Annotated in this window: 42 protein-coding genes and 2 pseudogenes; 21 read left to right on the top strand and 23 right to left on the bottom strand. The window is 72.1% G+C overall.

Going from position 1 to position 57,671, the window contains the following annotated elements; all coding sequences use genetic code 11:
- Window positions 1-199 precede the first annotated feature (199 nt).
- The 7 genes from B207_RS0112950 (at window position 200) to B207_RS0112920 (ending at window position 10,764) form a co-directional block, all read left to right on the top strand.
- A complete protein-coding gene (locus B207_RS0112950; protein WP_018636967.1) occupies window positions 200-1,354 on the top strand; it encodes an ABC transporter ATP-binding protein in 1,155 nt (384 codons plus the stop codon).
- Between the two features lie 31 nt (window positions 1,355-1,385).
- Window positions 1,386-2,810, top strand: a complete 1,425-nt coding sequence (locus B207_RS0112945) for an ABC transporter substrate-binding protein (RefSeq protein ID WP_018636966.1) — start codon at window positions 1,386-1,388, stop codon at window positions 2,808-2,810.
- A 15-nt stretch (window positions 2,811-2,825) separates the two neighbouring features.
- Window positions 2,826-3,776 carry a carbohydrate ABC transporter permease gene (locus B207_RS0112940; protein WP_018636965.1) on the top strand — a complete coding sequence of 317 codons (951 nt, stop codon included), beginning with the start codon at window positions 2,826-2,828 and terminating at the stop codon, window positions 3,774-3,776.
- A 100-nt stretch (window positions 3,777-3,876) separates the two neighbouring features.
- Window positions 3,877-4,737, top strand: coding sequence for a carbohydrate ABC transporter permease (locus tag B207_RS0112935; protein WP_018636964.1), 861 nt, complete (start codon window positions 3,877-3,879; stop codon window positions 4,735-4,737).
- A gap of 107 nt (window positions 4,738-4,844) precedes the next feature.
- On the top strand, window positions 4,845-6,173 hold the full coding sequence (locus tag B207_RS33730) for a folylpolyglutamate synthase/dihydrofolate synthase family protein (protein WP_154675317.1): 1,329 nt from the start codon (window positions 4,845-4,847) through the stop codon (window positions 6,171-6,173).
- 121 nt (window positions 6,174-6,294) lie between these two features.
- Window positions 6,295-7,260: a TIGR03564 family F420-dependent LLM class oxidoreductase gene (locus B207_RS0112925; protein ID WP_018636962.1), complete on the top strand. Its 966-nt coding sequence runs from the start codon at window positions 6,295-6,297 to the stop codon at window positions 7,258-7,260.
- Between the two features lie 282 nt (window positions 7,261-7,542).
- Window positions 7,543-10,764 carry an FG-GAP-like repeat-containing protein gene (locus B207_RS0112920; protein WP_018636961.1) on the top strand — a complete coding sequence of 1,074 codons (3,222 nt, stop codon included), beginning with the start codon at window positions 7,543-7,545 and terminating at the stop codon, window positions 10,762-10,764.
- A gap of 119 nt (window positions 10,765-10,883) precedes the next feature.
- Here B207_RS0112920 and B207_RS0112915 read toward each other — a convergent pair whose 3' ends face one another.
- The 3 genes from B207_RS0112915 to B207_RS0112905 all read right to left on the bottom strand — a co-directional run bounded on the left by B207_RS0112915 (window position 10,884) and on the right by B207_RS0112905 (window position 13,863).
- A complete protein-coding gene (locus B207_RS0112915) occupies window positions 10,884-11,519 on the bottom strand; it encodes a hypothetical protein (RefSeq protein WP_230204998.1) in 636 nt (211 codons plus the stop codon).
- A gap of 113 nt (window positions 11,520-11,632) precedes the next feature.
- Window positions 11,633-13,486, bottom strand: coding sequence for a M3 family oligoendopeptidase (locus B207_RS0112910; RefSeq protein ID WP_018636959.1), 1,854 nt, complete (start codon window positions 13,484-13,486; stop codon window positions 11,633-11,635).
- Between the two features lie 152 nt (window positions 13,487-13,638).
- The gene (locus B207_RS0112905; RefSeq protein ID WP_018636958.1) at window positions 13,639-13,863 is read right to left on the bottom strand and encodes a hypothetical protein; all 225 of its coding nucleotides are present in this window, start codon (window positions 13,861-13,863) and stop codon (window positions 13,639-13,641) included.
- A 501-nt stretch (window positions 13,864-14,364) separates the two neighbouring features.
- Between B207_RS0112905 and B207_RS38265 the strand changes: the two genes are divergently transcribed.
- The 4 genes from B207_RS38265 (at window position 14,365) to rraA (ending at window position 18,220) form a co-directional block, all read left to right on the top strand.
- On the top strand, window positions 14,365-14,778 hold the full coding sequence (locus B207_RS38265; protein WP_084692124.1) for a RidA family protein: 414 nt from the start codon (window positions 14,365-14,367) through the stop codon (window positions 14,776-14,778).
- Window positions 14,779-14,819: 41 nt separating this feature from the next.
- Window positions 14,820-16,088 (top strand): PLP-dependent aminotransferase family protein, encoded by a 1,269-nt coding sequence (locus tag B207_RS38260; protein ID WP_084692123.1) that lies wholly within the window; start codon window positions 14,820-14,822, stop codon window positions 16,086-16,088.
- Between the two features lie 6 nt (window positions 16,089-16,094).
- Complete coding sequence (locus B207_RS36875) at window positions 16,095-17,549, top strand: DUF4062 domain-containing protein (protein WP_154675316.1); 1,455 nt, start codon at window positions 16,095-16,097, stop codon at window positions 17,547-17,549.
- Between the two features lie 167 nt (window positions 17,550-17,716).
- The gene (gene rraA, locus B207_RS38255; protein WP_230204997.1) at window positions 17,717-18,220 is read left to right on the top strand and encodes a ribonuclease E activity regulator RraA; all 504 of its coding nucleotides are present in this window, start codon (window positions 17,717-17,719) and stop codon (window positions 18,218-18,220) included.
- A gap of 264 nt (window positions 18,221-18,484) precedes the next feature.
- Here rraA and B207_RS39715 read toward each other — a convergent pair whose 3' ends face one another.
- Window positions 18,485-18,958, bottom strand: coding sequence for a hypothetical protein (locus B207_RS39715; RefSeq protein WP_154675315.1), 474 nt, complete (start codon window positions 18,956-18,958; stop codon window positions 18,485-18,487).
- 72 nt (window positions 18,959-19,030) lie between these two features.
- On the opposite strand from B207_RS39715, the gene B207_RS0112890 reads away from it, so the two are divergent.
- Entirely contained in the window at window positions 19,031-19,720 is a 690-nt protein-coding gene (locus tag B207_RS0112890; RefSeq protein ID WP_018636955.1) for an HAD family hydrolase, read from the top strand.
- A 17-nt stretch (window positions 19,721-19,737) separates the two neighbouring features.
- Here the strand turns inward: B207_RS0112890 and B207_RS33715 are convergent.
- From B207_RS33715 to B207_RS0112795, 19 genes and pseudogenes are all read right to left on the bottom strand, one after another.
- Window positions 19,738-20,893 (bottom strand): annotated as a pseudogene (locus B207_RS33715) (cation:proton antiporter).
- Window positions 20,886-21,038: pseudogene (locus B207_RS33710) on the bottom strand (cation:proton antiporter regulatory subunit); the annotation flags it as partial. The pseudogenes B207_RS33715 and B207_RS33710, both read right to left, overlap by 8 nt.
- Before the next feature lie 149 nt (window positions 21,039-21,187).
- Window positions 21,188-21,547, bottom strand: a complete 360-nt coding sequence (locus tag B207_RS0112875) for a hypothetical protein (RefSeq protein ID WP_018636952.1) — start codon at window positions 21,545-21,547, stop codon at window positions 21,188-21,190.
- Window positions 21,548-21,566: 19 nt separating this feature from the next.
- Complete coding sequence (locus B207_RS0112870) at window positions 21,567-22,913, bottom strand: acetyl-CoA carboxylase biotin carboxylase subunit (protein WP_018636951.1); 1,347 nt, start codon at window positions 22,911-22,913, stop codon at window positions 21,567-21,569.
- The gene (locus B207_RS0112865; protein ID WP_018636950.1) at window positions 22,910-23,605 is read right to left on the bottom strand and encodes an acetyl-CoA carboxylase biotin carboxyl carrier protein; all 696 of its coding nucleotides are present in this window, start codon (window positions 23,603-23,605) and stop codon (window positions 22,910-22,912) included. Before B207_RS0112865 ends, B207_RS0112870 begins: the two co-directional genes overlap by 4 nt.
- Complete coding sequence (locus B207_RS0112860) at window positions 23,602-25,428, bottom strand: acetyl-CoA carboxylase carboxyl transferase subunit (protein ID WP_026311004.1); 1,827 nt, start codon at window positions 25,426-25,428, stop codon at window positions 23,602-23,604. The genes B207_RS0112865 and B207_RS0112860 overlap by 4 nt, the downstream gene beginning before the upstream one ends.
- Window positions 25,425-27,125, bottom strand: coding sequence for a PfaD family polyunsaturated fatty acid/polyketide biosynthesis protein (locus B207_RS0112855; RefSeq protein ID WP_018636948.1), 1,701 nt, complete (start codon window positions 27,123-27,125; stop codon window positions 25,425-25,427). The genes B207_RS0112860 and B207_RS0112855 overlap by 4 nt, the downstream gene beginning before the upstream one ends.
- Window positions 27,119-29,371 (bottom strand): hotdog family protein, encoded by a 2,253-nt coding sequence (locus B207_RS0112850; protein ID WP_018636947.1) that lies wholly within the window; start codon window positions 29,369-29,371, stop codon window positions 27,119-27,121. Before B207_RS0112850 ends, B207_RS0112855 begins: the two co-directional genes overlap by 7 nt.
- Window positions 29,368-36,309, bottom strand: coding sequence for an SDR family NAD(P)-dependent oxidoreductase (locus B207_RS0112845; RefSeq protein ID WP_407671415.1), 6,942 nt, complete (start codon window positions 36,307-36,309; stop codon window positions 29,368-29,370). The genes B207_RS0112850 and B207_RS0112845 overlap by 4 nt, the downstream gene beginning before the upstream one ends.
- Before the next feature lie 106 nt (window positions 36,310-36,415).
- Window positions 36,416-37,066, bottom strand: coding sequence for an SGNH/GDSL hydrolase family protein (locus B207_RS0112840; protein WP_018636945.1), 651 nt, complete (start codon window positions 37,064-37,066; stop codon window positions 36,416-36,418).
- Window positions 37,063-37,986 carry an alpha/beta hydrolase family protein gene (locus B207_RS0112835; protein ID WP_018636944.1) on the bottom strand — a complete coding sequence of 308 codons (924 nt, stop codon included), beginning with the start codon at window positions 37,984-37,986 and terminating at the stop codon, window positions 37,063-37,065. Before B207_RS0112835 ends, B207_RS0112840 begins: the two co-directional genes overlap by 4 nt.
- A gap of 2 nt (window positions 37,987-37,988) precedes the next feature.
- Complete coding sequence (locus B207_RS0112830; RefSeq protein WP_018636943.1) at window positions 37,989-38,573, bottom strand: YiiD C-terminal domain-containing protein; 585 nt, start codon at window positions 38,571-38,573, stop codon at window positions 37,989-37,991.
- Window positions 38,570-39,823 (bottom strand): acyl-CoA dehydrogenase family protein, encoded by a 1,254-nt coding sequence (locus B207_RS0112825; RefSeq protein ID WP_018636942.1) that lies wholly within the window; start codon window positions 39,821-39,823, stop codon window positions 38,570-38,572. Before B207_RS0112825 ends, B207_RS0112830 begins: the two co-directional genes overlap by 4 nt.
- Before the next feature lie 38 nt (window positions 39,824-39,861).
- Entirely contained in the window at window positions 39,862-41,097 is a 1,236-nt protein-coding gene (locus B207_RS0112820; RefSeq protein WP_018636941.1) for an NAD(P)/FAD-dependent oxidoreductase, read from the bottom strand.
- 61 nt (window positions 41,098-41,158) lie between these two features.
- Window positions 41,159-43,063 (bottom strand): AMP-dependent synthetase/ligase, encoded by a 1,905-nt coding sequence (locus tag B207_RS0112815; protein ID WP_035740587.1) that lies wholly within the window; start codon window positions 43,061-43,063, stop codon window positions 41,159-41,161.
- 161 nt (window positions 43,064-43,224) lie between these two features.
- Window positions 43,225-43,980: an HAD family hydrolase gene (locus B207_RS33705; protein WP_018636939.1), complete on the bottom strand. Its 756-nt coding sequence runs from the start codon at window positions 43,978-43,980 to the stop codon at window positions 43,225-43,227.
- A 10-nt stretch (window positions 43,981-43,990) separates the two neighbouring features.
- A complete protein-coding gene (locus B207_RS0112805; RefSeq protein WP_051102512.1) occupies window positions 43,991-44,860 on the bottom strand; it encodes an MBL fold metallo-hydrolase in 870 nt (289 codons plus the stop codon).
- A gap of 295 nt (window positions 44,861-45,155) precedes the next feature.
- Window positions 45,156-46,091 (bottom strand): LysR family transcriptional regulator, encoded by a 936-nt coding sequence (locus B207_RS0112800; RefSeq protein ID WP_018636937.1) that lies wholly within the window; start codon window positions 46,089-46,091, stop codon window positions 45,156-45,158.
- 174 nt (window positions 46,092-46,265) lie between these two features.
- On the bottom strand, window positions 46,266-47,516 hold the full coding sequence (locus tag B207_RS0112795; RefSeq protein ID WP_018636936.1) for a cytochrome P450: 1,251 nt from the start codon (window positions 47,514-47,516) through the stop codon (window positions 46,266-46,268).
- Window positions 47,517-47,765: 249 nt separating this feature from the next.
- On the opposite strand from B207_RS0112795, the gene B207_RS0112790 reads away from it, so the two are divergent.
- The 9 genes from B207_RS0112790 to B207_RS33700 form a co-directional block, all read left to right on the top strand.
- Window positions 47,766-49,565, top strand: a complete 1,800-nt coding sequence (locus B207_RS0112790) for an AMP-binding protein (protein WP_018636935.1) — start codon at window positions 47,766-47,768, stop codon at window positions 49,563-49,565.
- A 98-nt stretch (window positions 49,566-49,663) separates the two neighbouring features.
- Window positions 49,664-50,452, top strand: a complete 789-nt coding sequence (locus tag B207_RS0112785; protein WP_018636934.1) for a ferritin-like domain-containing protein — start codon at window positions 49,664-49,666, stop codon at window positions 50,450-50,452.
- Window positions 50,449-51,168, top strand: a complete 720-nt coding sequence (locus B207_RS0112780) for a hotdog domain-containing protein (protein WP_018636933.1) — start codon at window positions 50,449-50,451, stop codon at window positions 51,166-51,168. Before B207_RS0112785 ends, B207_RS0112780 begins: the two co-directional genes overlap by 4 nt.
- Window positions 51,168-51,431 carry an acyl carrier protein gene (locus B207_RS0112775; protein ID WP_018636932.1) on the top strand — a complete coding sequence of 88 codons (264 nt, stop codon included), beginning with the start codon at window positions 51,168-51,170 and terminating at the stop codon, window positions 51,429-51,431. Before B207_RS0112780 ends, B207_RS0112775 begins: the two co-directional genes overlap by 1 nt.
- The gene (locus tag B207_RS0112770; protein ID WP_018636931.1) at window positions 51,428-52,330 is read left to right on the top strand and encodes an SAM-dependent methyltransferase; all 903 of its coding nucleotides are present in this window, start codon (window positions 51,428-51,430) and stop codon (window positions 52,328-52,330) included. The genes B207_RS0112775 and B207_RS0112770 overlap by 4 nt, the downstream gene beginning before the upstream one ends.
- A 20-nt stretch (window positions 52,331-52,350) precedes the next feature.
- The gene (locus B207_RS0112765; protein WP_018636930.1) at window positions 52,351-53,292 is read left to right on the top strand and encodes an acyl-ACP desaturase; all 942 of its coding nucleotides are present in this window, start codon (window positions 52,351-52,353) and stop codon (window positions 53,290-53,292) included.
- The gene (locus tag B207_RS0112760) at window positions 53,289-54,800 is read left to right on the top strand and encodes an NAD(P)/FAD-dependent oxidoreductase (protein ID WP_035740583.1); all 1,512 of its coding nucleotides are present in this window, start codon (window positions 53,289-53,291) and stop codon (window positions 54,798-54,800) included. The genes B207_RS0112765 and B207_RS0112760 overlap by 4 nt, the downstream gene beginning before the upstream one ends.
- 63 nt (window positions 54,801-54,863) lie before the next feature.
- Window positions 54,864-56,333, top strand: a complete 1,470-nt coding sequence (locus tag B207_RS0112755) for a class I adenylate-forming enzyme family protein (protein WP_018636928.1) — start codon at window positions 54,864-54,866, stop codon at window positions 56,331-56,333.
- Between the two features lie 582 nt (window positions 56,334-56,915).
- Window positions 56,916-57,671, top strand: a 756-nt coding sequence (locus B207_RS33700; RefSeq protein WP_035740582.1) for an HpcH/HpaI aldolase/citrate lyase family protein, incomplete at its 3' end; no start/stop codon positions are given.

Genomic DNA, 57,671 nt, shown 5'->3' with positions numbered 1-57,671 from the left:
TGGCGATCGGTTCATCCGGATCCGCAATCGGCTGCCCCGTGAATATCCAGGCTCCGTATTCTGCGTTTGCGCGTACCGGGGAAGGCCCGGGGGCAACGGGGCTGCCGGGCCGCCCCGGTGGCGCACCAGCAGCGTCGGGGGAAGCACGCGGGGCACGCAACGTTGCGCGCGCCGTGTCCCGGGGGGAGGAACCAGCACCGTGGGCCGGATCGAGCTCGACGGACTGACCAGGAAGTACGGCGACGTCGTCGCCGTCGACGGCATCGACCTCGACATCGCCGACGGCGAGTTCCTCGTGCTCCTCGGCCCCAGCGGCTGCGGCAAGTCCACCCTGCTGCGGCTCGTCGCCGGCCTGATCCCGCCGACGGGCGGCCGGGTGCTTCTCGACGGCGATGACATCACCCACGCCGCCCCCGCCCGCCGTGACCTCGCGATGGTCTTCCAGAGCTACGCCCTGTACCCGCACCTCACGGTCGCCCGCAACATCGGCTTCCCGCTGCGCGCGGCCCGGCTGCCCCGCGCGCAGGTCCGGCGCCGGGTGGCGGAGGTCGCCGACCTGCTCGAACTCGGCGCACTGCTGGACCGCCGGCCCCGGGAGCTGTCCGGCGGCCAGCGCCAGCGGGTCGCCGTCGGCCGCGCCATCATCCGCGACCCGCGGGCCTTCCTCATGGACGAGCCGCTGTCGAACCTCGACGCCCGGCTGCGGCAGTCCACCCGCGCCCAGTTCCGCACCCTGCACGAACGGCTCGGCGCGACCGTCCTCTACGTCACCCACGACCAGGTGGAGGCGCTCAGCCTGGCAACCAGGATCGCGATGCTCGACAACGGCCGGCTGGAACAGGTCGGCACCCCCACCGAGATCTTCGACCAGCCGGCCTCGGTGTTCGTCGCCGGCTTCCTCGGTTCCCCGCCGATGAACCTGCTGCCCGCCCGGCTCGAGAACCTCGACGGTCGGATGCGGGTGCGCGCCGACGGCGTCGAGGTCGACCTGCGGCCGGGTGAACCAGCCGGGACGGTCGAGGAGGTCGAGGGGGTCGAGGCCCGTGACGTGGTGTTCGGCGTCCGGCCGGAACACCTCCGGCTGACCGACGGCACGGGGCCGGCGGGGACACCGGCGCTGCGGGGTGTGGTGCGCGCGGTGGAGAACATCGGTGCCGAGGAGGTCGCGCAGTGCGTGGTCGGCGGCGAGATCGTCCAGTTCCGCGGCGCCCGCCCGCTCGGCCTCGCCCCCGGCCAGCCCGTCCAGCTGACCACTGCGCCCGACCACATCCACCTGTTCGACCGGGGCAGCGGACGGCGCCTGGTCTGGCGCCCACACCCCGCCCGGACGGCTCCCGCCACCCCGCGCGTCTGAAACAGACAGCACAGACAGAACGCCCAGATGCATGAACCTGAAGGAGCACGCTGTGTTTCGACGGCGCTCAGCCCGCGGCACGGCGGCCGCGTGCGCTGCCGCACTCGCCCTCACCCTCGGTCTCGCCGCCTGCGGATCCGACGACGGTGACGGCGACCAGACATCCACCACCACTGCGAACGTGGTGCCCGAACTCGGCCCGGGCCAGAAGGTCTCGATCGTCTTCGAGAGCTACAACCTCGCCCAGGCCGGTCCGTGGACGGACACCTTCGACAGCCTGATCGCCGACTTCCAGAAGAGCCACCCGAACATCACCGTGACCGCGCAGAAGCCGCAGACCTCGACCCTCAAGGGCTACGGCAGCGCCGCGACCGCCAGCATCCAGGCGCAGCTCGCGACCGGCAACGCCCCCGACGTCGCCCAGCTCACCTTCGGTGACCTCGACTACACCGTGGACGCGCTCGGCGCGAAGCCGCTCGACGACGTCGTCGGGCGCGACGCCGTCCAGGCGAACTTCGCGGGGACACACCCGTTCGCCCCGCCCGCCCGCACGCTCGGCGACGCCGACGGCAAGACGTACGGCGTGCCGTTCGTCTTCTCGACGCCGGTGCTCTACTACAACGCCGACCTGTTCCGCCAGGCCGGCCTCGACCCGGAGAAGCCGCCGACGACCTGGGCGGAGTTCAGGACCGCCGCGCTCGCCATCACGGAGAGGACCGGCAAGGACGGCAGCTACATCGACTGTCTCACCAAGGTCTCCGGTGACTGGTGCTACCAGGCGCTGGTCGCCTCCAACGGCGGCTCGGTGATCTCCGAGGACCGGACGAGGCTGACCTTCGCCGAGGCCCCGGCCGTCGCCGCCGTGAGGATGGCCCAGGACCTGGTCGCCTCCGGTGCCAGCCCGAAGCTCTCGCAGGACCAGGCCTACCCCGCCTTCGCCCGCGGCGAGATCGGCATGATCGTGGAGAGCAGCGCGGCGCAGGAGATCTTCCTCAAGGGCGCGGCCGGAGCCAAGCCGCCGTGGACGTTGCGGGCCGCCGTGATGCCCAGCTTCGACGCTAAGCCCGCCGTCCCGACGAACTCCGGCGCCGCCCTGTTCATGTTCGCCGGTGACGCCGCCAAGCAGCGCGCCGCCTGGGAACTCATCGAGTACCTCACCAGCGACGCCGCCTACACCCAGATCACCAGCCGCATCGGCTATCTGCCGCTGCGCACCGGCCTGCTCGACGACCCGAAGGGCCTGAAGACCTGGGCCGCCGAGAACCCGCTGGTCAAGCCCAACCTGGACCAGCTCGCCCGGCTGAAGCCATGGGTGTCGTTCCCGGGCAAGGACTACGTCCAGATCCGCACGACGATGCTCGAGGCGGTCGAGAACGTCGTCTACAACGGGGCCGATCCGCAGAGGACGCTGTCCGAGGCCCAGGAGCAGGCGGCCAAGCTGCTGCCGAGGTCCTGAGCAGGTGAGCGACCGATGACCGGAACCTTCGTCGAGGTGGCGGCGGTGCCACGGCGGCGTGCCGTCGTCACGGCGCAACGGCCGTCCCTGGCCCGGCGTGCCGCACGAGCGCTGCCGCCGTACCTGTTCCTGCTGCCGGCCGTCGGCGCCCTGGTGGTGTGGACGTACCGGCCGCTCGGCGCGGCCCTGAACCTGTCGTTCTTCTCGTGGAACCTGCTGCCCACCACCCCCAGGGAGTACGTCGGGCTGGACAACTACCAGCGCCTGCTGGACCTGCCCGACCTGCGGAACGCGCTGTGGCTCACCGTCGCCATGACCGGAGCGCTACTGGTGTTCACCGTCGTGCTGCCCACTGTCGTCGCCCTCTGGACGTCCGTGATCGGCAGCCGTGGCCGGGCGGTCTACAGTGCGCTGATCTTCGCCCCGGTGCTGGTCCCGCCGGTGGCGGGCGCGGCGCTGTGGCAGTGGATGCTCGACCCGCGCAGCGGCGCCGTCGACCGGGTGATCGGCCATCCGATCAACTGGATCCACGAGGTGCGGCCCGCGCAGATCGCCATCGTCGTCATCACCGGCTGGCATCTGCTCGGCTTCGCCGTCCTCGTCGTGGCCGCCGGGCTGAGCGGGATCGACGACGAGTACCGGGCCGCGGCGCTGCTCGACCGGGCGTCGCGCTGGCAGATCACGCGCTGGATCGTCCTGCCGCTGCTTTCCCCGACACTGGTGTTCCTGGCCCTGATGACCATTCTGATGTCCGGCCAGCTGACCTTCCCGCTCATCGACACCCTCACCCAGGGCGGGCCGAACTCGCAGACCACCAACGTCTACTACCTGCTCTGGGAGTACGGCTTCCAGAACTTCGACACGGGCTTCGCGTCCGCCGCCGGCCTGCTGTTCTTCGCCGTTTTCGGCCTGGTCGCCATCGCCCTGATCCGCCTTTCCGACCGCCTCACCTTCCATGACTCCTGACCCGATCCGCGACTCCTGACCCGATCCGCGACTCCTGACCCGATCCGCGACTCCTGATCCGATCCGCGACTCCTGATCCGATTCCGAAGGAGCCCCTGTCATGACAACGGCCCAGGCGACCGACCTCGGCGCCGTCGGCGAGACCGGCTGGCGGGACCGGGTTCGCGGCGGGGTCGGGCACGGGCTGCTCGCCGCGCTGAGCCTGTTCTGCGTCTTCCCGATCTACTGGATGTACGCGACGTCCCTGCGCCGGCCGGACGAGGTCTACAGCGTCTCCCTGTTCCCCTGGCCGCTCTCCGTCGGCAACTACACCCATGTGGCGGACGTCCTGCCCATCGGCCGGCTGATCCTGAACACGTTCGTCGTGGCCCTGGTGATCGCCGTCGGCCAGCTTCTCGTCGGGCTGCTCGCCGCCTACGCCTTCACCGCCTGGCGGTTCCGTGGCCAGACCCTGCTGTACCTGGCGTTCGTCGGCACCTGGCTCGTCCCGTTCCAGGTCACGATGCTGCCGAACTACACGCTGCTGTACCGCCTCGGCCTGCTGAACACGCTGCCCGGGGTGATCGTCCCGAATCTGGTGTCCGCGCTCGGCGTGCTTCTGCTGCGCCAGCACATGGCCAGCTTCCCCCGCGACCTGATCGACGCGGCGCGTATCGACGGCCGCTCCGCCTGGTCCATCCTGTGGACGGTCGTCGTCCCGAACCTGCGCGCCCCGCTCGCCGCGCTCGGGATCGTGCTGTTCATCAACGCCTGGAACGACTACTTCTGGCCGGCGCTGGTCCTCCAGCGCGCCGACTCCGTCGTCCAGCTCGGCCTGCGCGGCCTGTTCGTCGGCGTCGAAGGCCCGGACTGGGGCGGGCTCATGGCCGGCTCGGGCCTGGCCTGCCTGCCCATCTTCGCGATCTACCTGCTCCTCCAGCGCCACGTCGTCAACGCCTTCGTCCGCTCCGGACTCAAGTGATCCACGTGGGCCCGGGCTGAGGAACCCGGACGGACCGGCCAGACGGATCGCTGTATTCTCCGCGTGGCGCTGATCAGTTTCCGATATCCGAGTCCGCCGAAAGGGAAGTGGCCGTTTTGGTAGCCAGGTGGCTTGATGCCGACGAGCCGTTCTTTCGGGAGTACAAGGAATGGTCGGGAGAGCGGCGTCGTAGCCTGGGCCGGGCCGCGAGACTCCGGGACCTGTGGGATCTACGGGCCGACCGGCTGCCGCCCGTGCTGACGGTCGTCGGAAGCAAGGGGAAGGGCACGGCCGCCACCTACGCGGCGGCGACCCTGACCGCGGCGGGCCTGCGCACCGGGCTGGTCACGAGCCCGCCGTTCCGCACCAACCGCGAGCGGGTGCGCGTCGACGGGGTGGCGGTGGACGACGTGGCCTACCGGCGGATGGCGGACGAGCTCGCCGAGGCCCTCGGTGAGCTGGGGCCGGTCCAGTCCGACGGTGGATATCTCTCCCCGACCGGATCGTTCACGATCAGCGGTGTGCGTCATCTTCTGCGCAGCCAGGTCGATGTGATCGTGTTGGAGGAGGGGCTCGGGGGAGCCAGCGACGAGGTCTCGCTGTTCTCGCCACAGGTGGTCGCCGTCACCGCGGTCTTCGAGGAGCATCTCGGGGTCATCGGCGAGAACCTGCTGGAGATCGCGGCCGACCTCCTCGGCGTGATCACTCCGGAGACGAGAACAGTCCTGTCGGTGCCGCAGGAGCCCGAGGTCTGGGCGGCCCTGCTCGCGCGGGCCGGCGATCATGGTGCCGACGTCGGCCTGGTCGACGGCTTCGCGGAGCCGGGTTTCCCCACGCCCCCGGGCCTCTCGCGGATGAACGCCATGCTGGGAACCAGCGCGGGCCGCGCCATGGCAACCCTGTGCGGAGCACCCGCCGGACCGGATCAGGATCAGGAGCAGGAGCAGAACCAGGACCAGGACCCGCGGGACGTCGTACCGCTACCGATCTCCCTTCCGGGGCGACTGTCCGTTCACCACGACGGGCCGCGGACGTGGGTGGTCGACGCCCCGGTGAACGAGCATGGCGTCACGGCCGCGCTGGAGTGGTTTCGCCGCGTCCTGGGAACGCCGCGGGTCGTGCTGCTGTGTATGCCCGACGTCAAGGACGTCGAGGGGAGCCTGCGTGCGCTCGACGGTCACACGGTCGTGGCCGTGCGAGCCGGCGAGTCGTACCTGCACTTCTCCGGGGACCGCTGGCCGATCCCGCTGCTGCCCGCCACCGAGGCCTTCGACCTGGCCGATCGGGTGGAGGGCGATGTCCTCGCCCTGGGCACCATGAGCTTCGTCGGGGAGGTCCTGGAGCATCTGGACGTCCCCTGCGACGTTCTCTACCCGGCTCCGCCGGACGGCGGCCACCAGGCACGGCTTCCGTTCCTGGGCGGCGCGGCCGGCTGAGACCCTCGATGAGGGGCGGGCCCGCGGACGCGGAACCCGTGCGTGCGGGCCTGTCTCGATATCGTGCGGTCTGCCCGGGGTGAACGCGGGCGGCGGACCGACATCCCAGGGGACGGACACGATGCGCATCGGGACGATGATCGGCTCGGACCGGGACAGGCCCGCCCGGGACAGGGCGGCCAACCTGATCGCCGACGCGCGGGCGGCCGAGGAGCACGGTTTCACCTCGATGTGGGTCCCGCAGGTGCCCGGCTACTTCGACGCGCTCACCGCCGCCACGCTGATGGGGCAGGCGACCAGCCGCATCGAGCTGGGCACGGCCGTCGTGCCGGTCCAGACCCGGCACCCGCTCGCGATGGCGCAGCAGGTGCTCTCCACCCAGGCGGCCTGCGGGGGCCGGTTCGCCCTCGGGCTCGGCGCGTCCCACCACTGGATCGTGACCGAGCAGTTCGGCCTGCCCTACGAGCGCCCGGCCCGCCTGATGCGCGACTACCTGCAGGTACTCAACGCGGCCTTCACCGGGCAGGGGCGGGTCGACGTCGAGAACGACACCTATCAGGTGCACAGCCCCCTTGACGTCACCGACCTCGCCGCGATCGGGGCGCCCCCGATCCTGCTGGCCGCGCTCGCGCCGGTGATGCTCGGGCTGGCCGGCGGGCAGGGCGCCGGGACGATCCTGTGGATGGCCGACGAGCGTGCGATCGCCGAGCATGTGGCGCCCCGGCTGGCGAAGGCGGCGGCCGACGCCGGGCGTCCGGCGCCGCGGATCGTCGCCGGAGTGCCGGTGGCGCTGTGCGCACCGGGCGAGGTGGACGCGGCGCGCGAGTACGCCGAGCAGACCCTCGGGCACGCCGAGCTCTCGCCGAACTACCTGCGGCTGCTGGAACACGGCGACGCCCGGGGCGTCGGCGACGTGATGGCCGCCGGGGACGAGGAGGCCATCCTCGACCGGCTGCGCCGCTACCGGGACGCCGGCGTCACCGACCTGGGTGCCCGGGTGATCCCGCTCGGCCCGGACATCGCCACCCGCGCCGAATCCCGCGCCCGCACCACCGAGTTCCTGGCCCGGCTCTGCCCGGAACTCTGACCCGCGCCTCGCCCGACCCACGGTGAGGGGCTGTGTCGCCCTGATTGCCCGTGGTGCTGCCGCAACCCCGACGCCGCCTCACTGCCTGCCTCACGACATGCTCCACCACGTGCTCCGTGGCACTGGTGCGGGTGGATCGAGCCGCTGAGGCCTGGTGCTCAGCGTCGTCGCATTGTCGCTGTTCGTTCGGGTGGTGGCCACGAGCCGGTATCCGTCGACCGGTTTGATGGGTAGCGCCCCCGATGTCCGTCGACGGGCCCTGCTCGTGTCGATGGGGGTGGCGTGGCGAACGACAGCGCTCAGGGTGATCCTGGCGTCAGGCTGGTCGGCGGCTTCGGCGGCGGGGCTGTGGGGTTCCGGCAGCCGCCGCGAGGCCGTGGATGGGGCGTCATCGCGGTCGCGATCCTGGTCGCGGTGGCGCTGGTGGTGAGCCTGGCGAAGCCGGCCGAGGCCGCCGACGGTGACCAGGCGCCGACCGAGTTCACGGTGAGCTTCGCGATTCCGGAGAACGTCGACCTGCCCAAGCTGCGGGGTGTGGTGGCGGAGCTCAACAGCCGTCATGCGCTGCTGAGCGACACGCTCTACGAGGAGCAGGACCGCTTCGCCCCGGTCGATCTCGAGCCCGATGTCGATACGTTCACTGTGCAGCATGACTTCGACGGTGCCTTCGCGGTGACGGGCTCCACGCTGTCTCTCACCGTCGATCCGACCGGCGCCGTCCAGATCACGGAACTGACCGGGTGGCAGTGGTTCCTGATATACATCGGCTCCTTCGCCGTGGCCCTGCTGGCGCGCATCCTCTGCGAGGGCTTCTTCGGTGTCGCCACGGCAGGGCCGGGCACCATCCTCGCCGCGGCGTTCTGCGCGGCCCTGGGGAACTTCATCTCCACCTTCATTCCCCAGGCCGTGCGAGTCGTCGACGAGGGACACCAGCATGACGGCGGCGCCTGGGGCTGGGCGGTGGGTATCGCGGCAGTCGCCTCCTTCTTCGGAGTCGTCTGGGAAGGGTGGGCGGCTGGATTCGCGCGTGGCGGCCTGATCACCGACCTGAGAAAGATGGGTCAGGCGCTGGCCAACTGGGGCCGAAGCCTCACGGGCTGGGCTTCGTCGGCCTCTCCCGCCGCCGTCGACACCGGAATCGCGCTGGAGGAGAACGCCGAGGCGATCGGCGAGGGCGTCGCCAGCGCGCTGGAGGACGGTGCCAGCGCGACCGCGTCGGAGCTGCGCGTGCTGCCCCTGGGCGACTCGATCACCTACGGGGTGGGGACGCCGGACAACTCCAGCTACCGGGCACGACTGGCGCAGCTGCTGGGCGGCGTGGGCGGTCCCGTGAACTTCGTCGGCTCCCAGCGGACCGGCCAGCTGGCGGACCAGGACAACGAGGGGCACCCGGGCTGGACGATCAGCCAGATCCACTCCATCGCGTCCTGCACGATGCGTGAGTACCGGCCGAACGTCGTCCTGCTGCACATCGGTACCAACGACATGGCGCGCAACATCTCCGTCGCGAGCGCCCCCGAGCGGCTGCGCAGCCTCATCCGTCAGATCGTCAATGCCGCTCCCGAGACGACCGTGCTGGTCTCCACGCTCATCCCCTCCACGACTCCGGCGACCATGAACCGCATCCAGCAGTACAACGCGGCCATTCCGGGCATCGTCGCGGACTTCCAGAAGGCGGGCCGGCCCGTGCGCCTGGTCGACATGGGAGCTGTGACGCCGGGGGACATGACCGACTCGCTGCATCCGAACGCGAACGGGTTCCGGAAGATGGCCGAGGCCTTCCACCGGACGATCGACGGCGTCGTCAGGCGCGACGTCTTCCTGCGGGCCCGCAACGGTATCGCCGGCGCCTGCGGTGACCTGCCGACGGGGGGCGGCGGCGGCACCACGGGAGCGGTCGACCCCTCGGGCACCGGCCAGGACGGCTGGAAGTGGGAGGGCACGATCGCCTCCGGGGTGGGCGCGACCCGCGAGGAGGTGCGGTTCGCCGACCTCAATGGTGACGGCCGCGACGACTACCTGGTGGTCAGCCCGCAGGGCCAGGTGCGTGCGTGGGTGAACAACCGCAGCTCGGGCAGCACGTCCTGGACGTCTCTGGGGACAGTCGCCGCCGGCTCCGCGCCGCGCGAGGAGGTGCGGTTCGCCGACGTCAACGGTGACGGCCGTGACGATTACCTGGCCGTCGGTGCCCAGGGGCAGGTGCGGGCCTGGTTCAACGCCGGCAACGGCAACAGTGTGTCCTGGGCGTCCCAGGGGGAGATCGCCGGCGGTGTCGGCACGACCCGCGAGGAGGTGCGGTTCGCCGACGTCGACGGTGACGGCCGCGACGACTACTTGGCCGTCAACCCCCAGGGCCAGGTGCGGGCCTGGATGAACGTCCGCGGCCCCGGCGGTACGGGGTGGAGCTACCAGGGCGTCGTCGCCTCGGGGGTCGGGGCGACCCGCGACGAGGTGCGGTTCACCGACCTGGACGGTGACAGCCGGGACGACTACCTGGTGGTCGGTGCCCAGGGGCAGGTGCGGGCCTGGCTCAACGCCATCGGTGCGACCGGCGCGGAGTCGTGGCTGGTCCAGGGCGAGATCGCCGCCGGTGTCGGGGTGCCCCGGGAGAACGTCGAGTTCGCCGACATCGACGGCGGGGGCAGCAGCGACTACCTGACGGTGAACAGCACCGGGCAGGTCTCGGCCTGGCTGAACGAACAGTTCGCCCAGAACGACCGGTGGGACCGCCAGGGTGTGGTCGCCTCCGGGACGGGCGTGCCGCCGGAGGAGCTGCGGTTCGCCGATCTCAACGGTGACCGCAAGGAGGACTACCTGGCCGTCGGCCCACAGGGCGCGGTGAAGGCCTGGCTGCGGGTCTCCGGTGGCTGGAACTACGTGGGCCAGGTCGCCTCGGGGGCCGGGCCGCGCGAGGAGGTGCGGTTCGCCGACCTGAACGGGGATGGCCGGGACGACTACCTGCTGGTCGGCGCGCAGGGCCAGGTGAAGCTCTGGCTCAACGTCGCCGGCGGCAGCGCCGGTATCTCCTTCCAGGCGAAGGGCGATGTCGCCACGGGCTCGGGGGCGCGGGACACGATCCGGTTCGCCGACATCAACGGTGACGGCCGGGATGACTATCTCGTCGTCGGCGCGCAGGGCCAGGTGCAGGGCTGGCTCAACATCGCCGGTGGCAGCAGCGGTGTTTCCTGGCAGTCCGCGGGCGAGGTCGCCACGGGCGTCGGTCTCCCCGGTTCGATGATCACCTTCGCGGATCTCGACGGTGACGGCCGGGACGACTACCTGTCGGTCAACGAGCACGGCCGGATCTGGGCCTGGCTGAACAACCGCGGCGGCGGCGGCTCGACCTGGCTGGCCCAGGGCGAGATCGCCACCGGCGTCGGCGCGACCCGCAGCCAGGCCGTCCTGGCCGACATCGACGGCGACCGCCGCTTCGACTACCTGGTCACCTCCGCCACCGGCGTGGTGACCGCCTGGACCAACAACGGGATCGTCCGCAAGGGCTAGTCCGCTTCACGATCATGGGCTGGCCGGCAGCCTCCGACGGCTCCGGCCGGCCCATGGTTCGTTGCCGGCCCCGGTCCGGGCCGCCAGAGCTGCCCGGGTCGTCAGGACCGCCTGGACCGTCAGGGCAGGAAGGGCTGCCCGACGGCGATCACCCGTCCGGCCGGGTCGAGCTGGAGCAGAACCATGTTGGACGGCCGGCTCGCGACGAACTCCCGCAGCTTCGCGAGCCCGCCGGTGAGGTAGACCTCGGGCTGCTCCCAGTACGTGAACCTGACCTCGGGCGTCACGACGAAGTCCCGCCGTTCTCCCTCGATGGTCCTGGTGCGGTAGCCGTCGAGGCAGGGATCGGGATCGCCGGCCAGCAGCGGGCAGGTGATGTACTCGATCCGGTCCAGGCTCAGCACGGTGCCGGTGGCGGCATCGGAGATCGCGACCGCGCTGCCGAGCTCGTGCACCTCACCGAACCCGGACAGCGGCGGGTAGGCGGCCGAAGGCATCGGCGCCGGTGCTGCCGTGGGCGGTGGAATGTTCGTACCGGCACCCGCGGACGGGCTCGTGGACGGGCCGACGGCGACCGCGGTGGTGGTGATCGGGGGGGCGACCGGCGTGGCGCCGGTGTCCGGGTCGCTGCTGCACCCCGCGGCGGCCGCGAGGGCCACGACCATGCCGGCGGCCACGGCCAGCGGACTGAGGCGGACCGACAGACCAGAGATTCTACGATGACCCACGGTGAGCGACTGTAGCGTCCAGGTCATGGCGTGTCTGTCAGAAGGAAGCCAGTTTCGGCTGAAATCGACATAGTTGGCCCGCTCGGAATGGCCGCCCTCCGTCGTTCTGCGAGCCGGGCCTGTCCGGGGCGGGGCGGGCTTCATCCGAGGCGGCCGGCGTCGCGGGCGGCCGCCTCGGCGGCCCGCAGCTGGTCCTCGACGAGGTCGAGGCCTGCCGACCAGAAACCCGGGTCGGTCAGGTCGATGCCGACGATGCGGCCCAGGTCCTCCGGGGACCGGGAGCCGCCGGCGGCGAGCATCTCCAGATAGTGCGGGACGAACGCGTCGCCCTCGTCCACGTAGCGCTGGTAGACCGACAGCGCCAGCAGCTGGCCGTAGGCGTAGGCGTACACGTACCCGGGCGTGCCGATGAAGTGCGGGACGTAGCTCCACCACGTCCGGTAGCCGTCGGTCAGCTCGACCGAGTCGCCGAGCAGGTCGCGCTGGGTGGATGCCCACGCCTCGTTGAGGCGTTCGACGGACAGTTCGCCGTCGGTGCGCCGCGCGGTGTGGACGGCGTCCTCGAACTGGTTCATCGCGGTCTGCCGGAAGACGGTGGCGATCGCCCCCTCGACCGCCTCGGCCAGCAGCGCGAGGCGCGAGTCGGGTTCGGACGTCCGCGCCAGCAGCTGGTTGAAGACGATCGTCTCGCCGAACACCGAGGCCGTCTCGGCGACCGTCAGCGGCGTGTGCTGCTGCAGGATGCCCTGCTTCGCTGCCAGGGCGAAGTGGACGCCGTGGCCCAGCTCGTGCGCGAGCGTCAGCACGTCGCGGCGCTGGGAGGTGAAGTTGAGCATGACGTACGGATGCACCGACGGGACGGCGGAGCTGGCGAACGCACCGCCCCGCTTGCCCGGACGCACCGGCGCGTCGATCCACTTCTCGTCGAAGAAACGGCGCGCGTGACGTTCCATCTCCGGCGAGAACGCGCCGAAGGAGGACAGCACCAGATCGCGCGACTCCTCCCAGCCGTACTGCTCGTCGGCGCTGGTCACGGCGGCCATCCGGTCGTAGTCGGCGAGCTTCGGCAGGCCGAGGATCCGCGCCTTGAGTCGGTACCACCGCTGCGGGATGTCGTAGCGCGCCCGGACCGCGTCGACGAGCGCACGCACCGACTCGTCGGAGACCTCGTTCGCCAGGTTGCGGCTGGTCAGCCAGGTCGGATAGCCACGCAGACGATCGGTGACCGCCTTGTCGTGCAACAGCGTGTTGAAGATGTACGCCCGGGTGCGCAGGCCCGGCGCGAGCGCCGCGGTGACAGCCTCGGCCGTCGCGCGCCGCACCTCCCGGTCGCCGGAGGCCAGCCGGCTCAGCGCGACGTCGAGCGCCTCCCCGCCGGCCTGCCCATCGGCTCCGTTGCCGGCGGTGGTGGCGGTGGTGGTGGCGGCGGGCCGGCGGACCTCGATGGCCGAGACCTGCTCGGAGAACAGCCGGCTCCACGCCGCCACCCCGGTGACCGACTTCTCGGTCAGCAGCTTCTCCTCCGGCTCGCTGAGCAGATGCGGCCGGTAGCGCCGCTCCAGCCGCAGGTAGTGGCGTGCCTGGTCGAGCCCGTCCGCCGCCAGCAGTCGCTCGGCGACGGCGTCGTCCAGCGCCGCCCACTCCAGGCCGAAGAACAGCAGCGTCGTCCGGATCGCGGTGGAACGCTCCCGCACCTTCTGTAGCAGCGCGCCTCGCTCCGGATCGGACGTGTCGGTGGAGAAGCGCAGCGACGCGTAGCTGCCGGCCCGGCCCACCAGCTCGTAGATGGCCGTGAGCTCGCCCGTCGCGGCGACGAAACCCGGCCCGTCCAGCTCCCCGACCCGACCGGCATGGCGGCCCGCGAACGACTCGGCCCGCTGCCGTGCCTCAGTAAGCAGCTCGTCAACACGGGCTTCGCCCTTGCCGTCGAGCAGGGGTGCAAGGTCCCAGGCCGCGGTGTCCAGAGCTGGATCGGACTGCGTCTCGGTCGCCATCCCTGCAACGCTACCGGCTGCCGCGGTTAACCTCGGCAACGGTGAACCGCCGCGCCTGTGACGAATGCGCTACTTCCCGCAAAGGTCGGAAGCCGCAGCTGTGATCAGCATCAGGACAGCAGCCACACCCACCTGCGGCAGCAGGCTAGCGGTCAGCCGGTGTCGACAGCGTTCCTGACGACCAGCTCTCCGGCGGCGTAGACCAGGATCGTCATGAGGCGGCCGATCGCCTGCCGGCCGGGGGCAGCAAGCCGGCCAAGCGTGCCGATGTCGAGCCGGTGACGACAGCGCCGATGATGCTGGTCGGTGCGGAAGCCGCACTTCTCCGGTGGGCCGTGGTCGATCTCTCCGCGGCCCACCGCCGAGGTGACAGTCATGAGCGAACGGAGCCGCGCTCGCGCGCTTCCCGCCTCCAGCATCGCCCCGTGGGCGACCGAGCTAGTCTCGGCGCAGTTCGGCCTTTCGCGCGGGAGTTTCTCAAGATCCGCCTGCGAATCCGGGTCGCGGCACTCTTGGCCGCCTCGCTGGTTGTGCCCTGTGCCGATGAGGCTTCCATCGGCACGTGCTGGTCGTGAGCGCGACGCCGCTACCAGCATATTTGAAGCTTTTCTCGCTTCGCGCTTGATAAGTCGCAGTCAATCACCGGTCATCCCCGGACAGATGGCGGTATCGGAATGAGTGGTTGACGGCTCGCGAACCGCATGTAGAGCGCTATGCTGGTGCCGTACCGTCGGGTACCGCCCCGGCGGATCGCGATATGGAGAGGAAGTAGGGGAATGCTCGCACCAGATCAGATGATAGGTTAATCCGGCTTGAGGTGTAGTTGAGTCTGGTATGCCTGAAGTCTTCTAGTAGCCACTACTTCACCAAGGACCAACATGCGGCATGTAGCCACCGATGGTGCACCGATGCCCGCTGGGCACTATTCGCAGGCCGTTGAACACGGCGCAGTGGTCTATGTTTCGGCCCAGCTTCCGTTGACGCCCTCCGGTGTGCCGCTGGCGGGATCCAGTGACGTCGACTCGCAGACAGCGCAGGTTCTTCAGAATATCAATTCCATATTGCTGGCCGCAGGGAGTTGTCGCCAGAACGTACTACGGGTCTGTGTCTATGTTAATGACATTGCTCACTGGCCTGTCGTAAATGACAGATACAAAAAATTCTTTGGCGACCACAAGCCGGCTCGGTCGGTAGTGGAAGTGTCCGGCCTCCATTTCGGCTGCTCTGTGGCAATGGATGCAGTGGCGTTCGTGGATGATACTGGTGATCGACATTCCGCAGTGGTCGTCTGAGGTGAGCCGAGGTCATCCAAGGTGGTAGGTACGACGAGTAGATGATCGAGATCGCTCTGCGAGAGCTGGTAGACGACCTGCGGGCTGAAGAGGGCACTCTGGCTCGCACTGTTCACCTGACGCCTAACGAAAACGTTCTGTCCAGACTGGCGCGGTCCTTTCTCTCGAGCCCGATCGGCTTTAGGTACCACCTCGGAACCATTTCCAGCCGCCGAGCGCTGGACGGCGTGGTGGACGTTCACGGTCTGACGCTCGGATATCTGAAAGCTGTCGCGGAGACCGAGCAAAGGGCGGTAGGAGCGGCGCAGGGTATGTTCGACGCCGCCATCGCGGATCTACGGCCCTTGTCAGGCGTCCACGCGATGATCACGACGCTGTCTGCTGTAACCGAACCAGGCGATACTGTCTACTCCATAGACCCGGCATGCGGTGGTCATTTTGCCACCAGGCATATCTTGCAACGCCTGGGTCGAGTTTCTGAGTACCTGCCATGGGACCTGGAAGCGTTGACCATCGACGTTCCTCGTTCCGGCGAAGCATTCCTGCGAACGCAGCCCAAGGCGGTACTGCTCGACCACGGCGCTCCCCTTTATCCCCTGCCAGTGCAAGCGCTACGAGAATCGTGCCCTTCGCGGACCGTATTAATCTACGACGGCTCTCACGTGCTTGGCCTGATTGCAGGTGCAAAATTTCAACGTCCCCTGGCGGACGGCTGTGATATTCTGCAGGGAAATATGCACAAGAGCTTTCCCGGGCCACAGAAGGCGCTTATCTGTGCCCGCGAAGGCGTTATTGGGGAATCCGTCGTCGACAATCTGTCCCGGGGGTTCGTCTCCAGCCAGCATACCCACCAGTCAGTTGCTGCATACGTCACTCTGCTCGAGATGGAAAAGTACGGCCAGGCGTACGCAGTTCAAATGCTTTCCAATTCCCGGAGTCTGGCAACATCCTTGAAAGCCGCCGGGTTCTCGCTTGTCGAAAGTGCAGACACCCCGTCAGAATCTCACCAGATTCTGGTACGGACTGACGGTCAGGATGAGAGCATCCGCTGGGTCCGGCGTCTCCTTCAGTGTGGGATCAGCGTGAACGCGCGCCGCCTGTACGGGCACGATGTCCTACGCGTGGCGGTACAAGAGGTTACTCGGCTTGGAATGATCGAGTCCGATATGGAGCATATCGCGGAAATTTTCAGGACCGCGCTGAAAGGAAAAACATCAGCATCGGTGCTCCGTAGCGAGTGCATTTCGATGGGCAGAAGGTTCAGCCGGGTTCTGTTCTCCTTCGACGAACACTTCGAACCTGTAGAGTAGGTAGACGTGGAATCCACGGATACGCCGCGTTTCGACTTGTCCACTGTCTCAATCATCAAAGCAATCGTCGGTTCTGCGCTTGATTCCATCGACGGTGCGGCGCACGGTTTTCTGTTACGTGCCGTGGCGGTCTGTGACGATCTAGAACGATCGCTTTCCCTGCTTGACGCGGTCAACCGCCGCTACGATGATCTGGCCAATGCGAGAGAACGAGCCAGTCTGTTAGAAATGAATCTTTCGCGAGCGCTCAATGATGCCATGAGCGCTGTACCCACCGATGGCGAGGTTGCGCGGGTGCTCGACGCAGCCAAAGACATGGCGGCTGAGTACCAGCCTTCAGATGCCGAGTTCGTTCATCGGGCCGAAGAGATTCTCTCTCGATCCTCTGCTCGTCTCAGAGGTATATTTTGGATCAATCTTTCCTATGAACTTACCCTGTTGGGCGATGCTGTCCTCAACTATCGCCAGGATCGCTTCAGCCCCGAAACGGTACACAGGATAATTCAGTTTCCCCCCGAGTACTATGAGGCCGGGATGACCATCCTGAGCGGCTTCGCCTCATTAGTGCGGGAGCGATACAAAGACAGCGGCGTCTCGGTGAAGATTGTTCAGGACGGCCTGAAGGTCACACTTATCATTGAGTCCTCAGCTGGCCGTGAGGAGATAGAGCGTACTCTGGAGGAGTATGGTGATGTCTTGCGTGGGGATCGCCAGCCGGCTGATTTCTCGGGGCAAGAATGGGAACGACTTCGTTTGGAGCAGACGCTTAGTATAGCGCGGCTGCAGATGGAGACTCAGAATCAGATTATTCAGATGATCGGGCACCGTGCGACTCATCTTGAGGAGGCGTCGAACCGTCTAGCCACGTCTTTGGAGAGCCTTGTCGGCACCGTCGACAGGGCGTTCACGGCGAGCCTTGGTGTGCCAAAGGCAGCGTTGCCGCCAGCTACCAGAAGCGTGGCCCGCCGAGTCTTCCTCAGCTACACCAGCGAGATGGCAAAGTATCCGGTCAGGCCGCGATCGTTTGTTTCGGCCGCCGAACGCGCTATTCGCAACCATGGTGATATTGCTGTGCATATGGATGGATTTACAGCCAACGACAGTCTTCCGTCACACGTTTGTCGGGAGAAGGTTGCAGAATGCGAGGTCTATGTCGGGATAGTGGGCTTCCGTTACGGTAGCTGTGTGACCGACTCGCCCGATCTGTCATACACGGAGCTGGAATTCGAAGAGGCTACGCGCAGCGGTCTGGCCCGTCTTGTCTTTATTCTGAGTGATCAGGCGGAAGGGCTACCGGTTGGTCAGATGACCGATCGCGTCTTCGGTCACCGGCAGGAGGACTTCCGATCGCGCCTTATATCCGAAACCGGGTTGACAGTTGCCCAGTTTCAGACACCGGACGAGCTGCAGGATCTTGTGTATCGCGCGTTGGCCCATCATGGTGCTGCTGGCAACAGGTGATTTGACGGAGGGGGTGCGAACCTGTCTCGGAGTCTGTAGGTAGTCGTCTAGTAGATTTTATCAGTCAGATCTATGCGTCCGGCGGGATGTGCTACCTGTTTCCGGGCATGCTAGCCTGTGTAACGTTTTCGCAACGATAATTCGTCCTGTCGAAGTTAGGGGTAACTGTGAATGTTGAGGGAATGGTGACAGGTTTCTCCACGGCCGACCTGTGTGACGAGTACAAAGGTGATCTGCAGATTCTCGATCCCGCCTTTATGAGTTTTGGGAAGCCGATTTTCTCCGGTGAGATCCATACCGTTTCCGTGCTGGAGGACAACTCCCTGGTTCGTGAGATTCTCGAACGGCCGGGGAACGGGCGGGTTCTGGTGATCTCTGGTAGAGGAATTGAAAGTCCGGCACTCGTCGGTGATAACCTCGGAAAACTGGCTGTCGAGAACAAATGGGTCGGGATAGTTGTTAACGGCGCCGTGCGGGACACGCCGTTCCTGAACCTCCTCCCGGTCGGAGTGCGCGCCCGGCGCGTTTTTCCCGCCCGGGCCTGGGGGGGTGGCACGGGTGATGAGGGGCAAGTCGTGAGGTTCGGTGGCGTCGTTTTTCGGCCAGGATCCTGGCTGTACGCTGATGAGGACGGGGTTGTGCTCGCCGATCGACGACTCTCGAGTGACTGATGGTGCCCCCTGACTTGCAGCGGTAGAGTCCGGCGACCCGATGTCGTGTCGCGCGTCCCGCGCCCTATCTCATAGGCCTGCTGCCGGCAGGCGGTCGGTGGACTGCGTCGAGTGCTCAGATCCGATGGAGATTCGGTGTGTGAGGTCGGATCTCTGAGGGCATCGGCGGCCGGGTGAGATCTGATCCGAACAGGCCACTGATGCCAATCTGGTCTGCTGGTGGAAGTGAATCCGTTGATATTGCCGACGCCCGTGCGACGGGTATCACGTCCTTCGGACGTGTCGGTGGAGAAACGTAGGGATCTGGAGCCGCCGGCCCGCGCCCACCAGCTCGTGGATCGCGGTTGGCTCGGCCACGGCGGCCACCAGAGTCCCGAGTCCTGCCCCGTCCAGCGCGGCGACCAGGTCCCGGCCTGGCTCCGCGCGTTCTCGGCCTGCCGCCGGGTCTCGGTGCGGAGCTCCCTCGGCGCCGCGGTCGAGCAACGGGACGACATCCCAGGCTGCGATGTTGTGGCGGGCTGGAACTGGCCGCGTCTCGTCGGCCAGCGCGGCTGTCGCACAGTCCCAGCGGGTGGGCGTTCCGTCCGGGCCGCGCAGCTGCCCCGTGGCCAGCGCGGCCTCGACGCGGCGGCGGGGCGGGTGTTCGTTGCCAGGGTCGGTGGCGAACAGGATCCGCAGCCAGACATGGGCTCCGTACCGACGGCCTCGGTGTGATGCCGCGGGGCGAGGCCGGCGCATCGCGGCGATGCCTGCCCGGTCGGTCTGCGCGACCGCTGGCCTGTCACAGCGCCGCCGTACCACGATACCCAGATGGTGGAGGCACTTCTTCTCGACTTCTACGGCACCGTGGTCGCCGAAGATGATCACATCATTGTCGGTATCTGTGAAGAGGCCAGGAAGACCTGCGCGACACCGCACGCTGTCACCGCCGACCAGGTGGGCGCCTTCTGGCGTGGTGTGTTCCTCCAGGAGACGGCGGGAAGCAGAGAGCATGCCTTCCGCGCCCAGCGTGACATCGCCGTGTCGTCGCTGGCGCGCACCCTGCGGCACTTCGGCTCCACCGCCGATCCCGCCGCCCTGTGCGGACCACAGTTCGAGTTCTGGCGTCAGCCGGAGCTCTGCACGGACACCAGGTCCTTCCTGGAAGGGCTCGACCTGCCTGTGTGTGTTGTGTCCAACATTGATCGCCCGGACCTCGAAGCCGCGCTCGACCATCATCAGCTTCCGCTGACCTTGCTGGTCACCAGCGAGGACGCGAGATGCTACAAGCCGCACCCAGCCATCTTCCAAGCAGCCCTGGGCATGCTCGGACTACGCGGTGACGCCGTTCTTCACATCGGCGACTCACTGTCCGCCGACATCGCCGGCGCGCACGCCCTGGGCATTCCAGCCGTCTGGATCAATCGGTCGTCACGACCTCGGCCGGCCCCGCTCACAGCCGTTGCCGAGGTCCGCACCCTCGTCGAGGTGATGCCCCTTCTGGGGCGACAGCGAGGCTGACGCCGGGCCGCGGCGCGCTACTCCCCAGCGACGTCCAGTTGCGTGCCGGGCCGTGGTGCCGGTTGCTTCTCCTGCCCGGTGGCGGTCGGCCGGCGGCGGCGCATCACCGCCCGGGTGACCGGCTCGACGAAGCGAGCCGCGATGGGGCCGATGACGGCCATCAGCAGGACATGGCTGGCGGCCAGCGGTCCCAGGCGGGGTTCGACCTCGGAGGCGACCGCGAGGCCGGCGATGACGATGGAGAACTCGCCGCGCGCGATCAGGGCGGTGCCGGCGCGGAACCGCCCCAGGGTGGCGATTCCGGCGCGCTTCGCCGCCCACCAGCCGGTGATCGTCTTCGTGACGACTCCGGCGATGGCCAGCAGCGCCGCGGCCAGCAGCGCCGAGGGGATCTGCGTCGGGTCGGTCTGCAGGCCGAAGAACACGAAGAAGACCGCGGCGAACAGGTCACGCAGCGGGCTCAGCACCTCCCTCGCACCCTCGGCGACCGGGCCGGACAACGCGATACCCACCAGGAACGCGCCGACCGCGGCTGAGACCTGCACCTGCTGCGCGACGCCCGCGACGAGCAGCGCAAGGCCGAGCGCCCGCAGCAGCAGCAGGATCTCGTCGTTGCGGTCGGACGCCGGATTGAACACCAGTCTCGTCACCTTCGCGCTGTACCGCAGCGCGAGAAACAGGACGCCGACCATGGCGCCGAGCGCGATGGCGAGCGACAGCGCGCCGCGGGCGATCGTCTGGCCGGCCAACAGAGCGGTCAGAACGGGCAGGTAGACCGCCATCGCGAGGTCCTCGAGGACGAGCACCGACAGGACGACCGGTGTCTCCCGGTTGCCGAGCCGGCCCAGGTCGGCGAGAACCTTCGCGATGATGCCGGAGGACGAGATGGCCGTGACGCCGCCCAGCACGACCGCCGCGCGCCAGTCCCAGCCGAGCAGGAACGTGGGGCCACCCCGGGCGCGGCGTTGAGAGTCAGGTCCAGGACGCCGGCCGGTGCGTTGCGGCGCAGGCCCACCAGCAGCTCGCCCGCGGTGTATTCCAGCCCGAGGGCGAGGCCGCAGATCAGATAGAAGGGGATAGGGAGATACCGAACCGGGAGGCGGCGTGGCCGACAAGGCCGAGCAGAAAGAGAACCCCGCCCAGTTCCACCATGATTGACCCGAGGTCATGCATATGGTCGCGGCGCCCTCCAGCCGGACCGCAGCAGTTCGCCGACGGCGGCGGTGTTCTCCGGCGTCCCGACGACGACCACGACGTCCTCGGCCTGGAACCGGAAGTCCGGCCGCGGGGAGGCGAGGACCTGCCGGTCGCGGACCAGGCAACCACGACGGTCGGCGCGTTCCGTCATGAACTTCGCCGTAAGCGTTCGCCGGTCACCGGCTATCCCGCCGCCCCCGGCCGTCCCGCTGATGACAGCCGGGGGCGGGGGTCTCCTCGATGACGGCCGGCCGCGTCCGGCGCGCGAGGTCAGCTGCGGGTGAGTCGCTCGCCGTGGTCGAGCTCGGAGAAGGTGAGGGCGTCGGAACGGCTGGCACACAGCCGCCAGTGGGTGAGGGTGCCGTCCGCGCCGCGCAGCTGCCCCGCGGCCAGGGCGGCCTCGACGCGGCGGCGGACCGGATGTTCGTTGTCGGGGTCGGCGGCGAAGAGGATCCGCAGCCGCACGCCCTGCTCCGTACGGACGGCATCGGTGTGGTGGGGGGCGGCCGAGGACGGCGAGGGATGATCCCAGTGCCCGCACAGCGCCACGGTGACCGCGGCGCCAGGCGCCCCGATGTCACTGTCATACGCCATCTCGACGAGAGCCTCGTGCACGAATGCCTGGCGCATGACGTCAGTCTGGCACGAGTCAGGACATGAGGTTCTCGATCAGGACGGTGTCGTGTTCGGCGGCGACGAAGCGGGGGTGGTCGAGGAGGCCGCGGAGGAACTCGGTGGTGGTGACGACGCCGGGGCCTTCGGCGCGCAGCTCGTCGAGGGCACGGCGCATCCGGGCCAGGGCGCGGGGGCGGTCCGGGGCCCAGACGACGACCTTCGCCAGCAGCGAGTCGTAGTAGGCGGGAATGCGGTAGCCGGGGGCGGCGTGGGTGTCGACCCGAACGAACGGGCCGGCCGGGACGGCGAAGTCGGTGAGGGTGCCGGGTGCGGGCGCGAAGTCGCGGCGCGGGTTCTCGGCGTTGATGCGGCATTCGATCGACACGCCGCGGGCGTCGACGTCCGCCTGGGTGAAGCCGAGCGGCTCGCCGGCGGCGATCCGGAGCTGTTCGGCGACCAGGTCGAGGCCGGTCACCATCTCGGTGACGGGGTGCTCCACCTGCAGCCGGCAGTTGACCTCCATGAAGTAGAAACGGCCCTGCGGGTCGACGAGGAACTCGAAGGTCCCGGCGCCGACGTACCCGCTGGCGAGGGTGCCGCGCACGGCGGCGGCGCACAGCGGCTCGACGATCTCGGGCGGCAGGCCGGGGGCGGGGGTCTCCTCGACCAGCTTCTGGTGGCGCCGCTGCAGGGAGCAGTCGCGGGCGCCGAGATGGACGGCGGTGCCGTGCGCGTCGGCCAGCACCTGGACCTCCACGTGGCGCGCGGAGGCGAGGTAGCGCTCGACGTAGAGACGTCCGTCGCCGAACACCGCCTGGGCGGTCGCGCGGGTGTGCCGGTAGGCGCGGTCGAAGGCGTCGGGGTCGTGCACGACGCTCATGCCGCGCCCGCCGCCGCCGGCCGCGGCCTTGATGATGACCGGGTAGCCGATCTCGGCCGCGGTCACGGCCGCCGCCTCGGGCTGGTCGGCGGTGCCGCGGCTGCCGGGCAGCAGCGGCAGCCCGGCCTCGGCCATGATCCGGCGGGCGACGGCCTTGTCGCCGAGGCGGGCCATGACATCCGGTGGCGGGCCGATGAACGTCAGGTCCTCGGCCGCGCAGATCTCGGCGAAGTCGGGGTTCTCGGACAGGAACCCGTACCCGGGGTGGATGGCGTCGGCCCCGCGGATGCGCGCGGCCTCGACGACCGCCGGCATGTTCAGATAGCTCTCCCGCGACGGGCCCGGGCCGATCTGGACGGACTCGTCGGCGAACGCGACGACGGCGCTGTCACGGTCGGCCGTGGAGTACGCGGCCACGGTGGCGATGCCCAGCTCGCGGCAGCTGCGGGCGATCCGCAGCGCGATCTCGCCGCGGTTGGCGATCAGAACCTTCTTGATCATCGGCTGTCGCCGTGCGGCACGTCGACGTCCAGGGTGAGTAGGGGCTGGCCGTATTCCACCGGGGAGGCGTCGGCGACGAGGATCTCGCGGACCCGGCCGCCGCGCTCCGCCTCGACCGGGATCATCAGCTTCATCGCCTCGATGATCCCGACCTGCTGGCCGGGGACGACGGTGTCACCGGCCCGGACGAACGGGTCCGCGCCCGGCTCGGGGGCGTGGTAGAAGACGCCGACGGTGTGCGCCGGGACGACGAACGCGAGCGCGTCGTCGGAGCCGTCGTGCGCCGCCGACCCTGCTGCTACTGCCGTCGTCGGTCCCGTGGCTCCGGGCACGGCGGGCAGCGAGGCCGGTGCCGACGGGAACGCGGCGGGTGGGCGCGCGGCGCCGTGCGGGGAGACGTCCCGGCGGTCGGCCGCGGCCGGCGCGGACCCGCCTGGCCCGGCGGATCCGTCCGGCGTCGTCCAGTCGATCTCCACGGCGAGGTCGCCGGCGGACACCCGGACCCGGCTCACGGGTCGTGCCCCGCCGGCGCCCGCCTCCTGCGCGGCGAGGCGCAGGACGGCCAGCACCTCGCCGAGTCCGCTCTGCCCGTGCTCGCCGTTCTGGCCTGCGGGTGTGGGCTTGGGGGTGGTGGGTGCGGCGGGTGTGGGGGCCGGTGTCGTGGAGGTGCCGTTGGCGGTGGTGATGGTCAAGAGGATCGCCTCGCCTCGTCGAGATCGGCGGTGGAGCGGTGTCCACCCATCGGCGGGCGTGCCGCCGGGACGCTGGGGGCGGTGGCTGGTGGCGCGGTGATTGGGGTAGCGGGGGTGGGAGTGGTGGGGGTGCCGAAGCGGCGGAAGCGGGCCCGGCGGCCCGAGACGAGCGTCGGCGGGTCGAGGGGGACGAGCTCCGCGAGCGTGCTGGTGAGCGCGGCCCGCAGCGCGTCGGCGGCGCCGAGCGGGTCGACGTCCGCGCCGCCGTCGGGCTCGGGGATCACCCCGTCGACGATGCCGGCCGTCAGCAGGGCGCGGGCGTCGACCCGCAGCGCGGCGGCCGCGTCGGGGCCGGCCGCCGGGTCCTTCCACAGGATGGCGGCGCAGCCCTCGGGGCTGATCACCGAGTAGATCGCGTTCGCGCACATCAGCACCCGGTCGGCGACCGCGAGGGCGAGCGCGCCGCCGCTGCCGCCCTCGCCGGTGACCACCGCGACGACGGGTACCGGCAGCCCGGCCATCAGGCGCAGGTTCTGCGCGATGGCGACGGCCTGGCCGTTCTCCTCGGCCTCGATGCCGGGGTGCGCCCCGGCGGTGTCGATCAGGGTGATGACCGGCAGGCCCAGCTTCGCGGCCAGCCGCATCACCCGGGCCGCCTTGCGGTAGCCGCCGGGGGAGGGCATCCCGTAGGCGCGGGCGGACAGCTCGGCCGCCGTGTGGCCCTTCTGCGTTCCGATGACGACGACCGGCGTCCCGTCGAGACGGCCGAGGCCGGCGACCATGGCCGGGCAGTCGGCGGCGGCCCGGTCGCCGTGCAGCTCGGTCCAGTCCTCGACCAGCGCCCCGATGTAGTCCAGCGCGCTGGGCCGGCCGAGTCGGCGGGCGAGCCGCACGGCCTCCCAGGGGTGCCGCTGCACCAGATGCTCAGGCTCCCGCACGACCTCCCGGCCGGGCGCGGCGTCGTGCACCGTGCTGGCGGGTGCGGACGTCGGGCGCCGGGTGGCGACGCCGAGCAGCCGCGCGAGCGTCGGGCGCAGCGCCGGCCGTGGGCTGATCAGGTCGACGACACCGTGCTCCAGCAGGAACTCGGCGGTCTGGAAGCCGGGCGGCAGGGTCTCGCGGATGGTCTGCTCGATCACCCGGGCGCCGGCGAAGCCGAGCCGGGCACCGGGCTCGGCGACGATGACGTCGGTCAGCGTCGCGAACGAGGCGGCGACCCCGCCGAACGTCGGGTCGGTGATCAGCGAGACGGTGAGGATGCCGGCCTCGTCGAGCTGGCCGATGGCCTGCGCGGTCTTGGCCATCTGCATCAGGGACAGCGCCCCCTCCTGCATCCGCGCGCCGCCGGAGGCGGTCACCAGCAGCAGCGGGGTGCGCTCCCGCAGGGCGATCTCGCACGCGCCGGTGATGGCCTCGCCGACGGCGGCGCCGAGGCTGCCGCCGAGGAAGCGGAAGTCCATCACCGCGGTCACGACGGGGCAACCCTCGATGGTGCCGCGGGCGACCAGGACCGCCTCGGGCATGCCGGTCGAGGCGCGGGCGGCGCGCAGCCGGTCGGCGTAGGGCCGGGTGTCGACGAAGCCCAGCGGGTCGGCCGCGGTGACCGGGGTGGCGACGATCTCGGCGGAGCCCTCGTCGAGCAGCAGGTCGACCCGCTGGGCGGCGGTCAGCCGGGCGTGCCAGCCGCATTCGGGGCAGACATGGCCGCCGCGGACGAAGCGCCGCCCGTAGATCATCCGTCGGCAGCCGTCGCAGACGAGCCAGGCGGGTGTCCCGCCGGCCACGTCCACCTCGGGCTGGGGCTGGAGTACGGGTGCAGTCATGTCCGTTGTCCCTGTTCTGCGGGGCCGGGGCCGGGGCCGGGGTCGGCGGGGTCGGCGGGGCCGGCGCCGTTGCCGGGGGCGTGGCCCGGGCGGGGGTGGGCGCGCGGCAGGTAGGTGGTGGCCGTGGCGGGCAGCCGGACGCCGGCCTGCGCCAGCACCGCCACCCGGGACGTGAACGCGGCGCCGTGCATCAGCTCGGTGGCGATCGCGGCGGCGTGCCGGTTCTCCAGCGGTTCCAGCGCGCTGGAGCGCACCCAGGAGTTGAACGCTCCCATCGCCGGCCCGCACCAGACCTGGTAGTCGGCGACGCGGTCCGGCGTGCCGGTGATGCTCCACCCCGACGACAGGCCGAGGTACCAGCGGAACACCAGTGCCATCCGCCGCTTCGGGTCATCCCGCGCCCGCTCGATCTGGTCGGGGTCGCGGGTCGTGAAGTAGGCGACCGTCTCCGCCCAGACGTCGTCGAGCGGCCGGTGGAAGATCCGCCGTTCGAGTGCGGCGCGCTCCTCGGCGGGGATGGCGTCCAGGCTGTCGTGCCGGTGGTAGAGGTCGTAGAGCCGGCGGGCCTTCGAGGCGAACATGGTGCCCCGGCTCAGGACCTGCACCTCCGCGCCGATCTCGAACATGTCCGCGGACGGGGCCTGGGCGCAGTCGGTGACGCCGGCGGCGGCCAGCAGGCGCTTGGTGGCCGGCGACTGCGCCGCCTCGACCGCCGCCTGGTTGACCGAGCCGGTCACGACGTAGTCCGCACCGAGGGCGAACGCGGCGGCGACAGCCCGGGGGGTGCCCAGTCCGCCGGCGGCCCCGACCCGGACGGGCCAGCCGCCGGTCTCGGCGCGCCGGGCGTCCCGCAGCGCGAGCAGTTCGGGGAGCAGGACGGGCAGCGGCCGGCGGTCGGTGTGGCCACCGGAGTCCGCCTCGGCGGTCACATCGTCCGCGAGCGGCACCGTGGCGGCGAGCGCGGCCTGCTCGGCGCTGACCAGCCCCTGCTCGACCAGCCCACGGACCAGCGCGGCCGGCGCCGGCCGCAGGAACAGGTCGGCGACCTCCGTCCGCGACACCTTGGCGACGACGCGGTTGTCCGCGACGACCCGCCCGTCCGGGCCCCGGCGCAGGCCGGCGAGCCGGTAGCGCACCACCTGCGGGGTCAGGTCGAGGAAGGCGGAGGCCTCGATGCAGCGCACCTGGTGGCGCAGGCAGGCGTCGACGACGTCCCGCTCCATCGCGGCCTCGTTCGGGCTGTGGATCAGGTTGCAGGCGAACCGGCGTCCGCCGACCCGCCGCCGGATGTCGGCGAGCGCCTCGTCCACCCGCGCGGCGACGACCCCGGCCGCGCCGAAGGAGGCGAGGTAGCCCGCCCGGGCCAGGTTGACGACCAGGTCGGCCGAGGCGATGCCGTTCGCCATCGACCCGGCCATGTACGCCTGGTCCACCCCGTGGTCGCGGCGGAAGGCGGGGGAGCCCAGCCGCCGCGGCGGCAGCGGCCCGGCGGCGGCCAGCACCTGACCGGCCGCGGCGGCGGCCCGCTCGTCGCCGGTGAGCGCGATCCCGGCCGCGTCACGCACGACGTAGACGGGCCGGTCCAGGTCGGCGAGCACCTCGTGGACGTCCCGCGGCGCACGTGCGAGCACCGGAGCCGGCACCTGTGCCGACGGGGCTGCCGGCACCTGCGCCGGCAGCGCGGTCGCGCTCACCATGACGGCGCGCCCTCGTCGCGCAGCTCGATGGCGATGTCGGTCAGCTCGTAGATGCGCATCGTCGGCTTCCACAGGCTCGCGTCGGCGGTGACACGGACCCGGCCGGGCCGGCGGCTGACATCGGAAATGTGCACCTCCAGGGTGAACGTCCCGTCCGTGGGGAGCAGCTGGCCGCGGTACTTCCAGTGCAGGGTCACGCCGACGGGCAGGACGAACCCGGGCCGCGCCATCCCGTCCGCGTGCCCGGCGTCGACGGCCCACTCCTGCAGGGCCTGGATCACGGCCTCCACCCCGAGCGAGCCGGGGATCACCGGGTCCAGGTGGAAGTGCCGGGCGAAGAACCAGTCCCCGGGGTCGATCGGCCGCTGCGCGCGCAGGTAGCCGCGCCCGTGCCGGCCGCCACCGTCGACCACCTCGACGTCGTCGAGCAGCGCCAGCTGGCCCCGCGCGCACAGCGGCGCGGCCGGGTCCGCGCGCCGCGCGGCCACGTCGATCGTGCGGATCGCCGGCCGCTCCCGCTCGTCGAGGGCGTCCAGCCAGGTCGGGACGAGCCGGCCGCCGTCCAGTCCGGTCTGGCGGGCCAGGGCCGGGGCGTTGAAGTACCCGAACATCGACTCGCCGCGGTAGAACGGCTCGCCGTCGACCGCCATCTCGTAGGAGAAGTCCTGCAGCGCCGTCCCGGGCATCGGGTTCGTCGACAGCAGTGTCGAGTGCTGGCGGATGGTCGCGTCGCGCAGCTCCACCTCACGCAGCACCGTGGCGCTGCCGCCGAGGTTGCGCAGGCTGTAGTCCTCGGCCGGCTCGGCCACGGTGGCCCCGAGGTAGTAGCCGAGCAGCAGCGCCGACTGCAGGGACGTCTCCATGTACACGCAGTTGGGCATGGAGGCGTTCGCCGTGTCGGCGAAGTACCAGCTGTCCGCCGCCGCGTCGTACTCGGTGACGTGCGTGGCCCCGCCGCGCAGGTCGCCACGGCGGGAGTCCGTCGCCATGATCCGGTCGACGAGCCGCAGCCCGCCGCCGGGCAGCCGGGTGGCGCGGCGGCCGCGGTAGCCGCCGAACTCCGGGCCGAGCCCGACACCCTGGTCGCCGCGGGCGCAGTGCGCCATGTGGAACTCGCTGAGCAGGGCCCGCTCCCCGGCGGCGTTGCGACGGCCGAGATCGGCCGGTACCGCCCCGCCCTGCTCGGGCCCGACCGGCGCGCCGGGCCGCTCCCGGACGGTGACGGCGACGTCGTCGAGCTCGGCGACGAGCCGCCCGCCCGCGTGCACCAGCACGCGGGCGGCGAGCCACGGCCGCGGCAGGAGATCGATCGTGTCGACCTCGAGCCGGATCTCGGCGCCCGCGCCGTCCCAGCCCCGCCCCGCGTCGGTGAGGCGCACCGCCGCGGCGGGGTGGGCCGGGCCGGTGCGCGGACGGCCGTCCGGATCCTCGGCGGGGGCCTCGGGGGCGAAGCGCGCGTCCGCCAGGCACAGGTGCAGCCCGGCGTACAGCGCGAACACCCGCACCGCCTGCCCCGCCGCAGCCAGCAGCCCGCGGGCCAGCCCGTCACCCAGGGGCAGCAGCCCGGCGCGCAGGGAGCCGGCGCTCCGGGCGCCGCCCCGCAGGCGCAGGTCCGCGACCCAGCCGAGGAGCATCGGTGCGCCGGGCTCCGTCAGCGTGACGTCCGGGTTGACGCCGTGCTGCTCGTAGGGCGCCCCGAAGACGGCCGCCACCTCGCCGCGGCTCAGCGCGGCCAGGCCGGCCGCGTCCAGCGCGTCCCGCGACGTGCGCGCCAGCGGCTTGAAGGACGCCTCCGTGATCCGAGGGCTGGTCTCCTGCGGAGCCGCCGTCGCGGGCCCCGTCGGCCCTGCGTCCAGGGCCGGCGATGTCGTTGGACGTCGCTCAGGCACCGGGAGCCGGTCAGGCGCCGGAAGCCCAGCCCCGAGGGAACGGGACGGACCGGCGAGGGTGAGGCGGCTCAGCGCGAGCTGCGCGACCAGCGCGGAGTCGTGCGCCGCGGCCACGGCAGCGCTGACCTCCCTGACCACGGCGGCGATCTGCGCGTCGGCCCGGCTTCCGCCGGACGGGCCAGGGCTCGGGACCGCCGGCGGCACCGCCCCGCCGGTGGGGACCAGGTCTGTGCCCACCGGCGCGCTGCTGCCCGCCGCCGTCAGACGGAGGGGGTCGAACGGCTCGCCGTCGAACTCGAGGGTCTCGTCGGCGTGGAAGGTCTCGTCGAACCGGAGGGTGTCGTCGGCCAGCGTCATGCCGTCACCTCCTGCTGCCAGCGGGCGGCGCCCTCGGCGAACTTCGCGGCCATGTCGGGCGTGCCGACCATCGCCACGTCGCGCAGGCGGACGAGGATCCGCCCGTCGCGGCCGACGGCGGTGACCCGGCTGACGACCCCGGTGTCGCTGACCTTCGCCTCGTCGACCACCACCGCGAACGGCTCGCCCGCGGGCAGCGGCGCCCGGTAGTCGATCCGCCCGACGGCCAGCGGCAGGCAGGCCTGCCCGGTCAGCCAGCGGCCGAGCACGGACGGGCCGTGCAGCAGCAGGTCGGCGAGCGCCGGGTCGTGCGCGGAGCCGGCGAAGGCGCCGTGCGCGACCGGCGCGGCGGGCAGCTGGCACTCGAGGATCACGCTGTCCGTGCCGCGGTCGAGGATCCGCCGGATCCCGCGGAGCAGCGGCCCGTGGAAGAGCGTCCCGCCGGTGTAGATCTCCAGCCCGTCCTCGCCCGGCGCGGACCAGACGGCGTCGAGCCGTGGCCAGTCCTCCACCTGCGCGGGAGCCGGCAGCCTCGGCGCGAGCACCAGCGTGGCCGCGTACCGGGAGAGCCCGACCGGGCGCGCCCCCGGGCTGCGCACACTCGCCCGCACGACGAGCCGGTCACCGTCACCATCACCGGACGGGTCCGGCTCCGGCTCGGCCGCCGCCGTGTGCAGGCGCAGGGTCAGCTCCCCGGTCCCGTCGAACACGACGCCCTTGTGGACGTCGAAGTCGCGGACCTCGACGACGACGTGTCCCGGGTGGGTCCGCTCGGCGGCGTTGACGAGCCAGCCGATCGCGAACGTCGCCGGCAGGACCGGGAACCCGCCGACCTGGTGATGCAGGATCACCGGGTCGGTGGCCAGCTCCGTCAGGTCCCGGCGGGTCACCAGCGCCGGCGCGGGGCGGCTGCCCGCCGTGCCGGTCAGCGCCTCGGCCGAGCCGACGAGAACGCGGACGTCCCCGTCGCGCGGCGGGGTGAACTGGTCGGCGAAGGCCTGCGCGCCGGCCGCCCGGTCGATCAGGGCGACGCCCCGGGAGCGGAACAGCTCCCGCAGGTCGGCGTCGACCATGCCGCCGTCCCAGGCGCCCCAGTCGATCGCGGTGACGTGCCGGGAGGGCTCGGCCTGCTTCCACCCCGCGGCGAGGCGGCCGAGGGCCTCGTTCGCCGCCGCGTAGTCGGCCTGGCCCGGGTTGCCCATCAGACCCGCCACCGAGGTGAACAGGACGAGGTGGCGCAGCGGCGAGCCGGACCCGTCCCCGAGCCCGTCCCCGAGTGCGTCGAGGACGTTGCGCAGCCCCGTCAGCTTCGGCGTGAGGACGCGGCGGACGGCATCCGGCGTCTTCGCCGTGAGCGCGCTGTCGGCGAGCGCCCCGGCGCCGTGCACCAGCGCGCTGGCCACGCCCCGGTAGGGCGCCAGCGCGGCCGTGACCGCAGCCTGGTCGGCGATGTCGACGCTGAGGTAGGTCGCGCTGGCACCGGCGGCCTCCAGCGCCGCCAGGGTGTCGCGGATCTCGCGCCGGGCCAGGACGTCACGCCGGGCGGCCTCCGCCTGGCGGGGGGTCGGCCGCGGGCCGCCCGTGCCGGCGCGGGCCGCGAGGTCCGCGGCGGCGGCGGCGAGCAGGCCGGCGTCGGGGATCCCGTCCGCCCAGTCCGGGTCGGCGTCGGCCGCGGTCCGCCCGAGCAGCACGAAGTGCGCCGGGACCCGCGCCGCGAGTGCCCTGACGCAGTCCGCGGTCACTCCGCGGCCCCCGCCGGTGACGATCACGGTCTCGTCCCGGCTGAGCACGGGAACGGCGTCGCCCTCGGCTGCCTCCACAGCCTGCGGGGCGTCCGTGCCGTCCGGGCCCTGGCTGGCCGAGGGGTGTGCCCCGGCGCCGAACGGGCCGGGTCGTACCGTCCAGCGGGTTCCGTCCGCGTCGACACCGATCTCGAGCAGGTCGGTTGCCGCGTCCCACAACTCGGTCAGTGTCAGCTGCGCCAGCGCTGCCGGCGTGTGGGCGGGATCGATGTCGAGAGCGCGGCAGAACAGGGCCGTCTCCTCTCGGGCCAGTGTCTTGACGACACCGGCGACACCGCCGAGGAGGCCCTGCGCCGCGGATGCCGTGCCGCGCAGCCCCAGTCCGCCGTCGAGCCGGGTGATCGTGCCGAACGCGGCCCGGCCACCGCGGGCCGCGGCGCGGGCGAGCGGGCCGGCGGCGTGCTTGGCGACCAGGACGGCCTCGGCGAGTCGACGAATCCCCGGCGCCCAGGCATCCGCATCAGGCTCGGCAGCGGCGCTGGCGTCTCCCCGCGGCGCGGTGAGCAGGAGGAGGCACAGGTCGACGGTCCCGTCGCCGCCCAGCGTGTCGTCGAGAGCCTGCTCGACCGCTGCCGCGTCCCAGCCCGCGAACGGGTCGGCCGGGTCAGTCGCCTCCGGCCCCGTGCCGGCGGCACCGAGCGTACTGTCCGGCAGAAGCAGGGTGCGGACGGTGAAGCCACGCTCGGTGAGCCCGTCACGCAGGGCTGTCAGGCTCTCGTTGTCGGCAGCCGCGCCCCCGGCGTCGACGAGAACCGCGACCGGGTCCGGGCCGTAGGGGCTCGCGTCCAGGACGTCGACGGCCGCGGTCGCGACCAGCGCGACGTGCTGACGGGGCAGCGGGGTCTCATCCGGCCGATCGGTCCCGGCGGCTGGTGTGGCGGCGGCGGCGACGGGTGCGCCGTTGGTACTGGGAGCGGCGGTGGTGAGGGAGGTGAGGACGTGGTTGGTGATGTGGTCGAGGGTGCGCATGTCGGCGAGGCGTTCGGGGCCGACGGCGGGGAGGGTGGGGAAGTGTTCCTGGAGGGCGCCGAGGATCTGGACTCGTTTGATGGAGTCGACGCCGAGGTCGGCTTCGAGGTCCATGGTGGTGTCGATCATTTCGGCGGGGTAGCCGGTCCGGTCGGCGACGACGCCGAGCAGCGCCGCACGCACCGCGTCCGGGCTGACAGAGCTCGAGGACGCTGCCGCGGCGGCGACGGGTGCGCCGTTGGTACTGGGAGCGGCGGTGGTGAGGGAGGTGAGGACGTGGTTGGTGATGTGGTCGAGGGTGCGCATGTCGGCGAGGCGTTCGGGGCCGACGGCGGGGAGGGTGGGGAAGTGTTCCTGGAGGGCGCCGAGGATCTGGACTCGTTTGATGGAGTCGACGCCGAGGTCGGCTTCGAGGTCCATGGTGGTGTCGATCATTTCGGCGGGGTAGCCGGTCCGGTCGGCGACCACGCTGAGCAGGGCGGTGCGCACCGCGTCCGGCCCAGGTCCTGCGGGATCCGTCGCCCCGTTCACGCTGGACGCGCCGTTGACGCCGGCCGTGCCGTTCGTGTTCACAGTGCCGTTCGCCTGGGCCGTGCCGTTCGCGGCGGCTGTGCCGGTGACACCGTCGGTGGGTGCCGCGGGACCGGCATCGGTTGACCTGGCGACGGGACCGCTGCCGGCCTCGCCGTAGGCCGGGACCACCGGCGGGGTGGCCTCGGGCCGATACCCGTTGCCGTTGGCGTTGGTCTGCGCCGGCACCAGCGGCCCGAACGGAGCGGCGGCCTGCCCTGGCAGCGCGATCTCGGTGCGGCCAGGCGGCGTACCGCCGCCGGCGGCGAGGGCGTCCGGCCCGGCCGGCAGCCGCAGACCCGCGAGCGCGGCGAGGACCTCGTTGGCACGGGTGTGGGTGCGTCCGGCGGCGAGGCTCTGCTCCTTCACATGCTCGACCGCCGTCGGCACCCAGCCCGGCAGCTCGGTCTGCGCATCTGAACGCAGCAGGGCGACCAGCTCGCCGGCGATCTGAAGCTGTCCGTCCAGGTAACGGTCGTGCAGGTCGAGGTGCCGGGTCACCGCCTCGGTGACCGCCGCCGGATCGAGCAGCGGCGTACCGGCCGTCTCCATCGGCTCGACGGCGCGGGACCCGTTGCCGGCCCACGGCCCGTCCGCGGCCTGCGTCGCGGCGACGGCCGGCAGGGCGGCTGCCGCTGTCGGGGCGGCCAGCGCGGCCGCGGGCGCCAGGGCAGGCGGGACGGCGGGCACCGCGGGCGTGGTGACGGAGGATGCGATCTCGGTGGATGCGGAGGCCGCCAGCGCACTGACCCGGAAGCCGTCGGTCAGGCCGGCCGCATACAGCGCGCGTCGGGAGTCGGGGACGTACTCCGCGCCTGTCAGCGTGATGGTCATGCCCTTGCGGGCGGGCGCCTCGTCGGCGTCACCGGAGTGGGACGCGGGGTCGTACCGGTTGATGTCGGCCAGGGGGAGACCGAGGACCGCGAGCTGCACCGCGGCCTGCTTGAGCGCCACGTCACCGTCGCGCAGCGGGCCGCCGTCGGTGGAGACGACCACCACCGGCTGGCCGTCGAGGATGCGGCGGGCGAGCTGGGCGAGGACCTGCTTCGGCCCGAACTCCACGAAGACGTTGCAGCCGTCGGCGCGCATCGCCTCGACACCGGCGACGAAGTCGACAGGCGCCAGCAGCTGGCCGGCGAGCACGGCGCGGTTCGCCGCCGGGTCCGCGCCATAGGCAGCGCCGGCGGTGTTGGCGTACACCGGCGTGGCCGGAACCCCGACGCCGACGGCGTCCAGCTCCTGGGCGAAGCGGTCGACCGCGTGGCCGACGTGCCGGGTGTGGAACGCGGCCGAGACCGGCAGCAGTCGGCCGGTCATGCCGCGCCGCGCCAGCTCCTCGAGCACCTCGGCGACGGCCGGCGTGCCGCCGCCGACGACGACCTGGTCGGGCGCGTTGTGGTTGCACACGACCACGTCGGGAAACGCGCCGAGGATCTCCTCGATCTGCTCCCGGCCGGCCTGGACGGCCGCCATGGTTCCCGGGTCGGCAGCCTCGGTGCCGGTGCCGGTGCCGGTGCCGGTGTCGGCCGTGTCGGCGGGAGGTGCCATCGCGGCGCCGCGGGCGCGGGCGAGGCGGAAGAAGGCGGTGTCGTCCAGCGCCCCGGCGGCCCACAGCGCGGTCAGCTCGCCGAAGCTGTGGCCGAGGTGGCCGGCGCAGCGCAGGCCGAGCTCGGTCAGGTACCGGTACTGGCCGGCGGACAGCGCGCCGATCGCCGGCTGGGCGTACCGGGTGGCGCGCAGCCGGGACTCCTGCTCCTGGCGCAGCTCCGGGTCGAATACGGGCGGCGGGTACATGACCGCGGCGAGCGGGGTCGCGTCGTCGGTGAACGCGGCGTTCGCGTCGTCGACGGCCTGTGCGACGGTCGGCACGCCGAGGACGGCGTCCAGGCCCATCTCGAGGTACTGGCTGCCCTGGCCGGCGTACAGCGCCCCGACCCGCGCGTCGGGCAGGGCCCGGCGGCGGTAGTACACCCCGGCCGGGTGGGTCCACTCGTCGGCGTCGGGTGCGGCGGTGAGCTGCGCGAGCGCGATCCGGCGCAGGTCCGCGCCGTCGGTGTCGCCGGGCGCGGTGACGAAACCGATCCGGGCGTGGTCCGCGGGGATCGGGTCCGCGGGACCGGCGCCGTCCACTGGCGGGGCGCCGGCCTCGAGGGCGGCGCGCAGCGCGGCCGGGTCCTCGGCGTGCCAGAGCCACGCGCGGGCGGTGCGGTGCACCATTCCGGCGGCCGGGCGCAGCGCGCTGTGCTCCTCCAGGACGACGTGGAAGTTCGTGCCGCCGAAGCCCATCGCGGACGCCGCCGCGCGTCGGACCGGCCGGCGCGGGTCCCGGATCCACGGCCGGGTGCGGGTGTTCACGTACAGCGGGGTCGCGTCGTCGGCGAGCGGGCCGGCCGGCCGCTCGACGTTGATCGTCGGCGGCAGCGTCTTCTGGTAGAGGCTGAGCGCCAGCTTCATCAGGCTGGCCGTGCCCGCCGCGCCCTTGGTGTGCCCGATCTGTGACTTGACGCTGCCGATCGCGGCGAAGTGCGCCTGTCCGCCGGCCGCGGCGCGCAGGACACCGTCCAGCGCGGTGAGCTCGGTGCGGTCGCCGACCGCGGTGCCGGTGGCGTGCGCCTCGAACAGCTCGACGGACGACGGGGAGCAGTCGGCGTCGGCGTAGGCGCGGCGCAGCGCGCGTTCCTGACCCTCCGCCCGCGGCGCGTAGATGCTCTTCGAACGGCCGTCGCTGGACGAGCCGAGCCCGCGGATGACCGCGTAGATCCGGTTGCCGTCCCGCTCGGCGTCGGCCAGGCGGCGCAGGGCGAGCATGCCGATGCCCTCGCCGATGAGGGTGCCGTCGGCGCCCTCGTCGAACGGGCTGATGCGGTCGGACTTCGACAGCGCCTGCGTCTTGCTGAAGCACATGTAGCCGAAGATCGAGTTCTCGGTGTCGGCGCCACCGGCGATCATCATGTCGGCCCGGCCGTCGACCAGCTCGGCGATCGCCATCCGCACCGCGGACAGCGACGCCGCGCAGGCCGCGTCGACCGTGCTGTTCATCCCGCCGAGGCCCAGGCGGTTCGCGACCCGCCCGGCGGTGACGTTCGCCAGCAGGCCGGGGAAGGAGTTCTCCTCCCAGGGCGCGAACGCCTCCGCGTAGCGGGTGGCGATCGCCGCCGCGTCGTCCTCGGTCAGCCCGCAGGCGCGCACCACCTCGCGCAGCACCGGCGTCGTGAGCCGCGCGGCGAGCGGGTGCATCAGCGGGACGGGCCCGGTGACGCCCAGCACGACCCCGGTCGACTCCGCGTCGTACCAGGCGGAGCTCGGTGCGCCGGCGTCGCGCAGCAGGTCCCGCGCCACGACCAGGCTGAGGGTCTGCAGGGTGCTGGTGACCTCCAGTTGGTTCGGGGGGAGACCGAACTCCAGCGGATCGAAGTCGACGTCCGGCACGAAGCCGCCGCGGCGCGAGTAGGTGTGGTCCGGCCTGGTCGGGTCGGCGTCGTAGTAGTCGTCGATGTTCCAGCGGCTGGCCGGGACGTCGGTGATGCAGTCGCGGGCGTCGACGATGTTCTGCCAGAACTCGCGGGCGTCACGGGCATGCGGGAAGAGACCCGCCATGCCGACGATGGCTATGGGTGTGTCGGCGAGTCGCCGGGGCGGTTCGCTCTCGCGCACGATGGCCCTTTCCTCAACAGGTGGGACAGGACGTCAGTAGGACGGGACGTCAGTAGGACAGGAGCCCGACCCCGGCGCCGACGCCCGCGGGCTCGCGGCCGACCGGAACCATGCCGGTGTGCAGGCCCACGAAGTCGGCCATGGTCTCGGCGAAGTGGTGGTGGCCCCGCGGGTTCGGGTGCAGACCGTCGGCGTCCCACAGCGTCGGGCCGTGCCACTCGGTCGCCGCCCCGATGTCGAGGCACAGCGCGCCGGCCGCCGCGGCGGCCCGGGTCAGGTCCTCGTTCGCGCGGGCGAAACGGTCGCGCAGCAGCGCCCGGAACGGCGCCGGGAGATCCAGGTTCCCGGGGATGTCCGGGTAGGTCGCGGTGAACAGGACGGTGTCCGGGCCGGCGAGGCGACGCAGGATCGCCCGCAGGTTGTGCGCGAAGCGGCCCGGGTCGTAGTCGCTGATCAGGTCGTTCACACCGCCGATGAAGCCGATCATGGTGGCCTTGTTGACCAGGGCGGCCGGCACCTGCCGGTCGAGGATGTGCCCGGTGGTGGCCTGGTGGGTGCCGAGGTTGCGGTAGCCGCCGGGCGGGATCGCGAACAGGTCGGCGAAACGCGGCACCCAGCCGCCGTACGAGCCGTCGGGCCGCGGGTCGCCGCGGCCCTCGGCGAAGCTGTCGCCGAGGACGACCAGCCGTGCGCGGGTCATCGTCCGCCCCCGTGGGAGTCCGTGCCGGCGGGCAGCCGGCCACTGGTGATCCAGGTCGCGGCGGCGCGCCCGATCACCGCGCTGTCCTTGACCCAGGCGAAGTGGTCCCGGTTCTCGACGCCGGAGGACTCCACGACATGCCAGCGGGTGAGCTGTGCGGCGGGCATCCGGGAGCACAGGAAGTCGACATTCGAGGCCGGGCCGAGCCGGTCGTCGTCCAGCGAGATCGCGAGGACGGGCAGGCCCAGCGTGCGCAGCGCGTCGTCGTGCCGGCGGGCGGAGCCGCGCGGCCGGCACCGACTCGTCCGCGACTGGCGGGCCCAGTCGACCATGACCTGGCCGGACATCGCCCCGCCGATGAGCATGCCGCCGGGCCAGAAGCCGCGCACCCGGGCGACCAGACCGATCGTCTGGATCTTCCAGAACGCCTCGAACCAGTCCCGGCGCGCGAACGCCCGCCAGTAGGGCGTACCGGTGCCGATGGTCAGGACGCCGGCGACGCTCCCCGGCTCGGACGCCGCGTGGAACAGCGCCAGCTGGCCGCCGAGGCTGTGCCCGAACAGGTACAGCGGCGCGTCGGGGAACCGGGCCCGGATCGTGGCGACCACGGCCGGGACGTCCACCTCGATCAGCTCGCGGTAGCCGAAGTTCGGCTGCTCCCGCAGACCGGGGGTGCTGTCGCCGTGGCCGCGCTGGTCGCACAGCACCACCGACAGCCCGGCGCCGTGCAGCGCCGTCGCCAGCGGGAAGTAGAACTTCGCCTTCAGCGCCATCGCCGGCAGCAGCGCGACGACGGGGGACGTCCGGTCCTCCTGGGCCATGATCCGCAGCATCAGGGTGATGCCGTCGCCGACCGGCACCGGCACCTTCTCGGTGGGCACACGGCCCGTGGCGGCCTTCGTCGACTCGGTCGTGGCCATGGTCAGTCCCCGGCGATCGCGCAGGCGTAGTCGAAGTGGAACCGGGCCACCACGACGTCCGCGTCGTCGTACAGCACGGCGCGCACGTCGAGATCGAACCGCTCCGGCCCGGTGCCGGCGAGGACGCGGCGGGTCTCCCGCTCGTCCACCAGGCCCACCGCGCGGATCCGGCCGCGGGCCGGCCGGCGGAACGCCGAGCGTGCGTCGCGGACGACGAGGCTCTCGAACCGGCTCAGCCGTGCCGCGAGCGCGCCCGCCACCGCCGCGGCCCCGGCGAGGTCGGCGGCGAGGAACAGCGCGCCGGCGTGGACGGTGCCGAGCTGGTTGGTCAGGTCGGCCCGGTCCGGTATCTCCACGACGGAACGCTCGGCGTCGATCTCGGTGATGTCGATGCCGACGAACCGCCGGAACGGCACGATCGCGTTGGCGATCTCCCGGATCCGGTCGAAGTCCGGTGCGGACGTGTCGGCCGTCGCCTGGTCGAAGATCGCGAACGGCCCGGCCGCGCCGCGACCGGTCCCGCCCGGGTCGGCCGGCTGGGCGCCGGCCTGGCGCGGCGGCGTGGCTGGTGCGGACGTCGATGTCATCTGCTCTCCAGGACGGGCGTGGGGGCGGCGGGCGCCGGGGCGGCGGCGACGGGGGTGGCAGGCACGGGGGCAGGCACGGGGGTGGGCGCGGTGTGCGCCCGCAGCACCCGGCGCGCGATCGAGGCGCGCAGGACCTCGGACGAGCCCTCGTAGATGCGGAACCCGCGGGCCTCGACGAGGAAGCGGGCGACCAGGTGGTCCTCGCAGATCCCGAGCCCGCCGTAGAGCTGGACGACCCGGTCGAGCACCCGCCACACCGCCTCGGCGACGAACGTCTTCGCGATCGCCGCGCCGTGGCGGGCGGTGGAGCTCGCCAGGCCGTCGGTGTCGAGCACCCGCGCGACCGACCGTACGAGCGCCCGCGCGGCGGCGATGTCGATCTCGTTGTCGGCGACGTGGGCCTGCGCCATCCCGTGCTCGGAGATCGGCTGGCCGAACGAGGACCGGCCGGTGATGTGGGCGGCGGCCATCTCGTGCGCCCGGGCGGCCAGGCCGAGCCAGCTCATGCAGAACGCCAGCCGTGACGGCGCCAGGCGGACCTGGGCGTACCGCAGACCGGCGCCGACGTCGCCGAGCACCGCCTCGTCCGGCACGAAGCAGTCGGCGAAGGCCACCTCGCAGTGCCCGCCGGCCGCGCTGTGGTCCAGGGTGGGCATCCGGCGCCCGACCCGCAGGCCCGGGTTGTCCTGGTCGACGAGGAACATCGTGATGCCGCCGTCCTCGGTCCGCGCGATGCAGATCGTGAACGCGGCACCCTCGGCGCCGGTGATGAAGTGCTTCGCCCCGTCGATCACCCAGCCGCCGGAGACACGGGCGGCGGCGGTGCGGACCATCGACGGGTCCGAGCCGGCGCCCGGCGCCGGCTCGGTGAGCGCGATGGCCGAGCGGGTCTCGCCGCGCAGCAGCGGGTGCAGGTAGCGCTCGGCCTGCTCCCGGGTGCACGCGGCGGCGAGCAGGTGCATGTTGCCGTCGTCGGGCGCCGCGCAGTTGACGGCGGTGGGGCCGATGAGGCTCGTCCCGGCGGCCTCCAGCACCTCGGCGAGGCCGGCGTTGTCCAGGCCGAGCCCGCCGAGCTCGACCGGGGTGAGCGGCCCGAACACCCCGGCCTCGCGGGCGGCGCGCTGGAGGTCGACCCGGACGTCGTCGTCCATGTGCCGACCCGCCACGACCAGCTCCCGCTCGACCGGCAGGACCTGCTCCTGGACGAAGGCCCGGGTGCGCCGGGCGAGCTCGCCGACATCGGTACTCATCAGCCTGCCTCCGATCCCTCTGTCCTCGGTCCGTCGGCTCAGCCGGCCGACAGCAGGCGCTTCTCGGCGGGCGTGCCGACCTCCTCGTAGAGCTCGGCGAGGTTGTCGGGGTGGAAGAAGTCGTGGCCGGGGATGCCGCCGGCGATCATGGCGAAGAACCTCTTCGTGTATCGCGGGCTTTCCGCGGTGGCCCGGAAGACCGAGTCCAGGAACGGCGGCAGGACGAGGTGCGCGAGGGTGCAGGTCAGCTGGAACGTGCCGTGGCTCTCCTCGTCGCGGACCTTGACGTACTCGGCCGCCGCGTCGTCCAGCGTCCGCTCGCCGGCCAGTGCCGCGAGCAGCCGGTCGGCGAGCAGCTGCGCCTGGTTGAAGGCGTCGGTGATGCCCCAGCCGGTGAAGGGGTCCTTGTGGTAGCCGGCGTCGCCGACCAGTGCCCAGCCCGGCCCGCTCGAGCGCCGGTAGTAGTTGTCCGGGTACCGCATGGGCCGGAACTCCTCCGCGCGCCGGCCGCGGGCCCGCAGGTCCTCGCCCAGCTCGGGCAGGACGTTGTCGAAGATGGCGTGGAAGCTGCCCTCGACGTCCGCGCGGAACTCGCTGAACGCCGAGCGCGGGCGGATGATCGACAGCATGTGCTGCCCGCCGTTCGTCGGCCAGGTGCCGAACTGCTGCTCGCCGAAGCCCGTCCGGTGGTGCATCGGCCAGTCCAGGCCGTCGTAGTACGAGTAGTAGATGAAGCCGGCGGCGGGCACCACCTTGTAGAAGTCCGCGCCGACCTTGTCCGCCACGGTGGACGTCCGCCCGTCCGCGCCGACCACGAACCCGGCGCGGAACTCCTGCTCGGGGCCCTCGCCGACGCGGCCGCGGATCCCGGCCACCCGGCCGTCGTCGAACAGCAGGTCGGTGACGGTGAAGCCCTCGACGACCTCGGCGCCGGCCTCGCGGGCCGCGTCGACGAGCAGGTTGTCCAGCACGGTCCGCCGCGGGCAGTAGACGGCGTCGATACCCTCGATCGGGTCGGCGAAGCCCTCCAGGAAGATGCCGGTGTAGGAGAACGTCAGGTGGCGGATCGGCGGGACGCCGGTGGCGACCAGGCGGTCCAGCAGCCCCCAGTCCCGCAGCCGGGCCAGCCCGGTCTGGTGCATGTAGTGGGTCGAGACGGTGTCGCTGGGGAAGGTGGCGCGGTCCACGACCAGGACCCGGTGGCCCTGGCGGGCCAGCAGCATGGCGAGGGGCGATCCGGCGCAGCGCGCACCGACCACGATGACGTCGTACATCTTTGGGAGCTCCCGTCGGACAGGCGGGTGGAGGAGAGTTCGGGCGGAGCGGGTGAGGGGGTCAGGCGGGTGTCGAGGCGGCCGCGGCCGCGGGCACGGTGGCCGGCACGGACGCCGCCGCCGGCGGGGCCGGGGGAGCCGCCGCGTAGAGTTCCTCGATCTCGGCGGCGAAGGCGGCCTCGATCTGCGCGCGGCGCAGCTTCATCGAGGGCGTGAGATGGCCGGCGTCGATGGTGAACTGGCCGGGCAGCACCCGGATCCGCCGGATCGACTCGGCGCGGGAGACGAGGCCGTTGGCGTCGTCCACCGCTTCGCGCAGCCGGTCCAGCAGGCCGGGGTGTTCCCACCAGCCGTCGGCGTCCAGATCGATGCCAGCGGTGTCGGCCAGAGTGCGCAGCACGGCCGGCTCGAGGGTGAAGAGCGCGGCGACGTACGGGCGGGCCTCGCCGATGACCATGGCGTCGGCGACCAGGGGATGCAGCCGCAGCCGGTCCTCCAGCAGCGTCGGCGTGACGTTCTTGCCGCCGCTGGTCACCAGGATCTCCTTGCGCCGGCCGGTGATGACCAGGAAGCCGTCGGCGTCGAGCCGGCCCAGGTCACCGGTGTGCAGCCAGCCCGGATCGCCGGCGGCGGCGACCTCGGACGGGTCCTGGCCGGCACGCCAGTAGCCGGGGGAGACGTTGGGCCCGGCGACCAGCACCTCGCCGTCGTCGGCGATCGCGACCGTCGTTCCCGGGATGGGCTGGCCGACGGTGCCCGGGCGGTTCGTCGCGGGCTGGTTGACCGTCACGGCGGTCGCCGCCTCGGTCAGCCCGTAGCAGTTGAGGATCTCCACGCCGAGCCCGCGGTAGTAGGCCGCGGTGGTGGTGTCCAGCGACGCGCCGCCGCTGATCACATGGGTGAGCCGCCCGCCGAAGACCGTGCTGGCCCGAGCCAGGGCCGCCGGGTCCGGCCGGCTGGTGGGGCGTCCCGGAGAGCCGTCGCCGTTCCCCTCGGCGCCGCCGCCGGTGTCGTCACCGGCCGCCGCGGCCGTCGCCGTCGCCGCGGCCAGGCCGGTGGCCACCGCCGCCAGCTCGGTGTCGGTGTCGATCGCCCGGCGCAGCCCCTTGCGGATCTTCTCCAGGCCGTAGGGGACCAGCGCCAGCGCCGACGGCCGGAAGGTCGCCATGGCGGGCAGCAGTTCGGTCACGGCGGGCAGCAGCCCGGTCCGCGTGCCGGCATAGAGGCAGGCGACCAGGATCGTCCGCCCGAAGACGTGCGCCAGCGGCAGGCACAGCAGCGTCGACGCCTGCCCGCCGCCGTCACCCGCCAGGCGGAACAGGTCGCCGGTGTGCTCGACGGTGTTGGCGCTGGAGGCGAACAGGTTGCCGTGGGTGAGCATGCAGCCCTTCGGCATGCCGGTCGTCCCACTGGTGTAGACGATCGTCGCCAGCGAACCGGCGCGGACGGCGTCGCGCCGCCGGGTGAACTCCGCTGTGCCGGCCGGGTCGCCGCCGGTCGCCGCGCCCCATCCGTCGAGATCCGCCAGCGGCCAGGGGGCCGTGTGCAGGGCGCCGCCCGCGGCGGCGGTCACCAGCTCCAGGTGCTCCGGCGTCTCGGCGAAGCACCACCGCATCCCCGAGTCGGTGACGATGTGGGCGATCTGCGTCGACGACGCGGTCGGGAAGATCGGGACGGTGACCGCGCCGACCGCGAGCACCGCGAGGTCGGCCACCACCCACTCGTAGCTGGTCCGGCCCAGCAGGCCGACCCGGTCACCGGCCTCGACGCCGGCCCGCAGCAGGCCACCGGCCGCCTGGCGGACATGGGCGTCGAGATCGCGGTAGGTGACGTCCGCCCAGCCCGCCGCCACCGGCCGGCTGAGGGCCACCAGCTCCGGGGTGGTCCGCGCCCGGTCGTGAACAAGGGAGTACAGGCCACGGTCATCAGGCAGGACGAGACCCGCGCCCAGGGTGTACTGCGACACACCGACCACCTATTCGTGACGAGGTTCGGGGAATTCCTGGGTGAATTTCCGAACCAAGTCTCCGTGCGGCACGGTGTGGTTGGCAATGTCTTTGTCGCTAACGATCCGTAAACGGCGTCAATCGCTGCCGCTGGCCGTTTCGATGGATCGATGGAAACTATTTATTCTTCAGCGGGAATTCCTGGGCCGTGGCCGGCGGCGGTCCACTGCTCGACGAGCCGCAGGGTGCGGGACGGGTCCGCGTGCTCGATGACCTGCCAGCCCCGGGCCCGGGCCGCGGCGCAGTTCGCCGCCACGTCGTCGATCAGCAGGCACGCCGCCGGCGGCACCCCGAACGTCGACTCGGCCAGCGCGAAGATCTCCGGGTCGGGCTTGCGCAGCGCCACCTCGAAGGAGTTGATCGTCACCTCGAACGGCCACGGGCGCACGTCCGGTGCCAGCGCCCGGCGGTGCGGCTCCCACTCGCGGATGCTGTTCGTCAGCATCCCCACCCGCAGGCCCCGGGCGCGCACCTGGGCGAGCAGCTCGAACAGCGCGGTGTTGGCGGTCCGTCCGGCGTACCAGTGGTCACCGAAACGGGTCAGGTCGAGCTGCGGCGTCCAGCCCGGCGCCAGCTCCGCGGTGACCCGCAGGCCCCACTCCCGCTGGGTGAGCCGGCCCAGCTCGAGCGGCTCGATCAGGGCGCCCCCGTAGGGGGCGGCGACCCGCCGGATCGCGGCGAGGAACTCGTCCGCGGGGATGCCCGCGGCGGCCGCGACCTGGCCGAACAGGCCGTGCAACGGCGAGGTGAGAACCCCGCCGTAGTCACACCAGACCGCCTGCACCGCCTGTACCACCGGCTCCCCGGGGGCCTCGTCGGCTGCCGCGGGGGGTGCCTCGTTCGCTGCCTCGTTCGCTGCCACGGTCGGATCGGTCATGGGTGAATTGTCAGGCACGTGGGGTCAGCTCGGGGGCGACCCGGGGCAGTGGCCCGGTCTCGCGGGCGGCGAAACGGCCGGCGGGGGCGGCCAGGTGCACCGGCCCGTCGAACGCGCGCTCGGCGTCGGCCTTGCGCGCCTGCAGCCACGCCGGCTCGGCGGTCACGAAGTGGGTGAGGACGAGCTGCCCCACCCCGGCAGCCGAGGCGACGGCCCCGGCGTCGGTGGCACTGAGGTGGCCGTGGTCCGTGGTGTCGGTCAGCTCCAGGGTCGACTCGGCGAGCAGCAGGTCGACGTCCTGCGCGAACGGCACCAACTCGGCGGTCACCCCGGTGTCGCCGGTGTAGGCCAGGCTGCCCGACGCGCTGTCGATCCGGGTACCGCAGTTCGGGACGGCGTGCCGCAGCTCGTGCAGGCTGACCGTGGCGTCGCCGACGTCGAAGGTGTCACCCGGCGTGTACTCGCGGACGTCGAACGCCACCTCGAAGGCCCGGTCCAGCAGCGGGATCGTGGTGACCGGGAACAGCGCGGCCAGTGCCCGCAGCCGCTCCCGGCCCCCCACCGGCACGTACAGCGGCACCGGGGCGCGCTGGACCCGGGCGGCCAGCTCCGGCAGGGACGGGAACAGCTTCGCGAACTGGCCGTGCCCGGCCAGCAGCGTCTTGCCGACGGGCAGCAGGTCGTAGCAGTGGTCCAGGTGCAGGTGGCTGATGACGACCGCGTCCAGCCGATCCGGGTGCATGATCGTGCTGAGCGCGGTGGCGGCCCCGGGGCCGCAGTCCAGCAGCAGGCGGGCCGCACCGGTCTCCACCAGGTAGCTGGAGCTGCACTGGCCGGCGGCGGGCATCCCCGACCGGCACCCGAGGACCGTCAACTGCATGTCCGTGTCCATTCTGTCGGACAGCGTCGGGACTCCGGCGACGCCGTCAGGAACGCCGCCACCCCGGTGCCGCCGTCATAAGCGCCGCGGACCTGGGACAACAGCAGGGCCCGGTACGGCGACCAGCCGGCACCGCCCGTTTGAGCGATGTTCTGCGCCCCGCAGTTCGTCGGCAACGCAGAAATCCCGAACGGACAATTCAGGATGCCAATCGCCCGCGCCGTGGGCAGGACCCAGCGCAAGCCAGGCGCCGGGGCGTCACCCGGCAGGAGCCCGGGGCGTCACCCGGAAGGAGTCAGGCGCCGGCCGGGTCGGGGCGGGGCGCGGCGCCGGCCGGCGGCCGGTCGACGAAGGGGCCGGCGGCCTCCAGACAGTCGAGGAAGGCGCTCACCACCGGCTGCGGATCCGGCCGCCACACGGCGTACATCCCCACGGTCGGGACCGGGTCGACCAGGCGCACGGCGGACAGCCCGTGCCCCGGGGGGTGCGCGCCGCGGGCGGCCGAGGCGAACCCGACCACCGGCTTGGTGGTGACGACGATGCCGGTCGCCCCGGAGTCGTCCACCTCGTCGGAGACCGTCAGGGCGATGCCGCAGCGGTCGGCCGCCGCGAGGATCGCGTCATGCATCGCGGGGCTCTGCTCCCGGCGGAACAGCACACACGGCTGGTCGGCCAGCTCCCGGAACGGGACCTCGGCCCGCGCCGACCAGGGATGGCGGCGGCTGACCACCGCGACCAGCGGGATGGTCGCCACCCGCTGGGAGCGCAGCTGCGCGGAGGGCGGGCCGGCGAAGACCAGCGCGACGTCGAGGCGGCCCTCGGCGAGGGCGGACAGCTGCGGGCCGCTGCGCGCCTCCCACAGCGTGGTCGACACCCCGGGGTAGTCGGCGGCCAGCCTCAGCAGCGTCGGCTGCAGCACCCGCTGCCCGGCCGGGTAGTTGAACCCGATGCTGATCATGCCGGTACGTCCGGACGCCGCCTCGCGGGCGACCGTGACGGCCCGCTGCGTCGCGTCCAGCAGCCGCCGCGCCTCCACCTCGAAGGCGCGGCCGGCGGCGGTGAGCCGCACCTCGTGGGAGGTGCGGGCGACCAGCTCGACGCCGATGTCGCGCTCCAGCCGCTGCAGCTGCTGGCTCAGGGACGGCTGGGCCAGGTGGAGCCGGGCCGCCGCCCGGCCGAAGTGAAGCTCCTCCGCGATGGCCAGGAAGGACGTGAGGTATCGCAGTTCCATGGCCATCCTCCCACTGGGCGGCCACCACGCTACCGGTGGGCGCTAACCGCCGGTGACGCGCACGTGTGGACGGGGGAACGGGAAAATGGCGGATAGTCGGCGGGTGGTCGGCGGGTGGTCGGCGGGCTGTCAGGGCGACCAGCGGCCACGTCGGCGCGGCGCCGGCGGGGAGGGTCAGGCGCGGAACCGGACGGGAAGTTCGGCCAGGCCCCGGATGAGCAGGTTCGGCTTGTACGCGGGTGCGTCGTCGAGCAGCTCCGCGGCTGCCACCCGCCGGGTGAACCCGGCCAGCAGCAGCTCCATCTCGAGCAGCGCCAGCGGTGCGCCGAGGCAGTAGTGGTGCCCGAGGCTGAACGACAGGTGCCGGGGTGCCCCGGCACCGCCGACGGGCCCGCCCGAGCTGCCCGGCCCGCCGGCGAACCGGCGCAGGTCGAGCCGTTCCGGGTCGGGGTAGGCCGCCGGGTCCCGGTTGGCGCAGGCGATCAGAGCGACGACACCCTCGCCGGGCGCGAACACCCGCCCGCCGACGGTCAGCTCACGCTTCGCGGCGCGGGTGTTGAGGTGGATCGGCGAGTCGTAGCGGAGCAGCTCCTCCACGGCCGGGCCGATCAGGTCGGGCTCGGCGCGCAGCAGCGCGAGCTGGTCCGGATTGCGCAGCAGCGCGAGCATGCCGTTGCCGACCAGGTTCACCGTGGTCTCGTGGCCGGCGATGATCAGTGTCACGCAGGTGCCGAGGAGCTCGTCGGCGGTCAGCCGGTCGCCGCCGTCCTCGACCTGGGCGAGAACGGAGATCAGGTTGTCGCCGGGCTCGTTGCGGTGGTGCTCCACCAGCTCGCTGAAGTACCCGAGGAACTCCGGGATCGCCCGGTTGCGCTCGGCCAGCGCCTGCGGGCTCATCAGGGCGTCGGGGTCGAAGGCCCGCGCCAGTGCCTGCGACCAGACCTGCACCGCCGGATGGTCGGCCGCCGGCACTCCCAGGATCTCGCAGATGACGGTGAGCGGCAGTGGGTAGGCGAGCGTCTCGATGAGGTCGAAGTCACCGGCGGCGAGGGCGTTGTCGAGCAGCTCGTCGACGAGTGCCTCGATACGGGGCCGCAGCAGCTGGACGCTGCGCGGGGTGAAACCCCTGCTGACCAGGCCGCGCAGCCTGGTGTGGTCCGGCGGCTCCATCCACAGGAACGTGGTGGGGAAGCTTTCCGCCGGCAGGGTCGGGTGCATCTGGTGGGCTTCGAGGTCGTGCCCCCAGTCCTGGTTCGCGAGGATGGCGACGCAGTCGGCGTGCCGGGTCGCGACCGGCAGCCCGAACGGCGTCGAGTGCAGCGCTCCCGCCTCGCGCAGCCGCCGGTAGACGGGATAGGGATCAGGCCTGGTGGCGGGGTCGAAGAGCTCGGCTAGCAGGGAGGTCGGGTTCTCCGTGGTGAACATCAGATGATATCCGTCCTGTCGATTTCTTAACGTCTCCCGTCGCCGCGGTGCGTGGCCGGCTCCGCGATTGTGTCGGCCGTATCGTCCGTTCTTCGCGCGGCCCCGCGCAGGCCGATTAGAGACGCTTATGGGCCCATAGTCGGAGCCAACAAATGTTTGACGCGCACCGCGCGGTAGGTAAACATTTCTTCCCGGTGGTGGCATCACAAATGCGTTCCGGCTGCGTGTGGAGGAAAGGACACCGGTGCAATGGGAGGAACGGACGGTGCGGTACGCGGCTCGAGGGCCGCGGTAGCGGGAGCGACGGCCGCCGCGGCGCTCGCCGCCGGCAGCGTGCCCGCCGCGCTCGCGGTCGTCGCGGCCCTGCGGCCCGACGTCCGCATCGATTTCCCGTCGTCCGGGGAGACGCTGACGATGCGCGAGCTCACCGACCGGGTGGAGGCGCTGGCCGTCGCCCTCGCCGCGGGTGGGGTCCACCCCGGGGCCCGGGTCGGTGTGCTCAGCGACAACGGGCCCGACTTCCTGGTGGCACTGGCCGGTGTGAACCGGGCCGGTGGCGCCGCGTGCCCGCTGCCGCTGCCCGCCTCCACCCGGGACCTCGCCGGCTACTCGGCACGACTGGCCCGCGCGGCGGCCGTCGCCGACATCAGCCTCGTCCTGGTGGGCGGGCGCACGGCCCGGCTGGCGAGCCGCTTCGCCGGGGCGTTCGACGTGGGCCGCGGCGTGCGGATCGCCCCGGTGGCCGAATTCCTCGCCGGCGGTGCCGCGGCAGCCCGCACGGGGCCGGCCCCCACCCCACCGCTCGAGGTGTCGCCGGAGGACGAGGCACTGGTCCAGTTCACCTCCGGCAGCACCGCCGCGCCGAAGGGCGTCGTCCTGACCCACCGCAACATCCTGGCCGGGCTGGCAGCGATCATCGGTGGCGCCGGGCTCACCGAGAACGACGGCGGCGGCGGCATCTGGCTGCCGCTGTTCCATGACATGGGGCTGTTCGGCACGCTCGCCGGCATCTTCGCCGGGATGCCGATGACGGTGTGGTCACCGGCCGCCTTCGTGAAGGATCCGGCCGGCTGGCTGGCGGACTTCCTGCGCCGCGGCGCCAGCATCGCGCCGATGCCGAACTTCGCCTACGACTACCTGGTGGACGCCGTGCCCGACCCGCTGGCGGCCGGTCTGGACCTGAGCGGCTGGCGGGTCGCCTTCAACGGCGCGGAACCGGTGTCACCGGTCTCCCTGGACCGCTTCCTCACCACGTTCGTCCCGGCCGGGTTCTCCCCGGCGGCGATGCTGCCCGTCTACGGCATGGCCGAGGCGACGCTGGCGGTCACCTTCCCGCCGCCCGGACGGGCGCGGCCGGTGTTCCGCTGGGTGGACCGTGACCTGCTCGCCCGCGCCGGCGTCGTACGGGACGTCCCGGCGGACGAGCCGAGTGCGCGCGGGCTGGTCGGCGTGGGACGGCCGGTGCGCGCGATGCGGGTCCGCATCGCGACTCCCGTCGGCGACCCCGAGCCGGGAGCGGACGCCGCCGCGCGGGCGGAGGTGCTGCCCGACGACATGGTCGGGGAGATCCAGATCCGCGGCGACTCCGTCACCGGCGGGTATCTGACCGAGTCCGGTGCCGCGCCGGCCGGGGCGTTCACCGCCGACGGCTGGCTGCGCACCGGCGACCTGGGCTTCCTGCGCGACGGCGAGCTCTACGTCACCGGCCGGGTCAAGGAGATGGTGATCGTCCGCGGGGTGAACTACTACCCGCACGACGCCGAGGACGCCGTCCGTGAGGTGCCCGGCGTCCACCGCCGCCGGTGCGTCGCCTGCGCCGACGTCGCACCCGACGGGACGGAGACCATGGCGGTGATCGCCGAGACCGCTCTGGCCGACGACGACGACGGCGAGCGGTCGGCGCTGGCCGCCCGGATCCGGTCCGCGGTCGGCGCCACGCTCGGCCTGAGCGAGGTGGCCGTGCACCTCGTCGGCCCCGACGCGCTGCCGCGGACGTCGAGCGGGAAGTTCCGTCGCCTCGCCGCCCGCGAGACCGCCCCGGCGGGCTGAGCCCCGGCGGGGCGGAGAACGTGGCGCCCGCCCGCCCGTCCGTCCCGACCTCGTCCACCGACCGTGCTCCTGCGGTCTGATCAGGCAGGTGCTGGCAGATGCACAGCTACGACGTGTTCCGTCACTACGAGCGCCAGGTGTGGCGGCTCGCCGACATCCCGTTCGACGAGGTGCGGCCGGAGGCCGTCCGCCCCGAGTACATCCGGATCGCGCGCGGCGCGGTGATGGGCGAGGCGAACTCGATCGCGGCCCAGCACGGGTTCTTCGACGAGTTCGTCCGCGACTACGACTTCTCCGCGTTCGTCGCCCTGTGGGGCTACCAGGAGCTGCAGCACCACTTCGCCTTCCGCGCCTGGCTGGAGGTGGTCGGCGAGCCGGTGGAGGCCGGCCCGGTCGAGGCGATGCGGGAGCCCTACGCGCCGGGCACCACGCCCGCGGCGACCCTCGCCACGAACATCATCTCCGAGCTGACGGTGAACCACGTCTACCGTGCGGTCGCCGCCTGGGTGCAGGAGCCGGTGCTGCGCCGGATCATGACCAACGCGAGCCTGGACGAGGCCGCGCACGCCCGCGAGTTCATCCACTACACCCGCCGCCGCCTCGCCGCGCATCCCGACGAGCTGGCCTCGGTCCTGGAAACGCTGTTCTTCTACACGTCCGAGCAGCGCATCAAGCACCCGGTGGGCGTCTTCAAGGGCGAGCTGGACGCACTGCGCGACCACGACACCATCGACACCGGGTTCGACTTCTTCCTCTCCCAGGTCGCGACCGAGGGGGAGCTGGCCCACCTCCAGGACAAGATCCGCCGGGCCTTCGGTGGGATGACGGGCCTCGACCTGACCACGAACGCGCGGGTCCGCCGCAGTCTCGCCGAGGCGATCGCGTGACCGGGCCGGCCGGCGAGGACCTGCCCACCGACGAGGACCTGCCCACCGACGGGGGTGAGCTGCTGACGCCCTGGGCCGTCCTGGACGACTACCAGTGCTTCGGCTGCTCGCCGCACAACCCGCATGGCCTGCGGCTGCGTTTCCGGGAGCGGCCCGACGGGCTCGCCGCCTCCTTCCGGCTCGGCCGGGCCCACGAGTCGTATCCCGGCGTGGTCCACGGCGGGCTCGTCGGCGTGATCTGCGACGAGACGATGGGCAACCTCCTCGTCCTGCGCACCGGCCGGCCGGCCTTCACCACGGCGATGCGGGTGCGCTACCTGGCGCCGATGCCGGTGGACGTCCCGCACGAGTGCCGGGCCCGGATCACCACCGAGCTGCCCGCGGCCGACCCGCCCGGCACCGACCCGCCCGGCACCGACGTGGTGGCCAGCGGTCCTCCGACCGGTGGCCCTCCGACCAGCGGTCTGCCCGCCAACGGGCTGATCAGCGCCGAGGCGGAGATCCTGAACGCCGCCGGCGACCTCGTCGCCACGGCGCGCGCGACCTACCGGCCGGTGGACCTGGACGCGGCCCGCGACCGCATCCAGCTCAGCGACCGCGCCGCCGGCCGTCTGGCAGACGCCCTCGCCGCCCCCGCCGTCCCCGCCGTCCCTGCCACCGCACCCGCACCCGTACCCGCAGCCGCAGCCGCCGTTCCCGCAGCCGAGGAGTCCTGATGCCCACCACCACGGAGCCGGTTCTCACGACCGTCACCGGCATTGTCGCCACCGAGCTGGCGACCAGCCCGGACACCGTCGACCCCGATCTCGACCTGCGCACCGTCGCCGGCGCCGACTCCGTGAAGGTGCTGCGCATGATCGCGCGCATCGAGCGGGCCTACGACATCGAGCTCGACGACGAGGACGTCTTCACCGTGACGACGGTCCGCGAGGTGACCGCGGTCGTCGAGCGCGCCCTCGCCGGCGGCGCGGCGGCATGACCGCCGCCCCCTCGGCCGCACCGGCCACCCGCGCCGCGGCCCCGGCGCGAGCCGGCGCCGCTGCCGGCGCCGGCGTCGCGGACACCAACCAGCACTACGACCTCGACCCGGAGATCTTCGGCCTGTTCCTCGACTCGCGCCGCAAGTACTCCAGCGGCCTGTACCGCACGGACGACGCGACCCTGGAGTCCGCGCAGCTCGCCAAGCTGCGCTTCGTCGCCGAGCGGCTCGGACTGCGCGGCGGCGAGCAGACGCTCGACGTCGGCTGCGGCTGGGGGTCGGTGGTCCTGTTCCTGGCCGCGGAGCTGGGCTGCCACGCGGTCGGGGTCAGCCCGGCCGGGCGGCAGCACGCGTACATCGCCGCCCGCGCCGCCGAGCTGGGCGTCGCCGAACTGGTCCGGACCCACCAGGGCCACTTCGAGACCCTCGACCTGCCGCCGGCGTCCTTCGACGCGGTGTCGTTGCTCGGCTCGATCGTCCACATGCCCGATCTGGACCTGGTGTTCCGCCGGGCCCGGGCGCTCCTGCGTCGCGGCGGGCGGCTGTACGTGTCCGAGTCCTGCTTCCGCAACGCGGCCGCGCACGCCGAGTTCGACCGCCGCGGCGGCACCGAGTTCGTCCGGAACTCGATCTTCGGCTGGGGTGACATGCGCCCGCTGTCGGAGCTGGTCCGGGCGGCGGAGGACGCCGGCTTCTCGGTCCGCTCCGTCGACGACCTGACCGAGGACTACCGCCGCACCATCGAGCACTGGCTGGGCAACGTCGCGGCGCACGCGGACCAGATCGACGCGATCCGGCCCGGCACGGCGCAGACCCTGAGCCACTACCTGCAGGTCGCCAACGCCGGCTGGGGCTACACCACCAAGCACTACGCGCTGGTCTGCCAGAAGTCGCGCTGACGAGCCGGAGAGACGACGCCATGACGAACACGAGTGCCCCGCCCCCGCCGCTGTCGCCGCCCGCGCCGTCCCAGGCGCCGTCCCGGACGTCGGACCCGGTGCTGCGTGGCCCGGTGCGGGGGCCGTTCCTGCCTCCCCGGGACATGGAGGAGGCCGTCACCGCGTACCACCTGGCGACCTCTCCCGCGCGGCGCTGGGACGTCGAGTCCGCCGTCGACTGGTCCGCCGCGGACGCCGGCCGGCTCACCGAGGGGCAGCGCTCCGCCGTGCGGTTCGTGACCCTGATCGAGGACCATCTGCCGGGCTACTTCGCCGTCTACACCCGCCGCTTCCCGCTGACGGCGGAGGTCGACCTGGCCGACTTCGCCCACCACCGGGAGCTGTACCACTTCACCGTCCGCTGGGCGGTGGAGGAGGACAGCCACGCCCGGGCGCTGTTCCGCTACCAGACCGAGTCCGGCATCGTCGACGCCGACACCCTGCGCCGGGAGCTGGCGGTGGAGGGCCGCAAGCCCTTCGAGCTCCCGCACGACGACGCGGTGGCGCTGTTCGCCTACGCGCTCGTGCAGGAGAAGGCGACGCAGATCTACTACCAGCAGCTGCGTGCCGTCGTCGGCGACCCGGTGCTGGCCGAGCTGCTCGGCCGGCTCAGCCGGGACGAGGCGCGCCACTTCACCTTCATGGCCGACGTCGTCGAGCGCTACCTGCGGACGCACGGCGACGCGGTGGTGGAGCCGATCCGCGACGTGATCGCCCGGTTCCGGATGCCGCTCGCGGACACGATGCGCGGCTACTGGCGCTGGGCGCTGCGGATCGCGGACACGGCCCGCTACGACCACACCGATGCCTACGACCACCTGATCCGCATCGTCAACCGCGCGGTGGACGCCCGGACGGACCGGGTCGACGAGCTCACCCGCTTCATCGCCGAGTGCCGCTCCGGCGCCGCGGCACCGGCATGACGCAGCCGGGCGTGAACGGCGGCGGCCCGGTGAGCGGCCCGGCCAAGGGCGCCGGCCCGGTGAACGGCGGCCCGGTCGGGGCACGCGCGGTGGTGCTCGGGGCCAGCGTCGCGGGCCTGCTCGCCGCCCGCGTGCTGGCCGACCACGTCAACGAGGTGATCATCGTCGAGGGTGACGACGTCACCGGTTCGGCCCACGGCCGGCACCGCGGCGGGGCGGCGCAGGGCCGGCACCTGCACGCCCTGATGGAACGGGGCCGGCAGATCCTGGAGGAACTGTTCCCCGGCCTGACCACCGAGCTCGCCGCCGGCGGGGTCCCGGCGGCCGAGACCCTGGTCGGCACCCGCTGGTACTTCGACGGCGCCCGGGTCGCCCCGGCGTCGACCGGGCTGACCTCGGTGCTGGCCAGCCGCCCGGTGCTCGAGGCGGCGCTGCGGGCCCGCACCCTGGCCCGGCCCGGGGTGCGCCTGCTGCCCGGGGTGCGGGCTGTCGGTCTCGCCCCCGCCGGGGCCACCGGGGCCACCGGGGCCACCGGGGCCACCGGGGTCGCCGGCGTGCGGATCCGGCCGCTCGCGGGGGACGCGCCGGCCCGTGTCCTCGCCGCGGACCTCGTGGTCGACGCGACCGGGCGGGGCACCCGCGGGCCCGAGTGGCTCGAGGAGCTGGGCCTCGCCCGGCCGCGCGCGGACAGCGTCGACGTGGACCTCGCGTACGCGTCCCGCACCTACCGGCGCCGGCCCGGGGAGCTGGGCGGCGACTTCGGCGTCATCATCTCGACCCTGCCGGGGCGGCGCGGCGGCGGCGCGGTGGCGCAGGAGGGCGACCGCTGGATCGTCACGCTGGCCGGGATGCTGGGCGACCACCCGCCGGTCGACCCGGACGGCTACGACCGGTTCGCGGCCTCCCTGCCCGCCGGGGACATCCACCGGCTCATCCAGGGCGCGCAGCCGCTTGACGACCCGGTGCGCTACCGGTTCCGGACGTCGCGCTGGCTGCGGTACGACCGGCTGCGCCCGGGCACGGACGGCTTCCTCGCGATCGGCGACGCCCTCTGCGCGTTCAACCCGCTCTACGCCCAGGGGATGACGGTGGCGGCCCAGCAGGCCCTCGCGCTGCGCGACTGCCTGCAGTCAGCCACGACCGGGCCGGCCGGGCCGGCCGGGCCGGCCGGGGCGTCCGGGACGGCCAGGCTGGACGGGCTGGCGCGCCGGTACTTCGCCGCGGCGGCGGGGCCGACGTCCCGGGCGTGGTCGATCGCCACCGACTCCGATCTGCGCTACCGGGAGATCCCCGGGCGGCGCGGTCTGCGTACCCGGGTGATCAACGCGTACGTCCCGCGCGTGCAGGCCGCGACGCGGGCCGACCCGGTGCTGGCCCGGGCGCTGCTGCGGGTGGTGAACCTGGTCGAGCCGTCGTCCACGCTGCTGACGCCGGCGGTGCTGGCGCGTACCGCGCGTTTCGGCCTGCGACGGATCCGGACACTTCCTCCGAACACCGAAAACGGCTAATTTTTACGCTGGTTTCGATTCGTCCCTCCGCGGGGGCCGGCGGGACTGACGGAGGGACGCGCCGTGGACGATCAGGTCAGCTACGCTCACCGCATTCAGCAGCTCGCCACCGAACGTCCGGACGAACCTGCCTTACGCCATATCGCGCTGGATGGCTCCACCGCCGTCCTGACCCGCGCGGAGCTGGACCGCCGCTCCGGGCAGCTCGCCGGGGCACTCGCCGCCCGCGGGCTGGGCGCCGGGGACCTGCTCGGCCTCGGCCTGCGCAACTCGCCGCAGTTCGTCCTCAGCGTGCTCGCCGCCTGGAAGCTCGGGGCCGTCCCCGTCCCGGTGCGCTGGGACCTGCCGGACTGGGAGCTCTCCCGGCTACGCGAGACGGTCGGGGCCCCCGTCCACCTCGGGGCCGCGGACCTCGGCTGGATCGACGCGACCGTCGACCTCGCCGTCCCGGAGCTGCCCGACGCGACGTCCCCGCAGATGAACGGGATCTGCAGCAGCGGCTCGACCGGCACGCCCAAGGTCATTCTCAACACCCGCCCGGCGGTCTACGACCCGCGGTTCACCACGCCGTTCATCGACCTGTGGGGCACCGAACCGGTGCCACGACCGCAGGTCATCCTGGTGCTCGCGCCGATGTACCACGCGAACGGGTTCTCCACCCTCTACAGCCTGCTCGGCGGGGACCAGCTGGTGGTGATGGAGAAGTTCGACGCCGCCCGGGTCGTCGACGTGGTCGAGCGGCACCGGGTGAGCACCTTCACGGCGACACCGACCATGCTCCGGCGCATCGCCGACCTGCCCGACATCGAGGGCCGCGACCTGTCGAGCCTCGTGTGGATCCTGCAGGGCGCCGCGCCGATGCCGCCGTCGCTGGTCCACCGCTGGGCGAAGCTGATCGGCCCGGAGCGCATCCTGATGGCCTACGGCATGACCGAGGCGATCGGCATCACCGCGCTGCGCGGGGACGAGTGGATGCGCCACCAGGGCAGCGTCGGGCGTGGCATGCGCGGCACCGAGGTCCTGATCCTGGACGACGACGGCCAGCCGCTGCCGCCCGGCGAGATCGGCGAGATCTTCCTGCGCACCCCCGGCACCGGCTACGGCGGTTACACCTACCTGGGCCAGGCACCGCAGCTGCGCCGGACCGATGAGGGCTACGAGACCGTGGGCGACCTCGGCTACCTCGACGCGGACGGCTATCTGTTCCTCGTCGACCGCCGCGTGGACCTGATCGTCACCGGTGGGGCGAACGTGTTCCCGGCCGAGGTCGAGATCGCCCTCATCGACCACCCGGAGATCTCCGACGTCGTCGTCATCGGCCTGCGCGACCCGGAGTGGGGCCGCCGCGTGCACGCTGTCATCCAGCCCGCGGATCCGTCCCGCCCGCCGACGGCCGGCGAGGTCATCGCCTACGCCAAGAGCCGGCTCGCCCCGTACAAGGTGCCGAAGACGGTCGAGATCGTGGACGCCATCCCGCGCAGTGAGGCCACCAAGGTGAACCGGGGGGCACTCGTCGCGACCCGCGGCGGCTGACCCGGCTCCGAACCGGTCTGCCGGTCGGTCGGTCGGTCGGCTGACCGCGCATCCGCGCATCCGCTCACCCGGTTCGGGGAACCGGCGCCGTTTGTCGACAGGCGGCGCCGGTTTCCTTTTGCGGACCGCCGGTCCGGTTGGCGGTGACCCGGGTGGGCGATTCGGGGGCGGTATGTCCGCCGACCTGGAATCACGCCTACCGGACAGCCGGGAATGCATTGTCCGGAGCGGTGGCGCAACACGGCCAGGCTCTTTCCCGGCTCCGGTCCGGTGGTCGTCGGGTCGTCGGGAGCGCTCTGGTGTGCCAGTGTGACGGGTGCCAGTGTGACGACAGGCACACCGGCAGGACGCCGCGGGAACGTCCTGATTTCGTGTGGAGCGTGCGACTGGCCTGACGGCTCCCCGGCCGTCGCCACCGCGCGATGACCAGACCTGTAACACCGACCTGACCAGCATCTGTGACCAGCACCTGTGACCAGCATCTCTGACCTGCAGTGACTGCCGGCCTCGCCGGCCGCCGGGGCGCTCGCCGGCCCCGTCGGCGCCCCGGCGTCCGGCTCGATGAAGGAGTTTTCGAGAAGAATGCCTCTGCGTGCTCGCCGGTCGTGTCTGGCGGTTCCGGCTTCCAACCTGAAGATGCTGGGTAAGGCGCAGGGCCTTCCCGCTGACCAGATCTTCTGTGATCTTGAGGACTCGGTGGCGCCGGGGGCGAAGGAGTCGGCGCGGGGGAACGTGGTGTCGGTGTTGAACGAGGGTGACTGGGCGGGTAAGACGCGGGTGGTGCGGGTGAATGACCTGACGACGAAGTGGACGTATCGGGATGTTGTGACGGTGGTGGAGGGTGCGGGGGCGAATCTGGACTGTGTGATGTTGCCGAAGGTGCAGACGGCGGCGCAGGTGCAGTGGCTGGATCTGTTGTTGACGCAGATCGAGGAGGTGATGGGTCTCGAGGTGGGGCGGATCGGTATCGAGGCGCAGATCGAGAACGCGTTGGGGTTGTCGAACGTGAAGGAGATCGCGTTCGCGAGCCCGCGGATCGAGACGATCATCTTTGGTCCGGCGGATTTCATGGCGTCGATGAACATGCCGTCGCTGGTGGTGGGTGCGTTGAGCCCGGACTATCCGGGGGATCCGTTCCACTACGTGNTGTTCAAGATTCTGGAGGCGGCGCGGGCGCGGGGTGTGCAGGCGATTGACGGTCCGTTCCTGCAGATTCGTGATGTGGAGGCGTTCCGGGGGGTGGCGAAGAAGTCCGCGGCGTTGGGGTACGACGGTAAGTGGGTGTTGCATCCGGGGCAGATCGAGGCGGCGAACGAGATCTACGCGCCTCGGCAGGAG

This window comes from Parafrankia elaeagni (assembly GCF_000374165.1).
Classification (GTDB): Bacteria; Actinomycetota; Actinomycetes; order Frankiales; family Frankiaceae; genus Parafrankia; species Parafrankia elaeagni.
The sequence above is the reverse complement of the archived record's forward strand: the minus strand, read 5'-3'. Positions and strand labels throughout refer to the sequence as shown.

Bases quoted from the DNA above. Each gene is read 5' to 3' on its own strand.
- B207_RS0112945 (WP_018636966.1), top strand. From the start codon at position 1,386: ATGAACCTGAAGGAGCACGCTGTGTTTCGACGGCGCTCAGCCCGCGGC.
- B207_RS0112940 (WP_018636965.1), top strand. From the start codon at position 2,826: ATGACCGGAACCTTCGTCGAGGTGGCGGCGGTGCCACGGCGGCGTGCC.
- B207_RS0112935 (WP_018636964.1), top strand. From the start codon at position 3,877: ATGACAACGGCCCAGGCGACCGACCTCGGCGCCGTCGGCGAGACCGGC.
- B207_RS0112925 (WP_018636962.1), top strand. From the start codon at position 6,295: ATGCGCATCGGGACGATGATCGGCTCGGACCGGGACAGGCCCGCCCGG.
- B207_RS0112915 (WP_230204998.1), bottom strand. From the start codon at position 11,519: ATGACCTGGACGCTACAGTCGCTCACCGTGGGTCATCGTAGAATCTCT.
- B207_RS0112910 (WP_018636959.1), bottom strand. From the start codon at position 13,486: ATGGCGACCGAGACGCAGTCCGATCCAGCTCTGGACACCGCGGCCTGG.
- B207_RS0112905 (WP_018636958.1), bottom strand. From the start codon at position 13,863: ATGACTGTCACCTCGGCGGTGGGCCGCGGAGAGATCGACCACGGCCCA.
- B207_RS38265 (WP_084692124.1), top strand. From the start codon at position 14,365: ATGCGGCATGTAGCCACCGATGGTGCACCGATGCCCGCTGGGCACTAT.
- B207_RS38260 (WP_084692123.1), top strand. From the start codon at position 14,820: ATGATCGAGATCGCTCTGCGAGAGCTGGTAGACGACCTGCGGGCTGAA.
- B207_RS39715 (WP_154675315.1), bottom strand. From the start codon at position 18,958: ATGCGCCGGCCTCGCCCCGCGGCATCACACCGAGGCCGTCGGTACGGA.
- B207_RS0112890 (WP_018636955.1), top strand. From the start codon at position 19,031: ATGGTGGAGGCACTTCTTCTCGACTTCTACGGCACCGTGGTCGCCGAA.
- B207_RS0112875 (WP_018636952.1), bottom strand. From the start codon at position 21,547: ATGCGCCAGGCATTCGTGCACGAGGCTCTCGTCGAGATGGCGTATGAC.
- B207_RS0112870 (WP_018636951.1), bottom strand. From the start codon at position 22,913: ATGATCAAGAAGGTTCTGATCGCCAACCGCGGCGAGATCGCGCTGCGG.
- B207_RS0112860 (WP_026311004.1), bottom strand. From the start codon at position 25,428: ATGACTGCACCCGTACTCCAGCCCCAGCCCGAGGTGGACGTGGCCGGC.
- B207_RS0112855 (WP_018636948.1), bottom strand. From the start codon at position 27,125: ATGGTGAGCGCGACCGCGCTGCCGGCGCAGGTGCCGGCAGCCCCGTCG.
- B207_RS0112850 (WP_018636947.1), bottom strand. From the start codon at position 29,371: ATGACGCTGGCCGACGACACCCTCCGGTTCGACGAGACCTTCCACGCC.
- B207_RS0112845 (WP_407671415.1), bottom strand. From the start codon at position 36,309: ATGGCGGGTCTCTTCCCGCATGCCCGTGACGCCCGCGAGTTCTGGCAG.
- B207_RS0112840 (WP_018636945.1), bottom strand. From the start codon at position 37,066: ATGACCCGCGCACGGCTGGTCGTCCTCGGCGACAGCTTCGCCGAGGGC.
- B207_RS0112835 (WP_018636944.1), bottom strand. From the start codon at position 37,986: ATGGCCACGACCGAGTCGACGAAGGCCGCCACGGGCCGTGTGCCCACC.
- B207_RS0112830 (WP_018636943.1), bottom strand. From the start codon at position 38,573: ATGACATCGACGTCCGCACCAGCCACGCCGCCGCGCCAGGCCGGCGCC.
- B207_RS0112825 (WP_018636942.1), bottom strand. From the start codon at position 39,823: ATGAGTACCGATGTCGGCGAGCTCGCCCGGCGCACCCGGGCCTTCGTC.
- B207_RS0112820 (WP_018636941.1), bottom strand. From the start codon at position 41,097: ATGTACGACGTCATCGTGGTCGGTGCGCGCTGCGCCGGATCGCCCCTC.
- B207_RS33705 (WP_018636939.1), bottom strand. From the start codon at position 43,980: ATGACCGATCCGACCGTGGCAGCGAACGAGGCAGCGAACGAGGCACCC.
- B207_RS0112805 (WP_051102512.1), bottom strand. From the start codon at position 44,860: ATGCAGTTGACGGTCCTCGGGTGCCGGTCGGGGATGCCCGCCGCCGGC.
- B207_RS0112800 (WP_018636937.1), bottom strand. From the start codon at position 46,091: ATGGAACTGCGATACCTCACGTCCTTCCTGGCCATCGCGGAGGAGCTT.
- B207_RS0112795 (WP_018636936.1), bottom strand. From the start codon at position 47,516: ATGTTCACCACGGAGAACCCGACCTCCCTGCTAGCCGAGCTCTTCGAC.
- B207_RS0112790 (WP_018636935.1), top strand. From the start codon at position 47,766: ATGGGAGGAACGGACGGTGCGGTACGCGGCTCGAGGGCCGCGGTAGCG.
- B207_RS0112785 (WP_018636934.1), top strand. From the start codon at position 49,664: ATGCACAGCTACGACGTGTTCCGTCACTACGAGCGCCAGGTGTGGCGG.
- B207_RS0112775 (WP_018636932.1), top strand. From the start codon at position 51,168: ATGCCCACCACCACGGAGCCGGTTCTCACGACCGTCACCGGCATTGTC.
- B207_RS0112770 (WP_018636931.1), top strand. From the start codon at position 51,428: ATGACCGCCGCCCCCTCGGCCGCACCGGCCACCCGCGCCGCGGCCCCG.
- B207_RS0112765 (WP_018636930.1), top strand. From the start codon at position 52,351: ATGACGAACACGAGTGCCCCGCCCCCGCCGCTGTCGCCGCCCGCGCCG.
- B207_RS0112760 (WP_035740583.1), top strand. From the start codon at position 53,289: ATGACGCAGCCGGGCGTGAACGGCGGCGGCCCGGTGAGCGGCCCGGCC.